Here is a 57,671-nt window from a genome sequence, read left to right as displayed (position 1 = left end):
GAAAACTGGGCGAAGATCCGCGACGAAATGGGCCTGGCCATGGAAGAAGGCTGCGGTATCTACCGTACGCCGGAACTGATGCAGAAAACCATCGACAAGCTGGCGGAACTGCAGGAACGCTTCAAGCGCGTTCGCATCACCGACACTTCCAGCGTGTTCAACACCGACCTGCTTTACACCATTGAGTTGGGCCACGGTCTGAACGTTGCCGAATGTATGGCGCACTCCGCAATGGCACGTAAAGAGTCCCGCGGCGCGCACCAGCGTCTGGACGAAGGTTGCACTGAACGTGACGACATCAACTTCCTCAAACACACCCTCGCCTTCCGCGATGCTGATGGCACTACTCGCCTGGAGTACAGCGACGTGAAAATTACTAAGCTGCCGCCGGCCAAACGCATGTACGGTGGCGAAGCGGATGCAGCCGATAAGGCGGAAGCAGCCAATAAGAAGGAGAAGGCGAATGGCTGAGATGAAAAACCTGAAAATTGAGGTGGTGCGTTATAACCCGGAAGTCGATACCGCACCACATAGCGCATTCTATGAAGTGCCTTATGATGAAACCACCTCATTGCTGGATGCGCTGGGCTATATCAAAGACAACCTTGCGCCGGACCTGAGCTACCGCTGGTCCTGCCGTATGGCGATTTGTGGCTCCTGCGGCATGATGGTTAACAACGTGCCGAAACTGGCATGTAAAACCTTCCTGCGTGACTACACCAACGGCATGAAGGTTGAAGCGTTAGCTAACTTCCCGATTGAACGCGATCTGGTGGTCGATATGACCCACTTCATCGAAAGTCTGGAAGCGATCAAACCGTACATCATCGGCAACTCCCGCACCGCGGATCAGGGTACTAACATCCAGACCCCGGCGCAGATGGCGAAGTATCACCAGTTCTCCGGTTGCATCAACTGTGGTCTGTGCTATGCCGCATGCCCGCAGTTCGGCCTGAACCCAGAGTTCATCGGTCCGGCTGCCATTACGCTGGCACATCGTTATAACGAAGATAGCCGCGACCACGGTAAGAAGGAGCGTATGGCGCAGTTAAACAGCCAGAACGGCGTATGGAGCTGTACTTTCGTGGGCTACTGCTCCGAAGTCTGCCCGAAACACGTCGATCCGGCTGCGGCCATTCAGCAGGGCAAAGTAGAAAGTTCAAAAGACTTTCTTATCGCGACCCTGAAACCACGCTAAGGAGTGCAACATGACGACTAAACGTAAACCGTATGTACGGCCAATGACGTCCACCTGGTGGAAAAAATTGCCGTTTTATCGCTTTTACATGCTGCGCGAAGGCACAGCGGTTCCGGCTGTGTGGTTCAGCATTGAACTGATTTTCGGGCTGTTTGCCCTGAAAAATGGCCCGGAAACCTGGGCGGGATTCGTCGACTTTTTACAAAACCCGGTTATCGTGATCATTAACCTGATTACTCTGGCGGCAGCCCTGCTGCACACCAAAACCTGGTTTGAACTGGCACCGAAAGCGGCCAATATCATTGTAAAAGACGAAAAAATGGGACCAGAGCCAATTATCAAAAGTCTCTGGGCGGTAACCGTGGTTGCCACCATCGTAATCCTGTTTGTTGCCCTGTACTGGTAAGGAGCCTGAGATGATTAATCCAAATCCAAAGCGTTCTGACGAACCGGTATTCTGGGGCCTCTTCGGGGCCGGTGGTATGTGGAGTGCGATCATTGCGCCGGTAGTGATCCTGCTGGTTGGCATTCTGTTGCCGCTGGGTCTGTTCCCGGGTGACGCACTGAGCTACGAACGCGTTCTGGCGTTCGCGCAAAGCTTCATTGGTCGCGTATTCCTGTTCCTGATGATCGTCCTGCCGCTGTGGTGTGGTTTACACCGTATGCACCACGCGATGCACGATCTGAAAATTCACGTGCCTGCGGGCAAATGGGTTTTCTACGGTCTGGCTGCTATCCTGACAGTTGTCACGCTGATTGGTATCGTTACAATCTAACGTATCGCCAATGTAAATCCGGCCCGCCTATGGCGGGCCGTTTTGTATGGAAACCAGACCTTATGCTCAAAACGACGCTTTGCGCCTTACTGATTACCGTCTCTTGCTCCACTCTTGCCGCGCCCCATAGCGAACAACAAATCAACGATATTGTGCATCACACAATTACCCCACTTGTTGAGCAACAAAACATCCCCGGCATGGCCGTTGCAGTGATTTATCAGGGTAAGCCTTATTACTTTACCTGGGGCTACGCGGATGTGGCAAAAAAGCGGCCCGTCACGCAGCAAACGTTGTTTGAGTTAGGCTCGGTCAGTAAAACATTTACGGGCGTGCTTGGTGGCGATGCTATTGCTCGAGGGGAAATCAATCTAAACGATCCCGTCACAAAATACTGGCCTGAACTTACCGCTAAACAGTGGAATGGGATCACACTATTACATCTCGCAACCTACACCGCTGGCGGCCTGCCGTTACAGGTGCCGGATGAGGTGAAATCCTCAAGCGACTTGTTGCGCTTCTATCAAAACTGGCAGCCTGAATGGGCGCCAGGAACACAACGTCTGTATGCAAACTCCAGTATCGGTTTGTTCGGCGCACTGGCTGTGAAGCCATCCGGTTTGAGTTTTGAGCAGGCGATGCAAACTCGTGTTTTCCAGCCACTCAAACTCACCCATACGTGGATTAATGTGCCATCAGCGGAAGAAAAGAATTACGCCTGGGGATATCGCGAAGGCAAGGCAGTGCATGTTTCGTCAGGGGCGCTGGATGCTGAGGCTTACGGTGTAAAATCGACGATTGAAGATATGGCCCGCTGGGTACGAAGCAATATGAATCCCCGTGATATCAACGACAAAACACTTCAGCAAGGGATACAACTGGCGCAATCTCGCTACTGGCAAACCGGCGATATGTATCAGGGCCTGGGCTGGGAAATGCTGGACTGGCCGGTAAATCCTGACAGCATCATCAATGGCAGCGACAGTAAAATTGCGCTGGCGACAAGCCCAGTAAAAGCGATTACGCCCCCTGCTCCTGCTGTGCGGTCATCATGGGTGCATAAAACAGGTGCGACCGGCGGATTTGGTAGCTATGTCTCGTTTATCCCAGAAAAAGAGCTGGGTATTGTGATGCTGGCTAACAAAAATTATCCCAATCCAGCGAGAGTTACCGCCGCCTGGCAGATTCTCAACGCTCTGCAGTAAAATTTCATCGGGTCCGAATTTTCGGACCTTTTCTTCGCATTTCCTTGCTGTCATCTACACTTAGAAAAAACCAGTAAGGAAACATTTATGCGCCTGCTCCCTCTCGTTGCCGCAGCGACGGCTGCATTTCTGGTGGTTGCCTGTAGTTCTCCCACACCACCGCGTGGCGTGACCGTGGTAAATAATTTCGATACCAAACGCTATCTGGGTACATGGTATGAGATTGCCCGTTTTGATCACCGCTTTGAACGCGGGCTGGAGAAAGTGACCGCGACGTATAGCCTGCGGGATGACGGCGGCCTGAATGTCATTAATAAAGGCTATAACCCAGACAGAGAGATGTGGCAGCAGAGTGAAGGAAAAGCCTACTTTACTGGAGATCCGCGTCGCGCAGCCCTGAAAGTGTCGTTCTTTGGGCCATTCTACGGCGGTTATAATGTCATCGCGCTCGACCGGGAGTACCGCCACGCGCTGGTTTGCGGCCCGGACCGCGACTACCTGTGGATACTCTCTCGCACGCCAACCATTTCTGACGAAGTTAAACAGGAGATGCTGGCAGTCGCAACCCGGGAAGGGTTTGATGTTAGTAAGTTTATTTGGGTACAACAGCCCGGTAGTTAGTGAGTGCTGAGCTTCAGACCAATAATTCCCACCACAATTAACGCCAGACTCGCCAGGCGCATCGGGTTAGCGGACTCGCCGAGCAGCACAATGCCGGTGATAGCCGCACCGACTGCGCCAATCCCCGTCCAGACAGCATAAGCCGTTCCTACAGGTAATGACTTCATCGCCCAGGCGAGCAGCGCCATACTGACAATCATCGCCGTCACGGTAATAACACTTGGCGTCAAACGACTAAAGCCGTGGGTATATTTCAGGCCAACAGCCCAGACGACTTCCAGCAACCCAGCAATAAATAAGATAATCCAGGACATATAAAACTCCGGAGAAATGGGGCCGTCCCCGGTGAAAAGAAGCGTTTGCAGGTCGTCCTGCAAAGCTGATGGTTGAACGGATATTTTGCCTGGTGGCAGGGGAATTTCAACTATTACCTTAGTGACTATCGCTGAAAAAATAAACGGTACGACAAACTTGTCGTACCGTTACAGATTGTTGACAAAGTGTCAGTTGTTTATGCCAGATGCGGCGTTAATGCCTTACCCAGCCTACAAAATTGTGCAAATTCAATATATTGCATGGGCTATGTAGGTCTGATAAGCGTAGCGCATCAGGCAATTTTGCCTTTGTCATCAGTATCAACGGCACGACAAAACTGCCGTACCGTTATTGCTTATTGCTGCGCTTTCGTTGCTGCGCCAGAAATCGCGTTACCGCCGTCGGAGATATCTTCACCAACGCCACGCGTGGTGTTGCAGGCAGTCAATACTGTTGAAAGCACCAGAACAGAAAAGATCGCTGCAATTGTCTTCTTCACCATAACGTCTTCCTTTTAGGTAATGTTATTTGTGTTTGCCTATAGCAAATTAATAATAGACAACACCACCGAAAATGACGGAAATCTGATGATTTTTAGGAAGAGAAGAAAAATTAGCTGGCTGCGCGAGAGATGGAATTACCGAGATGTTTAATGTCTTCACCAAAACCGCGAGCGGTGTTACAGCCCGTGAGCAGCGCACTGGCAAGCAAAACAAGAAGGATAAGGCGTTTCATCATCTCTGACCTGAGAAAGTGATGGTGCAGCCCACAGGCCGCACCACAACCGCATTACTTCACGCGAGATACGTATTCACCAGAGCGGGTATCCACTTTGATGACTTCGCCGATCTGTACGAACAGCGGAACTTTAACCACAGCGCCAGTAGACAGGGTAGCCGGTTTGCCGCCAGTACCTGCGGTATCACCTTTCAGACCCGGATCGGTATCAACGATTTCCAGTTCAACGAAGTTCGGCGGAGTAACGGAGATCGGCTGACCATTCCACAGAGTTACGATGCACTCTGCCTGATCCAGCAGCCATTTAGCGTTGTCGCCAATTGCTTTTGCATCTGCAGACAGCTGTTCGAAAGTTTCGTTGTTCATGAAGTGCCAGAACTCACCGTCGTTGTACAGGTAAGTCAGGTTCATATCGACAACATCAGCGCCTTCAGCGGAATCGGTAGATTTGAAGGTTTTTTCTACTCGAGTGCCAGTCAGCAGACGGCGCAGTTTAACGCGAGCGAATGCCTGACCTTTACCCGGTTTCACGAATTCACTGGCTTCAACCGCGTAAGGTTCGCCATCTAACATGATTTTAAGACCAGCACGAAAATCGTTGCTATAGTACGTTGCCATAAGGCCCTCTGAAATTTATTAATTGGTAGCTAAGCCACAAAATGGCGCATATTGTAACCCTAAATACCCCATCCAGAGAAGATTGGTTAGCGCAACTTGCCGATGTTGTGACCGATCCTGATGAACTTCTGCGTCTTTTGAATATAGACGCGGACGAAAAACTGTTGGCCGGACGCAGCGCCAAAAAGCTGTTTGCCCTGCGCGTGCCCCGCTCATTTATCGATCGCATGGAGAAAGGCAATCCAAACGATCCACTTTTGCGTCAGGTACTTACCTCGCAAGATGAGTTTGTCGTCGCGCCCGGATTCTCCACCGACCCGCTGGAAGAACAGCACAGCGTAGTGCCTGGTTTGTTGCATAAATACCACAACCGGGCGCTATTGCTGGTCAAAGGCGGCTGCGCGGTAAATTGCCGCTATTGCTTCCGTCGCCACTTCCCGTATGCCGAAAATCAGGGCAACAAGCGAAACTGGAAGACGGCACTTGAGTATGTTGCTGCGCATCCGGAACTGGACGAGATTATTTTCTCCGGCGGCGATCCGCTGATGGCGAAAGATCACGAACTGGACTGGTTATTAACGCAACTGGAAGCCATCCCACATATCAAACGTCTGCGGATTCACAGCCGTCTGCCGATTGTGATCCCGGCACGCATCACCGAGGCGCTGGTTGAACGCTTTGCCCGTTCTACGCTGCAAATCTTGCTGGTGAATCACATCAACCATGCCAATGAGGTAGATGAAACGTTTCGTCAGGCGATGGCTAAATTGCGCCGTGTCGGCGTCACCCTGCTTAACCAAAGCGTTCTGTTACGTGGCGTGAACGATAACGCGCAAACGCTGGCAAATCTGAGTAATGCACTGTTTGACGCCGGTGTGATGCCCTATTACCTGCATGTGCTCGATAAAGTGCAGGGCGCGGCGCATTTCATGGTGAGCGATGATGAAGCGCGGCAGATTATGCGTGAGTTGCTGACGTTAGTATCGGGATATCTGGTGCCAAAACTGGCGCGCGAGATTGGTGGCGAACCCAGCAAAACGCCGCTGGATCTCCAGCTACGCCAGCAGTAACTGATTAAACAGGGAAGTTAAACATTAAAATTGCCTGATGCGCTACGCTTATCAGGCCTACATCGTGCATTGAAATTGAATGAATTTTCAATGAACTATAGGCCGGATAAGGCGTTTACGCCGCATCCGGCAAGAGCAACAAACGCAGTACAGCGACCTGTCATTTTACAGGGAAGTTTAATCTTTGCCCGTTGCATAACCTTTAATTATTCATATACATTGCTATTTTTACTCTTTATATAGCCAACACCAATAATTAACCTTTCTTTTCTGTTTATATAGAGTGAGCACGGCTATTTATGTTATTTTAACAACTATTACTACCAAGCCCATTTATCTGGCTTATAAATTAAAATTAATTATTTAATTGAGAAATGGTTAGGGAGAACCTACATGGCCATAAGCATCAAGGGTGTTAATACCGGTGTTATTCGCAAGAGTAATAATTTCATTGCACTGGCGCTGAAAATTAAAGAGCCTCGCAATAAAGAATCGTTGTTCTTCATGTCTGTGATGGAACTGCGCGACCTTCTGATTGCGCTGGAAAGTCGTCTGCATCAAAAGCATAAACTGGATGCTGATGCACGCCTTCTGTATGAGCAAGCTCGCGATAAAGTCATTAAGAAAATGGCAGAAAATATCCCGGAAATTCTGGTTGATGAGCTTAAAAATGCCGATATTAATCGCCGGGTTAACGCACTGGAACTTACCGATAATCAGGGCGAAAATCTTAATTTCGCATTAACGCTACATGATGGCAGCAAATGCGAATTAGTGGTCAATGAGTTGCAGATTGAAATGCTGGCGCGAGCAATCATTCATGCAATTAATAATGCAGAAATGCGTGAACTGGCGTTACGTATTACATCGTTGTTAGATTTCCTGCCGTTATATGACGTCGACTGCCAGGACAATGGCAATCTGGAATACGACACCTATTCCCAACCAGAATGGAAACATAATCTGTTTAGTCATTATCTGGCCGTACTTTATCGCTTTAAAGATGAAGGTGGCAAAGAGCAATTTAGCGGAGCAGTAGTAAAAACGCGTGAAGCAACAGCGGGTAAAGAAGTGGAGGCTATCACTCGCCGGATGCTTGATTTCAGTCCTCGACTGAAAAAACTCGCGGGTGTGCCGTGTCAGGTCTACGTTCGGACTATGGCAGCCAATAACGCCCAACCACTGACCCAGGATCAATGCCTACGCGCACTGCATCACCTACGCGTTCAATCCATCAGCAAAACTGCACCACAGGCGAAATAATCCCATCTTTGCTAATGCGAGGCTGGAGCCATCCAGCCTGAAATGACCGATAACGTGATCGTTGATCATGCCGGATGCGGCGTAAACGCCTTATCCGGCCTACAAATTCTCGAGCATTCAATCAGTTGCAATGCCTGATGTGGGCCTGATAAGCGAAGCGCATCTGGCAATTATACGTTTGTCACCCAGCCTCAGGATCCCATCAGTTCGGGCACTTATATACCTGACCGATAATCTGGCTGTCAGTCGGGACAAAGCTGGACAGCATGCCCTGCGACGGGCTGCTGATACCATAAATCACGTTACCGCCCATTGCTGCCGCCTGGTTGCGCAGATCGTTTGCCGCACCACGCATAGAACCGCCCTCTTCACCGTGTTGCCCGGAAAGCCAGTTACTTTGCTTACCGGTAGCAGTACCAATCAGCTGGCACTCTGCACCTGGTTGCTCGTCCACGATGCGAACGCTCTGTCCGGCAGCGCTCAATTCGTTGCTGGAGCTACAACCCGCCATCAGTAGCGCGGCACCGACAATCCCTGCTAAGTATTTTACGTGCATGTTATTCCCCATAATCAATGAGCTGGACGCAACTCGCGTCGTCCGTGTCTGAATCTTATACTAGAAAGATGACCAAAAGAAAAACCCCCAGACATTTCTGCCCGGGGGTTTCTTTATTTCTGCGAGGTGCAGGGCAATTACATCATGCCGCCCATGCCACCCATGCCGCCCATACCGCCAGCAGCGCCTAAGTCAGCTGCATCGTTTTTCGGCAGGTCGGTAACCATGCACTCAGTGGTGATCATCAGGCCAGCCACAGAAGCTGCGTACTGCAGAGCAGAACGAGTTACTTTGGTTGGATCCAGGATACCCATGTCGATCATGTTGCCGTATTCTTCGGTTGCTGCGTTGTAGCCGTAGTTGCCGTCGCCAGCTTTAACGGTGTTAGCAACAACAGACGGTTCTTCACCGCAGTTCAGTACGATCTGACGCAGCGGAGCTTCCATTGCACGCAGTGCAACTTTGATACCCACGTTCTGCTCTTCGTTCTGACCACGCAGGTCAGCCAGTTTAGACGCTACGCGGATCAGCGCAACACCACCACCAGCAACCACGCCTTCTTCTACCGCAGCACGGGTCGCGTGCAGGGCGTCTTCAACGCGTGCTTTTTTCTCTTTCATTTCAACTTCGGTAGCAGCACCAACTTTGATAACTGCAACGCCGCCTGCCAGTTTCGCTACGCGCTCCTGCAGTTTTTCACGGTCGTAGTCAGAAGTTGCTTCTTCAATCTGCTGACGGATCTGAGCAACACGGCCCTGAATCGCAGCTTCTTCACCCACGCCATCGATGATGGTGGTGGTGTCTTTGTTGATCACAACACGTTTAGCCTGGCCCAGGTCTTCCAGGGTTGCTTTTTCCAGCTCCATACCAATCTCTTCAGAGATTACGGTACCGCCAGTCAGGGTTGCGATATCCTGCAGCATAGCTTTACGGCGATCGCCGAAGCCCGGAGCTTTAACCGCAGCGACTTTCACAATGCCACGCATGGTGTTAACAACCAGAGTTGCCAGCGCTTCGCCTTCAACATCTTCAGCGATGATCAGCAGCGGTTTGCCTGCTTTTGCAACGGCTTCCAGAACCGGCAGCATTTCGCGGATGTTGGAGATTTTCTTGTCAGCCAGCAGGATGAACGGGCTTTCCAGTTCTACTGCGCCAGTTTCCGGCTTGTTGATGAAGTAAGGAGACAGGTAGCCACGGTCGAACTGCATACCTTCAACCACGTCCAGTTCGTCCTGAAGACCAGTGCCGTCTTCAACGGTGATAACACCTTCTTTACCGACTTTGTCCATCGCTTCAGCGATCAGTTTACCTACGGTTTCGTCGGAGTTAGCGGAGATAGTACCAACCTGAGCAATCGCTTTAGAGTCGGAGCACGGTACGGACAGCGCTTTCAGTTCTTCAACTGCAGCAGTAACGGCTTTGTCGATACCACGTTTCAGGTCCATCGGGTTCATGCCCGCAGCAACAGCTTTCAGACCTTCAGTGATGATAGCCTGAGCCAGTACGGTTGCGGTGGTGGTACCGTCGCCTGCAGTGTCGTTCGCTTTAGAGGCAACTTCTTTCACCATCTGCGCCCCCATGTTTTCGAACTTGTCTTCCAGTTCGATTTCACGAGCAACGGAAACACCATCTTTGGTGATGGTCGGTGCACCGAAAGATTTATCCAGAACTACGTTACGGCCTTTCGGACCGAGGGTAACTTTCACTGCATCTGCCAGTACGTTTACGCCGCGCAGCATTTTCACACGAGCGTCGTTACCGAATTTTACGTCTTTAGCTGCCATTATCTTTATTCCTTAAATTCGTATGTTCAGTGTCGTGCGCGGATTACGCTTCAACAATTGCCAGAATGTCGCTTTCGGACATGATCAACACTTCTTCATTGTCGATCTTCTCAGACTTCACACCGTAGCCATCATTGAAAATTACGATGTCGCCAACTTTCACATCCAGCGGCTTCACTTCGCCATTTTCAAGGATACGGCCATTGCCAACAGCCAGCACTTCGCCACGGGTAGATTTAGCCGCTGCAGAGCCGGTCAGAACGATGCCGCCAGCAGATTTAGTTTCAACTTCTTTACGCTTGACGATCACGCGATCATGCAATGGACGAATATTCATTGATAACTCTCCTTTGAGAAAGTCCGTATCTGTTATGGGTGACGCCGGACCTTACGTGGTTTCCCGGCTGGTGACCAGTGAAATGGGGATGGGCTTCTCCCCCTTCAAGGGGGCAAATGAAAAAAAATTCTGATCAGTACAAAATCGGGTAAAAATCCTGATTCACATCACATTTCATCGCAATTTCTCCATCGCCGCCATACGCGAATCTGATTGTGCTACCATCGAAATCCTGCGCAGCTGCCCAAAATTTGGGCACAATTGGACATTAACCCATGAGTGGACTCAAACAAGAACTGGGATTAGCCCAGGGGATCGGCCTGTTATCAACCTCATTATTAGGCACGGGCGTGTTTGCCGTTCCCGCATTAGCCGCCCTGCTAGCGGGCAATACCAGCCTGTGGGCCTGGCCCGTTTTGATTATCTTGGTGTTCCCGATTGCAATCGTCTTTGCGCTGCTGGGACGCCACTATCCCAGCGCGGGCGGCGTCGCGCACTTCGTTGGTATGGCGTTTGGCTCGCGGCTTGAGCGAGTCACTGGCTGGCTATTTTTATCGGTCATTCCCGTGGGCCTGCCCGCTGCACTACAAATTGCCGCCGGCTTTGGCCAGGCAATGTTTGGCTGGCATAGTTGGCAACTGTTGTTGGCAGAACTTGGTACGCTGGCACTGGTGTGGTACATCGGTACTCGCGGTGCCAGTTCCAGTGCTAATCTACAAACGGTTATTGCCGGGCTTATCGTCGCGCTGATTGTCGCTATCTGGTGGGCGGGCGATATCAAACCTGCGAATATCCACTTCCCTGCGCCTGGTGATATCGAACTTTCCGGGTTGTTTGCTGCGTTATCGGTGATGTTCTGGTGCTTTGTCGGTCTGGAGGCATTTGCCCATCTCGCCTCGGAATTTAAAAATCCAGAGCGTGATTTTCCCCGCGCTCTGATGATTGGTCTGTTGCTGGCAGGATTAGTCTATTGGGGCTGTACGGTGGTGGTATTACACTTCGACGCCTATGGTGAAAAAATGGCGGCGGCAGCATCGCTTCCAAAAATTGTGGTGCAGCTGTTCGGTGTAGGAGCATTGTGGATTGCCTGCGTAATTGGCTATCTGGCCTGCTTTGCCAGTCTCAACATTTATATACAGAGCTTCGCCCGATTAGTCTGGTCGCAGGCGCAACACAATCCTGACCACTACCTGGCACGCCTCTCTTCTCGCCATATCCCGACTAATGCCCTTAATGCCGTGCTCGGCTGTTGCGTGGTGAGCACGTTGGCGATCCATATGTTAGAGATCAATCTGGACGCACTTATCATCTATGCCAATGGCATCTTTATTATGATTTACCTGTTATGCATGCTGGCAGGCTGTAAATTATTGCAAGGACGTTATCGACTACTGGCGGTAATTGGCGGGCTGTTATGTGTTATGTTACTGGCGATGGTCGGCTGGAAAAGTTTATATGCCCTGATCATGCTGACGGGGTTATGGCTATTTCTGCCAAAACGAAAAACGCCGGAAAATGGCATAACCACATAATCCGGCGTTTCGTCATTAATCCTGGCGATCGTCTTTATGATCAAGGCGGTCGCGGTCATCATCCTTACGCTGATACTCACCATCAAAAGTATTACCGCCACCGGTTCCGGCACTAAATCCGCCGCCCGGCATACGGGAAAAGCGCAAATGCGGCATCAACTTCACTGTCAGATGCTTTTGCACTGGCGGTAATAAAAGAAGAAGACCGAGGAAATCGGTGAAAAAGCCCGGTAATAAAAGCAGCAAACCGGCAATGATCAACGAAACACTTTTAATCATTTCCGCCGCTGGGTTTTCTCCCGTCGCCATTTTTTGTTGCATCAGCACAAAATTCTTAAAGCCCTGATTACGTACCAGTGACATACCAATAATTGAGGTGAATATAACCAGCACGAGGGTCAGCAATACCCCAAGGACATGAGCAACCTGAATAAAGATTGAAATCTCAATATAGACATAAAGGAAAACGGCAATAAAAGGTAACCAGCGCAAAGGTTTCTCCTGTAATAGCAACCAGTTAAATCAGGTCGCCTGAATGGGTTGCGAATCGCGTTCAGCTTATATTGTGGTCATTAGCAAAATTTCAAGATGTTTGCGCAACTATTTTTGGTAGTAATCCCAAAGCGGTGATCTATTTCACAAATTAATAATTAAGGGGTAAAAACCAACACTTAAAGTGATCCAGATTACGGTAGAAATCCTCAAGCAGCATATGATCCCGGGTATTCGACTGATGCAGGGGATAATCGTCGGTCGAAAAACATTCGAAACCACATATATTCTGTGTGTTTAAAGCAAATCATTGGCAGCTTGAAAAAGAAGGTTCACATGTCAAACAACATTCGTATCGAAGAAGATCTGTTGGGTACCAGGGAAGTTCCAGCTGATGCCTACTATGGTGTTCACACTCTGAGAGCGATTGAAAACTTCTATATCAGCAACAACAAAATCAGCGATATTCCTGAATTTGTTCGCGGTATGGTAATGGTTAAAAAAGCTGCAGCTATGGCAAACAAAGAGCTGCAAACCATTCCTAAAAGTGTAGCGAATGCAATCATTGCCGCATGTGATGAAGTCCTGAACAACGGAAAATGCATGGATCAGTTCCCGGTAGACGTCTACCAGGGCGGCGCAGGTACTTCCGTAAACATGAACACCAACGAAGTGCTGGCCAATATCGGTCTGGAACTGATGGGTCACCAGAAAGGTGAATATCAGTATCTGAACCCGAACGACCACGTTAACAAATGTCAGTCCACTAACGACGCCTACCCGACCGGTTTCCGCATCGCAGTTTACTCTTCTCTGATTAAACTGGTAGATGCTATTAACCAACTGCGTGAAGGCTTTGAACGTAAAGCTGTCGAATTCCAGGACATCCTGAAAATGGGTCGTACCCAGCTGCAGGACGCAGTACCGATGACCCTCGGTCAGGAATTCCGCGCTTTCAGCATCCTGCTGAAAGAAGAAGTGAAAAACATCGAACGTACCGCTGAACTGCTGCTGGAAGTTAACCTCGGCGCAACTGCAATCGGTACTGGCCTGAACACGCCGAAAGAGTACTCTCCGCTGGCAGTGAAAAAACTGGCTGAAGTCACTGGCTTCCCATGCGTACCTGCTGAAGACCTGATCGAAGCGACCTCTGACTGCGGCGCTTACGTTATGGTTCATGGCGCGCTGAAACGCATGGCTGTGAAGATGTCCAAAATCTGTAACGACCTGCGCTTGCTCTCTTCTGGCCCACGTGCCGGCCTGAACGAGATCAACCTGCCGGAACTGCAGGCTGGCTCTTCCATCATGCCAGCTAAAGTAAACCCAGTTGTTCCGGAAGTGGTTAACCAGGTTTGCTTCAAAGTCATCGGTAACGACATCACTGTTACCATGGCAGCAGAAGCGGGTCAGCTGCAGCTGAACGTTATGGAGCCGGTCATTGGCCAGGCCATGTTTGAATCCGTTCACATTCTGACCAACGCTTGCTACAACCTGCTGGAAAAATGCGTTAACGGCATCACTGCTAACAAAGAAGTGTGCGAAGGTTACGTTTACAACTCTATCGGTATCGTCACTTACCTGAACCCATTCATCGGCCACCACAACGGTGACATCGTGGGTAAAATCTGTGCCGAAACTGGCAAGAGCGTACGTGAAGTCGTTCTGGAGCGCGGTCTGTTGACTGAAGCAGAACTAGACGATATTTTCTCCGTACAGAACCTGATGCATCCGGCTTACAAAGCAAAACGCTATACTGATGAAAGCGAACAGTAATCGTACAGGGTAGTACAAATAAAAGAGGCACGTCAGACGACGTGCCTTTTTTCTTGTGAGTAGTAACTTAAAAACAACAACCTGATATCAACTTGTTAAAAAACAAGGAAGGCTAATATGCTAGTTGTAGAACTCATCATCGTTTTGCTGGCGATCTTCTTGGGCGCCAGATTAGGGGGAATTGGTATTGGTTTTGCAGGTGGATTGGGGGTGCTGGTTCTTGCCGCTATCGGCGTCAAGCCTGGTAACATCCCATTCGATGTCATTTCCATTATCATGGCGGTTATCGCTGCTATTTCTGCTATGCAGGTTGCTGGCGGTCTGGACTATCTGGTTCACCAGACAGAAAAGCTGCTGCGCCGTAACCCGAAATACATCACGATCCTTGCACCGATCGTAACCTATTTCCTGACCATCTTTGCTGGTACCGGCAACATCTCTCTGGCGACACTGCCAGTTATCGCTGAAGTTGCGAAGGAACAAGGCGTTAAACCTTGCCGTCCGCTGTCTACTGCAGTGGTATCCGCGCAGATTGCGATCACCGCATCGCCAATCTCTGCGGCGGTAGTTTACATGTCTTCCGTGATGGAAGGTCATGGCATCAGCTACCTGCATCTGCTCTCTGTGGTCATCCCGTCTACCCTGCTGGCAGTTCTGGTGATGTCCTTCCTGGTAACCATGCTTTTCAACTCCAAACTGTCTGACGATCCGATTTATCGCAAGCGTCTGGAAGAAGGTCTGGTTGAACTGCGCGGTGAGAAACAGATTGAAATCAAACAAGGCGCGAAAGCATCCGTCTGGCTGTTCCTGCTGGGCGTAGTTGGCGTGGTTATCTATGCGATTATCAACAGCCCGAGCATGGGCCTGGTTGAAAAACCGCTGATGAACACCACTAACGCGATCCTGATTATCATGTTGAGCGTTGCAACCCTGACCACTGTTCTTTGTAAAGTGGACACCGACAACATCCTCAACTCCAGCACCTTCAAAGCAGGTATGAGCGCCTGTATTTGTATCCTGGGTGTTGCATGGCTGGGCGATACTTTCGTTTCCAACAACATCGACTGGATCAAAGATACCGCTGGTGAAGTTATTCAGGGCCATCCGTGGCTGCTGGCTGTTATCTTCTTCTTTGCTTCTGCTCTGCTGTACTCTCAGGCTGCAACTGCAAAAGCACTGATGCCGATGGCTCTGGCGCTGAACGTTTCTCCACTGACCGCTGTAGCTTCTTTCGCAGCCGTGTCTGGTCTGTTCATTCTGCCGACCTACCCGACGCTGGTTGCTGCGGTACAGATGGATGACACGGGTACCACTCGTATCGGTAAATTCGTCTTCAACCATCCGTTCTTTATCCCAGGTACTCTGGGTGTTGCCCTGGCCGTTTGCTTCGGCTTCGTGCTGGGCAGCGTGATGCTGTAATGACAAATCGCGGGGCGTTCACGCCCCGCTTTCTTTCCCGCCGACTAACATCCTTTCCCCGTCCGTTGTATAGTGACCTCTCTCTTGCGGTTCCATCTGTTCTTGCGAGGTGTTTATGCTTGCTGAAAAAAGTTCGAATACCGCGTCCGTCGTGGTGCTGTGCACCGCGCCGGATGAAGCGACGGCCCAGGAATTAGCCGCCAAAGTGTTGGCGGAAAAACTGGCGGCCTGCGCAACCTTGATTCCTGGCGCTACCTCTCTCTATTACTGGGAAGGTAAACTGGAACAGGAATACGAAGTGCAGATGATTTTAAAAACCACCGTATCTCACCAGCAGGCACTGCTGGAATGCCTGAAGTCTCATCATCCGTATCAAACCCCGGAGCTTCTGGTTTTACCTGTTACACACGGAGACACAGATTACCTCTCATGGCTCAACGCATCTTTACGCTGATCCTGCTACTTTGCAGCACTTCCGTTTTTGCCGGATTATTCGACGCGCCGGGACGCTCACAATTTGTCCCCGCGGATCAAGCCTTTGCTTTTGATTTTCAGCAAAACCAACATGAGCTTAATCTGAGCTGGCAGATCAAAGACGGTTACTATCTTTACCGTAAACAGATCCGCATTACGCCGGAACAAGCGAAAATTGCCGACGTGCAGCTGCCCCAGGGCGTCTGGCATGAAGATGAGTTTTACGGCAAAAGCGAGATTTACCGCGAGCGGCTGACGCTTCCTGTGACCATCAACCAAGCAAGTGCGGGTGCGACATTGACTGTCACCTACCAGGGCTGTGCTGACGCCGGTTTTTGTTATCCGCCAGAAACCAAAACCGTTCCGTTAAGCGAAGTGGTTACCAACAACGCGACGCCACCGTCTGCATCAGTTCCGCAGCAAGAGCAGCCCGTCGCGCAATTGCCCTTTTCCGCGCTCTGGGCGTTGTTGATTGGTATCGGTATCGCCTTTACGCCATGCGTGCTGCCAATGTACCCACTGATTTCTGGCATCGTGCTGGGCGGTAAACAGCGGCTCTCCACTGCCAGAGCATTGTTGCTGACCTTTATTTATGTGCAGGGGATGGCGCTGACTTACACGGCACTGGGTCTGGTGGTTGCCGCCGCAGGGTTACAGTTCCAGGCGGCGCTACAGCACCCATACGTGCTCATTGGCCTCGCTATCGTCTTTACCTTGCTGGCGATGTCAATGTTTGGCTTGTTTACTCTGCAACTCCCCTCTTCGCTGCAAACACGTCTCACGCTGATGAGCAATCGCCAACAGGGCGGCTCACCTGGCGGTGTGTTTGTTATGGGGGCGATTGCCGGACTGATCTGTTCACCATGCACCACCGCACCGCTTAGCGCGATTCTGTTGTATATCGCCCAAAGCGGGAACATGTGGCTGGGGGGCGGCACGCTTTATCTCTATGCGCTGGGCATGGGCCTGCCGCTGATGCTAATAACCGTCTTTGGTAACCGCCTGCTGCCGAAAAGCGGCCCGTGGATGGAACAGGTCAAAACCGCATTTGGTTTTGTGATCCTCGCACTGCCGGTCTTCCTGCTGGAGCGAGTAGTTGGTGATGTCTGGGGATTACGCTTGTGGTCGGCGCTTGGTGTCGCGTTCTTTGGCTGGGCCTTTATCACCAGCTTACAGGCCAAACGCGGCTGGATGCGTATTGTGCAAATTATCCTGCTGGCGGCAGCATTGGTTAGCGTGCGCCCACTCCAGGATTGGGCATTTGGCGCGACGCATACCGCGCAAACTCAGGCGCATCTCAACTTTACACAAATCAAAACGGTAGATGAGTTAAATCAGGCACTCGCTGAAGCCAAAGGCAAACCGGTGATGTTAGATCTCTATGCCGACTGGTGCGTCGCCTGTAAAGAGTTTGAGAAATACACCTTCAGCGACCCGCAGGTGCAAAAAGCGTTAGCAGACACGGTCTTACTTCAGGCCAACGTCACTGCCAACGACGCACAAGATGTGGCGCTGTTAAAGCATCTAAATGTCCTTGGCCTACCGACAATTCTCTTTTTTGACGGACAAGGCCAGGAGCATCCACAAGCGCGCGTCACGGGCTTTATGGATGCTGAAACCTTCAGCGCACATTTGCGCGATCGCCAACCGTGAACGACACTTCAGTGGGAAAGACGGAGGAAAATAGCGTGCAACGTGAAGATGTACTGGGAGAAGCCCTGAAATTATTAGAATTACAAGGGATTGCCAACACCACGCTGGAGATGGTTGCTGAACGTGTGGATTATCCACTGGACGAGCTGCGCCGCTTCTGGCCAGACAAAGAGGCGATCCTCTACGATGCGCTGCGTTATCTTAGCCAACAGATAGATGTCTGGCGTCGTCAGCTGATGCTGGACGAAACGCAAACCGCCGAACAAAAGCTGCTGGCACGTTATCAGGCGCTATCGGAGTGCGTTAAAAACAACCGCTATCCGGGCTGTCTGTTTATCGCTGCCTGTACGTTTTATCCCGATCCTGGCCACCCTATTCATCAATTGGCCGATCAGCAAAAAAGCGCGGCCTACGACTTTACCCACGAACTGTTAACCACGCTGGAAGTGGACGATCCGGCGATGGTAGCAAAGCAGATGGAACTGGTGCTGGAAGGTTGTTTAAGCCGAATGCTGGTGAATCGTAGCCAGGCGGATGTCGACACCGCACATCGGCTGGCGGAAGATATCCTGCGCTTCGCTCGCTGCCGCCAGGGTGGCGCACTGACCTGACAGAAACACAGAAAAGAAGCGATTTGCCGCAATCTTAAGCAGTTGAATCGCTTTTACTGAAATTAGGTTGACGAGATGTGCAGATTACGGTTTAATGCGCCCCGTTGCCCGGATAGCTCAGTCGGTAGAGCAGGGGATTGAAAATCCCCGTGTCCTTGGTTCGATTCCGAGTCCGGGCACCAAATTCATATGAACGGACCTCCACGGAGGTCCGTTTTTCGTTTCAGGACGCGACGATTTAACCGTTCTTCCTCCAAATCACTCCCACCAAACTCAACCAAATTCTCCCCACATCACCAGCATTTTGCGGGTATACCCCTGTTTGAGAAAATTTGTCCCTGAGCTATGACACTGACTGACGCGAAATATCGTGCGGCCCCGTGATGCTGTTGAACGTCAAATGACGTCATCAGGAGCGTAACGCATCCATAAACAGAACGCCGACTGATGAGATTTCCTGGATGCGAACAAAGAGAAATGTATCAGTCCGTTTGATCATGCAAAGACTAACAATCCATTAAAATAGTAAGCGTTCCAGGCAATTTTCCGGGGATTATTTTCTGAACGTTTTCTTTGGCAAAGATAATCAATCTTGGTGGTAAGGCAAATTACTTCTGATTCTCATTAAAGTCATTTCGTAAGGCGATGTAATCAAGAGGTTTACGGGTGGTAAAAATAACGTCTCACATTCACCTGTAATATGTAAACGCATCCATCTATAGATGGTAAAAATAGGTTATGGCAATTATCATTGCACCATTCCCTTTTCGAATGAGTTTTTATTATGCAACAACCTGTAGTTCGCGTTGGCGAGTGGCTTGTTACTCCGTCCATAAACCAAATTAGTCGCAATGGGCGTCAACTTACCCTTGAGCCGAGACTAATCGATCTTCTGGTTTTCTTTGCTCAACACAGTGGCGAAGTACTTAGCAGAGATGAACTTATCGATAATGTCTGGAAGAGAAGTATTGTTACCAATCACGTTGTAACGCAGAGTATCTCAGAACTGCGTAAGTCATTAAAAGATAATGATGAAGATAGTCTTGTCTATATCGCTACTGTACCAAAGCGCGGTTATAAATTAATGGTGCCAGTTATCTGGTACAGCGAAGAGGAGGGAGAAGAAATAATGCAATCTTCGCCTCCCCCTATACCAGAGGCGATTCCTGACACAGATTCTCCTTCCCACAGTCTTAACATTCAAAACACCGCAACGCCACCTGAACAATCCCAACTTAAAAGCAAACGATTCACTACCTTTTGGGTATGGTTTTTTTTCCTGTTGTCGTTAGGTATCTGTGTAGCACTGGTGGCGTTTTCCAGTCTTGAAACGCGCCTTCCTATGAGTAAATCGCGTATTTTGCTCAATCCACGCGATATTGACATTAATATGGTGAATAAGAGTTGTAACAGCTGGACTTCCCCGTATCAGCTCTCTTACGCGATAGGCGTGGGTGATTTGGTGGCTACGTCACTTAATACCTTCTCCACTTTTATGGTTCATGACAAAATCAACTACAACATTGATGAACCGAGCAGTTCCGGTAAAACATTATCTATTGCGTTTGTTAATCAGCGCCAATACCGCGCTCAACAGTGCTTTATGTCGGTGAAATTGGTAGACAATGCAGATGGTTCAACCATGCTGGATAAACGTTATGTCATCACTAACGGTAATCAGCTGGCGATTCAAAATGATTTACTGGAGAGTTTGTCAAAAGCGTTAAATCAACCGTGGCCACAACGAATGCAGGAGATGCTCCAACAAATTTTGCCTCATCGTGGTGCGTTATTAACTAATTTTTATCAGGCACATGATTATTTAATGCATGGTGATGATAAATCATTGAACCGTGCCAGTGAGTTATTAGGTGAGATTGTTCAATCATCTCCCGAATTTACCTACGCGAGAGCAGAGAAAGCATTAGTTGATATAGTACGTCATTCTCAGCATCCTTTAGATGAAAAACAATTAGCAGCACTGAACACAGAAATTGATAACATTGCTACACTGCCAGGAATGAATAGTCTGGCCATTCTCTATCAAATAAAAGCGGTCAGTGCTCTGACAAAAGGAAAAACAGACGAATCTTATCAGGCGATAAATACTGGCATTGACCTTGAAATGTCCTGGCTAAATTATGTATTGCTTGGCAAAGTTTATGAGATGAAGGGGATGAACCGAGAAGCTGCTGATGCATATCTCACCGCCTTTAATTTACGCCCAGGAGCAAACACCCTTTACTGGATTGAAAATGGCATATTCCAGACTTCTGTTTCTTATGTTGTTCCTTATCTCGACAAATTTCTCGCTTCAGAATAAACGAATCCTGGGTTGATTCATTCGCGGGGATTTTTAGCGTTAAACGCTTGTATGTTTATTGACATAACATGTTGCAGCAATTTATTTGCTGCATAATTTTTTATTACATAAATTTAACCAGCAGCTTTCTCGTAATTCATTGTAAATATTGAATGTTTATCTTTTCATGATATCAACTTGCGATTCTGATCTGTTAATGAAGAGCTAAAATCCTCACTGACATAAACTTTTGTATTATTTCACCTAATCTTTAGGATTAATCTTTTTTTTTGAGTAGTCTTGTCGCCAGTTTGGTCTGGTCAGTAAATAGTTATACATCATGACCCGGACTCCAAATTCTAAAATGAAATTAGGAGAAGAGCATGAGTTCTGCCAAGAAGATTGGGCTATTTGCCTGTACCGGTGTTGTTGCCGGTAATATGATGGGGAGCGGTATTGCATTATTACCTGCGAACCTTGCAAGTATCGGTGGTATTGCTATCTGGGGTTGGATCATCTCTATTATTGGTGCAATGTCGCTGGCTTATGTATATGCCCGACTGGCAACAAAGAACCCGCAACAAGGTGGCCCAATTGCTTATGCTGGAGAAATTTCCCCTGCATTTGGTTTTCAGACAGGTGTTCTTTATTACCATGCTAACTGGATTGGTAACCTGGCGATTGGTATTACCGCTGTATCTTATCTTTCCACCTTCTTCCCAGTATTAAATGATCCTGTTCCGGCGGGTATCGCCTGTATTGCTATCGTCTGGGTATTTACCTTTGTAAATATGCTCGGCGGTACCTGGGTAAGCCGTTTAACCACTATTGGCCTGGTGCTGGTTCTTATTCCTGTGGTTATGACTGCTATTGTTGGCTGGCATTGGTTTGATGCTGCAACTTATGCAGCTAACTGGAATACTGCGGGTACCACTGATGGTCATGCGATCATTAAAAGTATTCTGCTCTGCCTGTGGGCCTTCGTGGGTGTTGAATCCGCAGCTGTAAGTACTGGTATGGTTAAAAACCCGAAACGTACCGTTCCACTGGCAACCATGCTGGGTACTGGTTTAGCAGGTATTGTTTACATTGCTGCGACTCAGGTGCTTTCCGGTATGTATCCGTCTTCTGTAATGGCAGCTTCCGGTGCTCCGTTTGCAATCAGTGCTTCAACTATCCTCGGTAACTGGGCTGCGCCGCTGGTTTCTGCATTCACCGCCTTTGCGTGCCTGACTTCTCTGGGCTCCTGGATGATGCTGGTAGGCCAGGCAGGTGTACGTGCCGCTAACGACGGAAACTTCCCGAAAGTTTATGGTGAAGTCGACAGCAACGGTATTCCGAAAAAAGGTCTGCTGCTGGCTGCAGTGAAAATGACTGCCCTGATGATCCTCATCACTCTGATGAACTCTGCCGGTGGTAAAGCATCTGACCTGTTCGGTGAACTGACCGGTATCGCAGTACTGCTGACTATGCTGCCGTACTTCTACTCTTGCGTTGACCTGATTCGTTTTGAAGGCGTTAACATCCGCAACTTTGTCAGCCTGATCTGCTCTGTACTGGGTTGCGTGTTCTGCTTCATCGCTCTGATGGGCGCAAGCTCCTTCGAGCTGGCAGGTACCTTCATCGTCAGCCTGATTATCCTGATGTTCTACGCTCGCAAAATGCACGAGCGCCAGAGCCACTCAATGGATAACCACACAGCATCTAACGCACATTAATTAAAAGTATTTTCCGAGGCTCCTCCTTTCATTTTGTCCCATGTGTTGGGAGGGGCCTTTTTTACCTGGAGATATGACTATGAACGTTATTGCAATATTGAATCACATGGGGGTTTATTTTAAAGAAGAACCCATCCGTGAACTTCATCGCGCGCTTGAACGTCTGAACTTCCAGATTGTTTACCCGAACGACCGTGACGACTTATTAAAACTGATCGAAAACAATGCGCGTCTGTGCGGTGTTATTTTTGACTGGGATAAATATAATCTCGAGTTGTGCGAAGAAATTAGCAAAATGAACGAGAACCTGCCGTTGTACGCGTTCGCTAATACATATTCCACACTCGATGTAAGCCTGAACGATCTGCGTTTACAGATTAGCTTCTTTGAATATGCGCTGGGTGCTGCTGATGATATTGCTAACAAGATCAAGCAGACCACTGACGAATATATCAACACTATTCTGCCTCCGCTGACCAAAGCGCTGTTTAAATATGTTCGTGAAGGTAAATATACTTTCTGTACTCCTGGTCACATGGGCGGTACTGCATTCCAGAAAAGCCCGGTAGGTAGCCTGTTCTATGATTTCTTTGGTCCGAACACCATGAAATCTGATATTTCCATTTCAGTATCTGAACTGGGTTCCCTGCTGGATCACAGCGGTCCACACAAAGAAGCAGAACAGTATATCGCTCGCGTCTTTAACGCAGAGCGCAGCTACATGGTGACCAACGGTACTTCCACTGCGAACAAAATTGTTGGTATGTACTCTGCTCCGGCAGGCAGCACCATTCTGATTGACCGTAACTGCCACAAATCGCTGACCCACCTGATGATGATGAGCGATGTTACGCCAATCTATTTCCGCCCGACCCGTAACGCTTACGGTATTCTTGGCGGTATTCCACAGAGTGAATTCCAGCACGCTACCATTGCTAAGCGCGTGAAAGAAACACCAAACGCGACCTGGCCGGTACATGCCGTAATTACTAACTCTACCTATGATGGTCTGCTGTACAACACCGACTTCATCAAGAAAACGCTGGATGTGAAATCCATCCACTTTGACTCCGCGTGGGTGCCTTACACCAACTTCTCACCGATTTACGAAGGTAAATGCGGTATGAGCGGTGGCCGTGTCGAAGGGAAAGTGATTTACGAAACCCAGTCCACTCACAAACTGCTGGCGGCGTTCTCTCAGGCTTCCATGATCCACGTTAAAGGTGATGTAAACGAAGAAACCTTTAACGAAGCCTACATGATGCACACCACCACTTCTCCGCACTACGGTATCGTGGCGTCCACTGAAACCGCTGCGGCGATGATGAAAGGTAATGCCGGTAAACGCCTGATCGACGGTTCCATTGAACGTGCGATCAAGTTCCGTAAAGAGATCAAACGTCTGAGAACGGAATCTGATGGCTGGTTCTTTGATGTATGGCAGCCGGATCATATCGATACTACTGAATGCTGGCCGCTGCGTTCTGACAGCACCTGGCACGGCTTCAAAAACATCGATAACGAGCACATGTATCTTGACCCGATCAAAGTCACTCTGCTGACTCCGGGGATGGAAAAAGACGGCACCATGAGCGACTTTGGTATTCCGGCCAGCATCGTGGCGAAATACCTCGACGAACATGGCATCGTTGTTGAGAAGACCGGTCCGTATAACCTGCTGTTCCTGTTCAGCATCGGTATTGATAAGACCAAAGCACTGAGCCTGCTGCGTGCTCTGACTGACTTCAAACGTGCGTTCGACCTGAACCTGCGTGTGAAAAACATGCTGCCGTCTCTGTATCGTGAAGATCCTGAATTCTATGAAAACATGCGTATTCAGGAACTGGCTCAGAATATCCACAAACTGATTGTTCACCACAATCTGCCGGATCTGATGTATCGCGCATTTGAAGTGCTGCCGACAATGGTAATGACTCCGTATGCTGCGTTCCAGAAAGAGCTGCACGGTATGACCGAAGAAGTTTACCTCGACGAAATGGTAGGTCGTATTAACGCCAATATGATCCTTCCGTATCCGCCGGGAGTTCCTCTGGTAATGCCAGGTGAAATGATCACCGAAGAAAGCCGTCCGGTTCTGGAGTTCCTGCAGATGCTGTGTGAAATCGGCGCTCACTATCCGGGCTTTGAAACCGATATTCACGGTGCATACCGTCAGGCTGATGGCCGCTATACCGTTAAGGTATTGAAAGAAGAAAGCAAAAAATAATTAGCTAGTACAAGGGAAGTGGCTTGCCACTTCCCTTTTTTGCTCATAAGGAGAACACATGAAAACACCCTCACAGCCGCGCGCGATATACTATATCGTGGCGATCCAGATCTGGGAGTACTTCAGTTTTTACGGCATGCGTGCCTTACTCATTCTCTATCTCACCCATCAGCTTGGTTTTGATGATAACCATGCCATCAGCCTGTTCAGCGCATACGCTTCTTTGGTTTACGTTACCCCTATTCTCGGCGGCTGGCTTGCCGACCGCCTGCTCGGCAACCGCACTGCGGTGATTGCCGGCGCGCTGTTAATGACCCTTGGCCATGTGGTGCTGGGCATTGATACAAATTCAACCTTTAGCCTGTATCTGGCGCTGGCAATCATTATTTGTGGCTACGGTTTATTCAAATCAAACATCAGCTGTTTGCTTGGCGAGCTCTACGACGAGAACGATCATCGACGTGATGGCGGTTTTTCGCTGCTGTATGCTGCGGGCAATATCGGTTCTATCGCAGCCCCCATCGCCTGCGGCCTGGCTGCTCAGTGGTATGGATGGCATGTTGGCTTTGCCCTTGCGGGTGGCGGCATGTTTATCGGTTTGTTGATTTTCTTAAGCGGTCATCGTCATTTCCAGTCCACGCGTAGTATGGATAAAAAAGCGCTCACTCGCGTGAAGTTTGCCTTACCGGTATGGAGCTGGTTAGTGGTGATGCTCTGTTTAGCCCCAGTATTTTTTACCCTGCTGCTGGAGAACGACTGGTCCGGATATTTGCTGGCGATTGTTTGCCTTATTGCTGCACAAATCATTGCCCGCATGATGATCAAATTCCCCGAACACCGCCGTGCTCTTTGGCAAATTGTATTGTTGATGTTTGTCGGGACGTTGTTCTGGGTACTGGCACAACAGGGCGGCAGTACCATCAGCTTGTTTATCGATCGCTTTGTGAATCGTCAGGCATTCAATATTGAAGTACCTACTGCGCTATTCCAGTCAGTGAATGCAATTGCGGTGATGCTCGCTGGAGTTGTACTTGCCTGGCTGGCGTCGCCAGAAAGCCACGGCAACTCAACATTGCGCGTCTGGCTGAAGTTTGCCTTTGGCTTACTGCTGATGGCTTGTGGCTTTATGTTGCTGGCATTTGATGCCCGACATGCAGCGGCTGGCGGTCAAGCGTCAATGGGTGTGATGATATCCGGGCTGGCGCTAATGGGCTTTGCCGAACTCTTTATTGACCCGGTGGCGATTGCGCAAATCACGCGTCTGAAAATGTCTGGCGTATTAACCGGTATTTATATGCTGGCAACAGGCGCGGTCGCCAACTGGCTGGCAGGCGTAGTGGCACAACAGACGACAGAGTCGCAAATTAGCGGTATGGCAATTGCAGCTTACCAGCGATTCTTTTCCCAGATGGGAGAGTGGACGTTGGCTTGTGTCGCGATCATCGTGGCATTGGCCTTTGCTACCCGATTTCTGTTTAGCACTCCGACGAATATGATACAGGAAAGCAACGATTAACTTCCGTAAAAACAATTAGTTATGAATCAATTTACTTTCAGTTAATCACACTAGCAAATCCCAGATTAATAAGATATTTAAACCATTTTTATGGTTATTTATTAGTGATATCAACTTGAGGTAAGCGTTGGTTTAGATAAGATGAACTGAGTTACTAATAGTCGAGGCAGATAATACAGTGTACCGATCTGTCTCTTTATCTACGCTAAATTGAAAGCTGGATTAAGAGGAACCAAAATGTCTGAACAAGAAACACAGGGAGCCAATGAGGCTATTGATTTTAACGATGAAATGAGAAATCGTCGCGAAAAACTGGCAGCGCTGCGTCAGCAAGGCGTGGCGTTTCCCAATGATTTTCGCCGCGACCATACTTCTGACCAGTTGCACGAAGAGTTTGATGCGAAGGATAACCAGGAACTGGAATCCTTAAACATTGAAGTCTCGATTGCTGGCCGAATGATGACCCGTCGAATCATGGGGAAAGCCTCCTTTGTAACATTGCAGGATGTCGGTGGCCGTATTCAACTGTACGTTGCACGAGATAGCCTGCCAGAAGGTGTTTATAACGATCAGTTTAAAAAATGGGACCTGGGTGACATTATCGGTGCCCGCGGTACGCTGTTTAAGACGCAAACTGGTGAGCTTTCCATTCACTGTACTGAGTTACGCCTGCTGACTAAAGCACTACGTCCTTTACCAGATAAATTCCATGGTCTGCAGGATCAGGAAGTCCGTTATCGTCAACGTTATCTGGACCTCATCGCTAACGATAAATCCCGTCAAACGTTTGTTGTCCGTTCAAAAATTCTGGCCGCTATCCGCCAGTTCATGGTCGCACGCGGCTTTATGGAAGTAGAAACCCCGATGATGCAGGTAATTCCAGGTGGGGCATCTGCTCGCCCGTTTATTACCCATCATAATGCTCTGGATTTAGATATGTATCTGCGTATCGCGCCGGAGCTGTATCTGAAACGTCTGGTTGTAGGTGGTTTTGAACGGGTATTCGAAATCAACCGTAACTTCCGTAATGAAGGTATTTCTGTTCGTCATAATCCTGAGTTCACGATGATGGAACTCTACATGGCGTATGCGGATTACCACGATTTGATTGAACTGACAGAGTCACTGTTCCGCACCCTGGCACAAGAGGTACTGGGTACCACTAAAGTCACTTATGGCGAGCATGTGTTTGATTTCGGCAAACCGTTTGAAAAACTCACCATGCGTGAAGCAATCAAAAAATATCGTCCAGAAACCGATATGGCCGACCTGGATAATTTTGATGCCGCTAAAGCATTAGCTGAATCTATCGGTATTACAGTAGAGAAAAGCTGGGGGCTGGGACGTATTGTCACCGAAATCTTTGATGAAGTTGCAGAAGCACATCTGATTCAGCCAACCTTTATTACTGAGTATCCGGCAGAAGTGTCACCGCTGGCGCGCCGTAATGATGTTAACCCGGAAATCACCGACCGTTTTGAATTCTTCATCGGTGGTCGTGAAATCGGTAATGGTTTTAGCGAATTAAACGACGCAGAAGATCAGGCTGAACGTTTCCAGGAACAGGTTAACGCCAAAGCTGCAGGTGACGACGAAGCGATGTTCTACGACGAAGATTACGTGACTGCGTTGGAATATGGTCTGCCGCCAACCGCAGGTCTGGGAATTGGTATCGACCGAATGATTATGCTGTTTACTAACAGTCATACTATTCGCGACGTTATTCTCTTCCCGGCGATGCGTCCACAGAAATAAGTTTCACTTTAATGAACGAAGCAGCCAGGCGACTGCTTCGTTCGTCATTCCGCAAATCAAGTTTTGAGGAGAGACGCTTCGTTTCAAGATAACCAGCGGATCCACTCAACCACAGCTCCTAAAAGAGAGAAAAAAGTAATGCCACAGGCAGACTCATTGGCCAGGTTATTCCTACCAGGAATGCACTAAGTAAACGAATATGTGTTTTCTCATGTGAGATAAACCAGATAATGACAAAGGATATGTTCACACCAATCACATAAAAAATTAATATTTTATAGAATAGTGTCATTTTGAATATCTTCTTATCCCTTCCATCTATTTGTAAAACTGACGGAAATAGTCATCAACTATCATAATGTTGAGGTCAAAATCAATATCTGGCAAGTCTAAGCATTTGATCCTGATTAAATCTTCAATTTCACTTGCGGCTAATGATGTCGTTATTGCGAAAGAATTCTCATTCAATTGTCGTGGTATTCCATATTCATCAGCCACTATAGAGGAGAAGTTCATATCATGCATCAATGATCTTAACCTTAAGAAAACTGAGGAATAAGATGATGGATAATCAAAAGAAACGACATAAGTATTGAACTTTTTTTTACCTTCCATAATAAGACTCCTATCAATATTAAATGCCCTGGGGATGCAAAGTTTATTAACCCCGATTGATGATTCTCATATAGGAGATATTCTTTTTTTTTTGCTCACTAAAGGGGATGACTTGGGACAAGAAAAAGCTCTCTCTGACCATTCTTTGTGCATCCCCCGACCCTTCAGATACTCCCCTGCATCGCATTACGCAGAGCATGAAAAATATCGTTACTCATCAACTGCGAATATCATCATACTCACGCGTTTTATCAAATTCGTGTTTCGCAAATGGGCACAGTGGGATAATTTTTCGTTTTTCCCGGCGCATTTTTTCCACGACTTTCGCAACCAACTGTTTACCAATCCCTTGCCCTTTCAGGCTTTCATCAACATCGGTATGTTCGATAATCGCTAAATTCTCTCCAGTCGGCACAAAGACAATTTCAGCGATTTGCTTACCCTGTTCGTCATTGATGTAAAATTTATTGTGACCTTCACGTATTTCCATTTTTCCCTCGCTTATTTATGACGGTATTTCAGTGCGCCGCTCGGGCACGTATCAATCACTTTCACTACAGTGGCGACGTCCACTTCATCCGGCATGATCCACGGCTTACGTTTGAGATTAAATAACTTGCCGTTGCCACGTACGCAATTGCCAGAATGCTGACATATTGCAGTGTTGAAATAGACATCGATCTTTTCGCCGGTATAGCAGCGATAACCACCGTCCAGTAGATCCTGATCCATGACCTTCCCTCTCTCATCAGTATGGTTTTCGCAATAAGCATAGCCCGGAATCTTCATACAGCACCGGCAGTTTCAGTTTCCAGAGTCTCTCCCCCTATATAGCCAATTATTCTTACTCCCTTTGAATTACCTGCCTCATCAGAGATAATGCTTAAGAAATTTGTCACACAAGGAAGCTGATGAGACATCCATTGCCCTACCGCAAGTTACGCAAACGTCCGATGAAATTGAGTACCACAGTGATCTTAATGGTCAGCGCGGTGCTGTTCTCGGTGCTGTTGGTGGTGCATCTGATTTACTTCTCGCAAATCAGTAATATGACGCGTGACGGACTGGCCAACAAGGCGCTGGCGGTAGCGCGTACCCTTGCCGATTCGCCGGAAATCCGTCAGGGCTTGCAGAAAAAACCGCAGGAGAGCGGGATCCAGGCCATCGCGGAAGCCGTGCGCAAACGTAACGATCTGCTATTTATTGTCGTTACCGATATGCAAAGTCTTCGCTACTCGCATCCTGAAGCCCAGCGTATTGGTCAGCCATTTAAAGGTGATGACATCCTTAAAGCGCTGAATGGCGAAGAAAATGTCGCTATCAATCGCGGTTTTCTGGCGCAGGCTTTACGCGTATTTACCCCCATCTATGATGAGAATAATAAACAGATTGGCGTGGTGGCGATCGGCCTTGAATTAAGCCGCGTGACCCAACAAATCAATGACAGTCGCTGGAGCATTATCTGGTCGGTGTTATTTGGCATGCTGGTCGGCCTCATCGGCACCTGCATTCTGGTTAAGGTGCTGAAAAAAATCCTTTTCGGCCTGGAACCCTACGAAATATCCACACTGTTTGAGCAACGCCAGGCCATGTTGCAGTCTATCAAAGAAGGCGTCGTTGCCGTGGACGATCGCGGCGAAGTCACGCTGATCAACGATGCCGCACAAGAATTGCTGAATTACCGTAAGTCGCAGGACGATGAGAAACTGTCGACGCTAAGCCACTCGTGGTCACAGGTAGTAGATGTCTCGGAAGTGTTACGCGACGGTACGCCGCGCCGCGACGAAGAGATTACCGTCAAAGATCGGCTATTACTGATCAACACCGTTCCGGTGCGCAGTAATGGCGTTATCATCGGTGCCATTTCAACCTTCAGGGATAAAACTGAAGTACGTAAACTGATGCAGCGACTGGATGGTCTGGTCAACTATGCTGACGCACTTCGTGAACGATCCCACGAATTTATGAATAAATTGCACGTGATTCTCGGATTATTGCATCTGAAGAGTTATAAGCAGTTGGAAGATTACATTCTCAAAACAGCCAATAACTATCAGGAAGAGATTGGCTCTCTGTTGGGCAAGATCAAATCGCCGGTTATCGCTGGTTTTTTAATCAGCAAGATTAACCGCGCGACCGATTTAGGCCATACGCTGATTTTAAACAGCGAAAGCCAGTTGCCCGACAGCGGCAGTGAAGACCAGGTCGCGACGCTGATCACCACGTTGGGAAATCTGATAGAAAACGCGCTGGAGGCATTAGGGCCGGAACCCGGAGGCGAAATTAGCGTAACATTGCACTACCGTCACGGCTGGCTGCACTGTGAAGTTAACGATGATGGACCGGGGATCGCACCCGACAAAATCGATCACATTTTTGACAAAGGTGTCTCGACAAAAGGAAGCGAACGAGGCGTCGGTTTAGCTCTTGTCAAACAACAGGTAGAAAATCTCGACGGCAGTATCGCCGTAGAATCGGAACCCGGGATTTTCACACAATTTTTTGTCCAGATACCCTGGGACGGGGAGAAGTCGAGCAAATGATCAATGTATTAATTATCGATGACGACGCAATGGTGGCGGAGCTGAATCGCCGATACGTGGCGCAGATCCCGGGCTTTCAATGCTGCGGAACGGCCTCTACACTGGAAAAAGCCAAAGAGATAATTTTCAACAGCGACACGTCTATTGACCTGATATTGCTCGATATCTATATGCAGAAGGAGAACGGGCTCGATTTACTTCCGGTACTGCATAACGCTCGCTGCAAAAGCGATGTGATAGTCATCTCTTCCGCCGCCGATGCCGCGACGATTAAAGATTCGCTGCATTACGGCGTTGTTGATTACCTGATAAAACCCTTCCAGGCATCACGCTTTGAAGAGGCACTCACCGGCTGGCGACAAAAGAAAATGGCGCTGGAAAAACATCAGTATTATGACCAGGCCGAGCTGGATCAGCTAATCCATGGCAGCAGCGCCAACGAGCAGGATCCTCGTCGCTTGCCAAAAGGCTTAACGCCGCAGACGTTACGCACGCTGTGCCAGTGGATTGACGCGCATCAGGACTATGAGTTTTCAACCGACGAGTTGGCCAACGAGGTGAACATCTCGCGCGTTTCCTGCCGCAAGTACCTGATCTGGCTGGTCAACTGCCACATCTTATTTACCAGCATCCATTATGGCGTCACGGGTCGTCCGGTTTACCGTTACCGTATTCAAGCGGAACATTACTCATTGCTGAAACAATATTGCCAATAACGCACCATTGGTTATCCGCAAGTAACAATTATTGCAGTAATGCAAAAGAGCACTGGCACAAGTTACATCGTCCATCAGTAAAACTTGTGCCAGATCAAATATAATTATCCCCTTCTCATTTCATCGATTTAATATTCTTTAGGATAAATAGTGTTTTTAATTTCAAAACGCTAACAAAAGTTAATTAACTATTATGTCACCCGCATTATGTGTATTTTTACCCATAAATAGGTAGATAAGAATAATCTATAACCGTCATTAGAACAAAAAATATACCAATAAATATCAATAAGATAGTAGAAAACAAACTATTAACATCTGCGCAGCACAAACTATAACCCCATCGCCAGAGAGTATTTTTCTCTGAAAAAGTCGCTTATCACAGTGTATTAATTTATTGCTGCCTGAATCAGCCAATATTCACTGTGAAGTAATTACTCAGACCAGTAACGACCAAAAGGATATTAGTCAGGCTCTGAAAAAAGTTCATACAAACAGAACGAGACTGCGTTCTATTCAGTAGAAATTTAAATGGGATTATCGCGAGGGTTCACAAATGTTATTTACTATCCAACTTATCATAATATTGATATGTCTGTTCTATGGCGCCAGAAAGGGCGGTATCGCGCTAGGTCTATTAGGCGGTATCGGCCTCGTCATTCTGGTATTCGTCTTCCATCTTCAGCCAGGTAAACCACCGGTTGATGTTATGCTGGTTATCATCGCGGTGGTGGCGGCATCGGCCACGTTGCAAGCCTCGGGCGGCCTTGACGTCATGCTGCAAATTGCCGAGAAACTGCTGCGCCGCAATCCGAAATATGTCTCCATTGTCGCGCCGTTTGTTACCTGTACGCTGACCATTCTTTGCGGTACAGGTCACGTGGTTTACACCATCCTGCCAATCATCTACGACGTGGCAATTAAGAACAATATCCGTCCGGAACGTCCGATGGCGGCAAGTTCTATCGGTGCACAGATGGGGATTATCGCCAGTCCGGTGTCGGTTGCGGTAGTATCACTGGTCGCGATGTTGGGTAACGTTACCTTTGATGGTCGTCACCTTGAGTTCCTCGACCTGCTGGCAATCACCATTCCATCGACGTTACTCGGTATCCTGGCGATCGGTATTTTCAGTTGGTTCCGCGGTAAAGATCTGGATAAAGACGAAGAGTTCCAGAAATTCATCTCCGTACCGGAAAACCGTGAGTACGTTTACGGTGACACCGCGACGCTGCTGGATAAAAAACTGCCGAAAAGCAACTGGCTGGCAATGTGGATCTTCCTAGGGGCAATTGCCGTGGTCGCACTTCTCGGTGCTGATTCGGACCTGCGTCCGTCCTTCGGCGGCAAACCGCTGTCGATGGTCTTGGTTATTCAGATGTTTATGCTGCTGACCGGGGCGCTGATTATTATCCTGACCAAAACCAATCCCGCGTCTATCTCAAAAAACGAAGTATTCCGTTCCGGTATGATCGCCATCGTGGCGGTGTACGGTATCGCATGGATGGCAGAAACCATGTTCGGTGCGCATATGTCTGAAATTCAGGGCGTACTGGGCGAAATGGTGAAAGAGTATCCGTGGGCCTATGCCATTGTTCTGCTGCTGGTTTCCAAGTTTGTAAACTCCCAGGCCGCGGCGCTGGCGGCGATTGTTCCTGTCGCACTGGCGATTGGCGTTGACCCGGCTTACATCGTGGCTTCAGCACCGGCTTGCTACGGTTATTATATCCTGCCGACCTATCCGAGCGATCTGGCAGCGATTCAGTTTGACCGTTCCGGCACCACCCACATCGGTCGCTTCGTCATCAACCACAGCTTTATTCTGCCAGGGTTGATTGGCGTGAGCGTATCTTGCGTCTTTGGCTGGATCTTCGCCGCGATGTACGGGTTCTTATAAATGCACTTTGCGTGCCGCCCGTCGCTGTGCGGCACGCCATTTTCGTATAACAAATACAGAGTTACAGGCTGGAAGCTATGTCAAACAAACCATTTATCTACCAGGCGCCTTTCCCGATGGGGAAAGACAACACCGAATACTATCTGCTCACTTCCGATTACGTTAGCGTTGCCGAATTCAACGGCGAAACCATCCTGAAAGTGGAACCAGAAGCCCTGACCCTGCTGGCGCAGCAAGCCTTCCACGACGCCTCTTTTATGCTCCGCCCGGCACACCAGAAACAGGTTGCTTCTATTCTTCACGACCCAGAAGCCAGCGAGAACGATAAGTACGTGGCGCTGCAATTCTTGAGAAACTCCGAAATCGCCGCCAAAGGCGTGCTGCCGACCTGCCAGGATACCGGCACCGCGATCATTGTTGGTAAAAAAGGTCAGCGCGTATGGACCGGCGGTGGTGATGAAGAAGCGCTGTCGAAAGGCGTCTATAACACCTATATCGAAGATAACCTGCGCTATTCACAGAACGCGCCGCTGGACATGTACAAAGAGGTCAACACTGGCACTAACCTGCCTGCGCAAATCGACCTGTACGCGGTAGATGGCGATGAATATAAATTCCTCTGCGTCGCCAAAGGCGGCGGTTCTGCCAACAAAACGTATCTCTATCAGGAAACTAAAGCCCTGCTGACTCCGGGTAAACTGAAAAACTTCCTCGTCGAGAAAATGCGCACCCTCGGGACCGCAGCCTGCCCGCCGTACCATATCGCGTTTGTGATTGGCGGCACTTCTGCGGAAACCAACCTGAAAACCGTCAAGTTAGCAAGCGCTCACTATTACGATGAACTGCCGACCGAAGGGAACGAACACGGTCAGGCGTTCCGCGATGTCCAGCTGGAACAGGAACTGCTGGAAGAAGCCCAGAAACTCGGCCTCGGCGCGCAATTTGGCGGTAAATATTTTGCTCACGATATCCGCGTAATCCGCCTGCCGCGTCACGGCGCTTCCTGCCCGGTCGGTATGGGCGTGTCCTGTTCCGCTGACCGTAACATCAAAGCGAAAATTAACCGCGAAGGTATCTGGATCGAAAAACTGGAACACAACCCAGGCCAGTACATTCCGGAAGAACTGCGCCAGGCGGGTGAAGGCGAAGCGGTGAAAGTCGATCTCAACCGCCCAATGAAAGAGATCCTCGCCCAGCTTTCGCAATATCCGGTTTCCACTCGTTTGTCGCTCACCGGCACCATTATCGTGGGTCGCGATATTGCACACGCCAAGCTGAAAGAGCTGATTGACGCCGGTAAAGAACTACCGCAGTACATCAAAGATCACCCGATCTACTACGCGGGTCCGGCGAAAACCCCTGCCGGTTATCCTTCTGGTTCACTTGGCCCAACCACCGCAGGTCGTATGGACTCCTACGTGGATCTGCTGCAATCCCACGGCGGCAGCATGATCATGCTGGCGAAAGGTAACCGCAGTCAGCAGGTTACCGACGCGTGTCATAAACACGGCGGCTTCTACCTCGGTAGCATCGGCGGTCCGGCAGCGGTACTGGCACAGCAGAGCATCAAGCATCTGGAATGTGTCGCTTATCCGGAGCTGGGTATGGAAGCTATCTGGAAAATCGAAGTAGAAGATTTCCCGGCGTTTATCCTGGTCGATGACAAAGGCAACGACTTCTTCCAGCAGATCGTCAACAAACAGTGCGCGAACTGCACTAAGTAACCTCTTCGGCCCAGCGCCTGGCAGCATGCTGCCAGGTGATCCCCCTGGGCCACCTCTTTTGCGATTGTAATTTCACGCTTGCTGGTGAATAGTCAGTATTTTCCCTGACTTGCGAACTCACCATGACCCGCACACTCAAGCCGTTAATTCTTAACACCGGCGCACTGGCGCTAACGTTAATCCTGATTTATACCGGCATTTCGGCCCATGACAAACTCACCTGGCTGATGGAAGTAACACCGGTGATTATTGTCGTGCCGCTACTGCTTGCCACCGCCAGACGTTACCCGTTAACGCCGCTGCTCTATACGCTCATTTTCTTTCACGCCATCATCCTGATGGTCGGCGGGCAGTACACCTACGCGAAAGTTCCCATCGGTTTTGAGGTGCAGGAATGGTTAGGGTTGAGCCGTAATCCGTATGACAAGCTGGGGCATTTTTTCCAGGGGCTGGTGCCTGCACTGGTGGCACGAGAGATTCTCGTGCGCGGAATGTACGTTCGTGGACGGAAAATGGTGGCGTTCCTGGTCTGCTGCGTAGCGCTGGCAATAAGCGCCATGTATGAGTTGATCGAGTGGTGGGCGGCGCTGGCGATGGGCCAGGGGGCGGATGATTTTCTCGGCACCCAGGGCGACCAGTGGGACACGCAATCCGATATGTTCTGTGCGCTGCTGGGCGCATTAACCGCGGTGATATTCCTCGCTCGCTTTCACTGCCACCAGTTACGGCGCTATGGCTTAATCACCAGAGCGCCGGAGGCTATTACACCTTAGCGGTGCAACCAGCCAGGTAGCCAGTCGCCGTGAGCGGTAATCAGGTCGTCAACCAGGGCATAAATTTCGTCAATGCCCAGCACGGCGGCGGTGTGCGGGTCCATCATTGCGGCGTGGTAAACACGGTCACGATTTTCGGTGAGAATGGCTTCGGTCAGCAGCGTCTGTACGTTGATGTTGGTTTGCATCAGGGCAGCCAGATGCGAAGGCAGTGCACCAACTTTGGTTGGCTGAATACCATTGGCGTCAACCAGACAGGCCACTTCCACACAGCATCCTTGTGGCAGGTTATCAATCAAACCATCGTTACGGACGTTGCCGTAAATCACACTCGGCTCACCGGTCCAGATAGCGTTCATAATCGTGCTGGCATATTCCCGCGACGGTTTAATATCAATCCGGGAGGCGTTCTTATACTCCTCCAGCTCTTTATGCCAGTTCGCCAACTGTTCAACACAGCGTTTCGGGTACTCATCCAGCGGCACTTTATAACGCTCAATCAAATCCTCGCGACCTGGCTTAATAAACCACGGCGTATATTCGGCAAAATGTTCTGACGACTCCGTGACGAAGTAGCCCAGCTTTTTGAACATTTCATAGCGCACAATATTCTGGCAACGAGTATTGCCATGAATATTCGGTTTCGGTGCCTGGCCTGCGTCATACGCTGCCAGCAGTTCCGGGTAGAGATTCACGTAACTGCCGTCTGCGGTTTTGCGCTCCAGCTCCAGGTAGAACGCCATATGGTTGATACCAGCGCAACGATAACGCAGCGTGGACGGATCGATATTCAGGTCGCGGGCCAGCTCTTCCGCCGTTCCCTGCACCGAGTGGCACAGCCCCACCTGTTTGATATGCGGATAGCGGGCATACATCGCCCAGGTATTCATCGCCATCGGGTTAACGTAATTGAGCATGGTGGCATCGGGGCAAACTTCCGTCATGTCCTCGCAAATCTGCCACAAGTGCGGAATGGTACGTAGCGCACGCATAATGCCACCCGGTCCCAGCGTATCGGCAATGGTTTGTTCCAGACCGTGGCGCTTACAGACTTCAAAATCAGTCACTGTGCAGGGTTCATAACCGCCAATCTGAAACGCCACCACCACAAAATCGGCGCCCTGTAAGGCTTCTTTCTGTTCGCTATGGCAGGTGATTTTGCCGCTGGCTCCTGCTGAATCCATCAGCTTGCGCACCACAATGTGCGACTCTTCCAGCCGTGTGGGATCGATGTCCATCAGAGCGATATGCGCCGTTTTCAGTGCCTCACGGTGAAACACATCACCAAGAATATTTTTAACGAAAATTGTCGAACCAGCGCCGATAAATGTAATTTTGGGTGCAGACATCATGCAGATCTCCTGGCTTGCTTGAATAACTTCATCATGGCAGGCGATACCGCAGAAAACTTCCGGCTTCCCCGTCGAGTATTCCCATAAACTCAGATCCTGAGTGAAGTATCAGTAAATCTGAGTTTATGGAAATAAATTAGCTGAAAAGCAGAGATTTCGGCCTCCTTATCCTTGGACGCTCCCCGCGTCCCTCTGGGAAGAGGGTGAAAACCGTGCTCCCATTCGCAGTCATCCTCCCCCACTCATGTCATAATTCTGATAATCCAGGAAAGAGAGCCATCCATGAATACTGATAACTTTATGTGTAGCAGCGATGAAAAGCAGACCCGCAGCCCGCTATCACTGTATTCAGAATATCAGCGAATGGAGATTGAGTTTCGCGCACCGCATATCATGCCCACCAGCCACTGGCATGGTCAGGTCGAAGTGAATGTGCCTTTCGATGGCGATGTGGAATACCTGATCAACAATGAAAAAGTGAAGATCAACCAGGGGCATATCACGCTGTTCTGGGCCTGTACGCCACATCAGCTAACAGATACCGGAACCTGTCAGAGCATGGCAATTTTTAATCTGCCGATGCATCTGTTTCTCTCCTGGCCGCTGGATAAAGACCTTATAAACCACGTCACTCACGGTATGGTGATCAAATCACTGGCGTCACAGCAGCTTAGTCCGTTTGAAGTGCGTCGCTGGCAGCAGGAGCTCAACAGCCCAAACGAGCAAATTCGCCAACTCGCTATTGATGAAATTGGCCTGATGCTCAAGCGATTTAGCCTCTCTGGCTGGGAGCCGGTTCTGGTCAATAAAACCTCGCGTACGCACAAAAACAGCGTCTCGCGTCATGCACAGTTTTATGTCAGCCAGATGTTGGGCTTTATTGCAGAAAACTATGATCAAGCGCTAACCATCAACGACGTGGCCGAGCACGTCAAACTTAACGCCAACTATGCGATGGGGATCTTCCAGCGGGTCATGCAATTGACGATGAAACAGTACATTACGGCGATGCGCATCAACCACGTTCGCGCGTTACTGAGCGATACCGATAAAAGTATTCTCGATATTGCCCTGACAGCAGGCTTTCGTTCGAGCAGTCGCTTTTACAGCACGTTCGGCAAATATGTCGGCATGTCGCCGCAAAAATACCGCAAACTTAGCCAACAACACCGCCAGACGCTTCCCGGATAAAGATGATATCAGTATCAGCCAAAAAAATAGTTTAGCTGTCGATAATAAGCAGTGAAAACAACTTTAGAAATCAATGTAATTGCTTGTTTATAAAAATAAAAAAAACAAAGCGACTGTTTTTTACTCGCTTTACAGCCTGAAATACCCAGAAGATACTTGCCCGCAACGAAGATTCCTTCATAACCGGGTAAGCAATGATGAAAGTATTAATTGTTGAAAGCGAGTTTCTCCATCAGGACACCTGGGTCGGTAACGCCGTTGAGCGTCTGGCGAATGCCTTAAGCCAGCAAAATGTCACTGTCATTAAATCAACCTCATTTGATGACGGCTTTGCCATTCTCTCTTCAAATGAGGCCATTGATTGTCTGATGTTCAGCTATCAAATGGAACATCCGGACGAACATCAAAACGTCAGAGAATTGATCGGTAAGCTTCACGAACGCCAGCAAAATGTGCCGGTCTTCCTGTTGGGCGATCGGGAAAAAGCCCTCGCCGCAATAGATCGCGACCTGCTGGAGCTTGTCGATGAATTCGCCTGGATTCTGGAAGATACCGCCGACTTTATCGCCGGACGCGCCGTTGCCGCGATGACCCGCTATCGTCAGCAACTGTTGCCGCCACTGTTCAGCGCGCTGATGAAATATAGCGACATCCACGAGTATTCCTGGGCCGCACCGGGCCACCAGGGCGGCGTTGGCTTCACCAAAACGCCAGCCGGGCGTTTCTACCATGACTATTATGGTGAAAATCTGTTCCGTACCGACATGGGCATCGAAAGAACTTCCCTCGGTTCTTTACTCGACCATACTGGCGCATTTGGCGAAAGCGAAAAATATGCCGCGCGCGTATTTGGTGCCGATCGCTCCTGGTCGGTCGTCGTCGGGACTTCCGGCTCTAACCGCACTATCATGCAGGCTTGCATGACCGATAACGATGTGGTGGTCGTTGACCGTAACTGCCACAAATCCATCGAACAAGGCTTAATGCTGACTGGCGCGAAACCGGTCTACATGGTGCCAAGCCGCAACCGCTACGGCATTATCGGGCCAATCTACCCGCAGGAAATGCAGCCTGAAACTTTACAGAAGAAAATCAGCGAAAGCCCGCTGACCAAAGATAAAGTTGGGCAAAAACCCTCTTACTGCGTGGTAACCAACTGCACCTACGACGGCGTATGCTACAACGCCAAAGAAGCGCAGGATCTGTTAGAAAAAACCTCCGATCGTCTGCACTTCGACGAAGCCTGGTACGGCTATGCGCGCTTTAATCCGATCTATGCCGATCACTATGCCATGCGCGGTGAACCGGGCGATCATAACGGCCCAACCGTTTTTGCTACCCACTCCACTCACAAACTGCTGAATGCGCTGTCGCAGGCGTCTTACATTCATGTGCGTGAAGGTCGTGGAGCGATTAACTTCTCCCGCTTTAATCAGGCATACATGATGCATGCCACCACTTCCCCGTTGTATGCCATCTGCGCATCAAACGATGTGGCAGTATCGATGATGGACGGCAACAGCGGCCAGTCTCTGACGCAGGAAGTTATCGACGAAGCGGTCGATTTCCGTCAGGCAATGGCGCGGTTGTATAAAGAATTTACCGACGAAGGAAACTGGTTCTTTAAACCGTGGAATAAAGAAGTGGTTACCGACCCGGAAACTGGCAAAACCTATGACTTTGCCGACGCGCCGAGCAAACTGCTGACCACCGTTCAGGACTGCTGGGTAATGCACCCAGGAGAAAGCTGGCACGGCTTTAAAGATATCCCGGACAACTGGAGCATGCTCGACCCGATTAAAGTCAGCATCCTCGCACCGGGGATGGGAGAAGACGGCGAACTGGAAGAGACTGGCGTACCTGCCGCACTGGTCACCGCCTGGCTTGGTCGTCACGGCATTGTGCCAACCCGCACCACTGACTTCCAGATTATGTTCCTGTTCTCTATGGGCGTAACCCGTGGGAAATGGGGAACTCTGGTTAACACACTTTGCTCTTTCAAACGCCACTACGATGCTAATACACCGCTGGCGCAGGTGATGCCGGAACTTGCTGAACAATATCCTGACACTTACGCGAATATGGGTATTCACGATCTGGGTGACAAAATGTTTGCCTGGCTGAAAGAAAACAACCCAGGCGCACGGTTGAACGAAGCCTATTCTGGCCTGCCGGTGGCTGAAATCACCCCGCGTGAAGCCTACAACGCGATTGTCGATAACAACGTCGAACTGGTATCCATTGAAAACCTGCCGGGACGTATTGCGGCGAACTCTGTTATCCCGTATCCGCCAGGAATCCCAATGCTGCTCTCTGGCGAAAACTTCGGCGATAAAAACAGTCCGCAGGTAAGCTATTTACGCTCACTACAATCCTGGGATCATCATTTCCCTGGTTTCGAACACGAAACTGAAGGTACCGAAATTATTGACGGTATTTACCACGTGATGTGTGTGAAAGCGTAACCACTATTCCGCTGAAGGCGTAATTGTTTAAATAACATTACGTCGCCTGGCCTGAGGCCTTTTGAGTATGGCAACGTTTTCATAAAAATTGCTGCAAACAAAAATGTCATACTTTTTGCGCGGCCCCACCCCGCGCTTTTTTTTGCCTGTTATTTACACTTTTTCAGCATGTAAAATTTTTTGTACATGAGAAATTACTATAAAAATTTGTAATATTAGTAAAACACGTTATTTTTATGCATGTTTTGATTCGTCATACAATTATATAACCATTTCCCCGTATCGCTCTTCCTGGCGAAAACGGGTCTTTTATTTGCATTCAGGAGTACATGTATGAGGATTTGCAGCGACCAACCTTGTATTGTTTTATTGACTGAAAAAGATGTCTGGTTAAGGGTGAATGGGAAAGAACCTATAAGCCTGAAGGCTAACCACATGGCGTTATTAAGTTGTGAAAATAATATTATTGATGTCTCCTCACTTAATAACACTTTGGTTGCGCATATTAGTCATAACATCATCAAAGATTACCTCCGTTTTCTGAATAAAGATCTCTCAAAAATACCCGTCTGGCAACGAAGCGCCACCCCAGTTCTGGCCTTACCATGCCTGACACTGGACCTCTTTCGCGTCGCTGCTCAACATAGCATGATGCCCGCTGAAACAGAGTCAGAAAAAGAACGCACTCGTGCATTATTATTCACTGTGCTATCACGCTTTCTCGACAGTAAAAAATTCCTTTCTCTTATGATGTATATGTTACGTAATTGTGTAAGTGATAGCGTTTATCAAATAATTGAAAGCGATATTCATAAAGACTGGAATCTTAGTATGGTAGCCAGCTGTTTATGTCTAAGCCCCAGCCTGTTAAAGAAAAAACTGAAAAGTGAAAACACCAGTTATAGCCAAATAATCACCACCTGCCGTATGCGTTATGCCGTAAATGAATTAATGATGGACGGCAAAAATATCTCACAGGTATCACAATCCTGCGGCTACAACAGCACTTCCTATTTTATATCTGTATTTAAAGACTTCTATGGTATGACGCCTCTCCATTATGTTAGTCAGCACAGAGAACATTCTGTCGCCTGATTTATAACCTGAACGAAGAGCTATATTAATAACAGCATCAGCGATAACCCGGTTGAGGATAATTCAACGCGCGAGTGTAGGCGTATGATATGACGTAATTTATTGTCACGAAGCTCGCCTTCGCAGGAGTTTAATTATGTCTTCGGATGCTGACGCTCACAAAGTGGGCTTAATCCCCGTCACCCTGATGGTGTCGGGGAATATTATGGGGTCAGGTGTTTTTCTGTTACCTGCAAACCTGGCCTCGACAGGCGGGATAGCCATATATGGTTGGTTGGTGACGATTATCGGTGCGCTGGCTTTGTCGATGGTCTACGCCAAAATGTCTTTCCTTGATCCCAGCCCTGGCGGTTCATATGCCTACGCGCGCCGCTGCTTTGGCCCTTTCCTCGGGTATCAAACAAACGTTCTCTACTGGCTGGCCTGCTGGATCGGCAATATTGCCATGGTGGTCATTGGCGTGGGGTATTTAAGCTACTTCTTCCCTATCCTCAAAGATCCGTTGGTATTAACCATCACCTGTGTGGTGGTGCTGTGGATCTTCGTTCTGCTTAATATCGTCGGTCCAAAAATGATCACCCGCGTGCAGGCTGTCGCCACTGTGCTGGCGCTGATCCCCATTGTCGGAATTGCAGTATTCGGCTGGTTCTGGTTCCACAGTGAAACGTATATGGCAGCCTGGAACGTGAGTGGTCAGGGTACTTTCGGTGCGATTCAAAGTACCTTAAACGTCACGTTGTGGTCGTTTATTGGGGTAGAAAGTGCTTCCGTTGCGGCGGGCGTAGTGAAAAACCCGAAACGCAACGTGCCTATCGCCACCATTGGCGGGGTGTTGATTGCCGCCGTCTGCTATGTACTCTCGACCACGGCAATTATGGGGATGATCCCTAATGCCGCGCTACGCGTTTCCGCCTCACCTTTTGGCGATGCAGCGCGGATGGCGCTGGGTGATACCGCTGGGGCCATTGTCTCCTTCTGCGCAGCGGCAGGTTGCTTAGGCTCGCTGGGCGGCTGGACACTACTGGCCGGGCAAACGGCGAAAGCGGCTGCCGATGACGGCCTGTTCCCCCCCATTTTTGCCCGCGTTAACAAAGCGGGTACTCCGGTTGCCGGGTTGATTATCGTTGGTATTCTGATGACTATCTTCCAGTTCAGTAGCATCTCGCCAAACGCCACCAAAGAGTTTGGTCTGGTGTCCTCCGTATCGGTAATCTTTACCCTCGTGCCTTATCTTTACACCTGTGCCGCTTTACTGCTTTTAGGTCACGGTCACTTTGGCAAAACGCGTCCGGCGTATGTGACCATCACGACTATCGCCTTCCTTTACTGTATCTGGGCGGTGGTCGGTTCTGGTGAAAAAGAGGTCATGTGGTCATTCGTCACTCTGATGGTGATCACAGCCATGTACACGCTGAACTACAACCGGATGCATAAAAACCCCTATCCTTTAGATGCACCGACCAGTAAAGATTAAGCCTCTCTTAATCCAGCAAACGCATAAGCCAACCTTAAGAACTTAAGGTTGGCTTAACTTTGCTTTGCGAACATATGCGCACTTTGTTCGATGGAAACACCGTGATGTTGAAGCGCCTTCTAAAAAGACCCTCTTTGAATTTACTCGCCTGGCTATTGCTGGCCTCTTTTTATATCTCTATCTGCCTGAATATTGCCTTTTTTAAACAGGTATTACAGGCGTTACCGCTGGATTCACTGCATAACGTGCTGGTTTTCTTGTCGATGCCGGTCGTCGCCTTCAGCGTGATTAATATTGTCCTGACACTAAGCTCTTTCTTATGGCTTAATCGCCCGCTGGCATGTCTGTTTATTCTTGTCGGCGCATCAGCGCAATATTTCATCATGACTTATGGCATCGTCATCGACCGTTCAATGATTGCCAATATTATGGATACCACAGCGGCGGAAAGTTATGCGTTGATGACGCCGCGGATGTTATTAACGCTAGGGTTAAGCGGCGTACTTGCCGCGCTGATTGCCTGCTGGATAAAAATCAAACCTGCCACCTCGCGCCTGCGCAGTGTTCTTTTCCGCGGAGCCAGCATCCTGATTTCTATACTGCTGATTGTGCTGGTCGCCGCACTATTTTATAAAGACTACGCCTCGCTGTTTCGCAACAACAAAGAGCTGGTGAAATCCTTAAGCCCGTCTAACAGCATTGTTGCCAGCTGGTCATGGTATTCTCATCAACGACTGGCGAATCTGCCGCTGGTACGCATTGGTGAGGATGCTCGCCGCAACCCGTTAATGCAAAATGGAGATCGGAAAAACCTGACCATTTTGATCGTCGGTGAAACTTCACGGGCGGAAAACTTCTCGCTCAACGGCTACCCGCGTGAAACTAACCCGCGGCTGGCGAAAGATAACGTGGTCTATTTCCCAAATACTGCGTCTTGCGGCACAGCAACGGCTGTTTCTGTACCGTGCATGTTCTCGGATATGCCGCGCGAGCATTACAAAGAAGAGCTGGCACAACACCAGGAAGGCGTGCTGGATATCATTCAGCGGGCGGGTATCAACGTGCTTTGGAATGACAACGATGGCGGCTGCAAAGGCGTCTGCGACCGCGTGCCTCACCAGAACGTCACTGCGCTGAACTTGCCTGGTCAGTGCATCAACGGCGAATGCTATGACGAAGTGCTGTTCCACGGGCTGGAAGAGTACATCAATAACCTGCAGGGAGATGGCGTGATTGTATTACACACCATCGGCAGCCACGGCCCGACCTATTACAACCGTTATCCGCCGCAGTTCAGGAAATTTACCCCTACTTGCGACACCAACGAGATCCAAACCTGCACGAAAGAACAACTGGTGAACACTTACGACAACACGCTGGTCTACGTCGACTATATTGTTGATAAAGCGATTAATCTGCTGAAAGAACATCAGGATAAATTTACCACCAGCCTGGTTTATCTTTCTGATCACGGTGAATCGTTAGGTGAAAATGGCATCTATCTGCACGGCCTGCCTTATGCCATCGCCCCGGATAGCCAAAAACAGGTGCCAATGCTGCTGTGGCTGTCGGAGGATTATCAAAAGCGGTATCAGGTTGACCAGAATTGCCTGCAAAAACAGGCGCAAACGCAGCACTATTCACAAGACAATTTATTCTCAACGCTGTTGGGATTAACCGGTGTTGAGACGAAGTATTACCAGGCTGCGGATGATATTCTGCAAACTTGCAGGAGAACGACTGAATGAAAATTCTAATTGTTGAAGACGATACACTGTTATTGCAGGGATTGATTCTGGCGGCGCAAACGGAAGGCTACGCCTGTGATGGCGTCACAACCGCACGGATGGCGGAACAAAGCCTGGAAGCTGGTCATTACAGTCTGGTGGTGCTGGATTTAGGTTTACCTGACGAAGACGGGCTGCATTTTCTCGCCCGTATCCGGCAGAAAAAATACACCCTGCCGGTGCTGATCCTCACCGCCCGCGACACTCTGACCGACAAAATCGCCGGGCTGGATGTCGGGGCCGACGACTATCTGGTGAAGCCTTTTGCGCTGGAAGAGTTGCACGCCCGCATTCGCGCCCTGCTGCGACGCCATAATAATCAGGGCGAAAGCGAGTTGATTGTTGGCAACCTGACGCTGAATATGGGTCGCCGTCAGGTATGGATGGGCGGTGAAGAACTGATTCTGACGCCGAAAGAATATGCTCTGCTGTCACGGTTGATGCTCAAGGCAGGCAGCCCCGTGCATCGGGAAATTCTCTACAACGACATCTATAACTGGGACAACGAACCCTCGACTAACACCCTGGAAGTGCATATCCACAACCTGCGCGATAAAGTGGGTAAGTCGCGCATCCGTACCGTACGCGGTTTTGGCTATATGCTGGTCTTAAATGAGGAGAACTAATTGAATCTGATGCGTTTTCTGCGTCGTCCAATATCGCTACGCCAGCGGCTAATATTGACCATCGGGGCCATTTTGCTGGTGTTTGAGCTGATCAGCGTCTTCTGGCTATGGCATGAAAGTACCGAGCAGATTCAGCTATTTGAGCAGGCGTTACGCGACAATCGCAACAACGACCGCCACATCATGCGTGAGATCCGCGAGGCGGTCGCCAGCCTGATTGTCCCCGGCGTGTTTATGGTCAGCCTGACGCTATTTATCTGCTATCAAGCGGTACGGCGCATCACCCGTCCGCTGGCGGAGTTGCAAAAAGAGCTGGAAGCGCGCACCGCCGACAACTTAACGCCCATTGCCATTCACAGTGCCACCCTCGAAATAGAATCGGTGGTTTCGGCTTTGAACGATCTGGTATCTCGCCTGACCAGCACGCTGGATAACGAACGCTTGTTTACCGCTGACGTCGCTCACGAACTGCGAACGCCGCTGGCGGGGGTACGTTTGCATCTGGAGTTGCTGGCGAAAACGCATCACATTGATGTAGCGCCGTTAGTGGCGCGGCTTGATCAGATGATGGAGAGCGTCTCCCAGTTGTTACAACTGGCGCGTGCGGGTCAGTCATTTTCATCCGGTAATTATCAGCATGTAAAACTGCTGGAAGATGTGATTCTGCCCTCGTATGACGAGTTAAGTACCATGCTCGATCAGCGTCAGCAAACCTTGCTGTTGCCAGAAAGCGCCGCCGACATCACCGTTCAGGGTGATGCAACCCTGCTGCGGATGTTATTGCGAAACCTGGTAGAAAACGCCCATCGTTACAGCCCACAAGGCAGCAACATTATGATTAAGCTGCAAGAAGATGGCGGTGCGGTAATGGCGGTTGAAGATGAAGGGCCAGGTATTGATGAGAGTAAATGCGGGGAGTTAAGCAAAGCGTTTGTACGAATGGACAGCCGTTATGGCGGAATTGGTCTGGGATTAAGTATTGTCAGCCGCATCACGCAGTTGCATCACGGGCAGTTTTTCCTGCAAAACCGGGAAGAAACCTCCGGCACGCGTGCCTGGGTACGGCTGAAGAAAGATCAGTACGTGGCAAACCAGATATAGAGAAAGCTGCTGACTACCAGCACGCTGAACACGGTAGTTAAACGTTCATAAATACGGTTTTTCATTGCACTCTCCTCCGTTAACCTGGAGGAGAGTATGCGCGCCAGAGATTAAGTGAACCTTAAGAGTTCGGTTGTAGGCCTGATAAGACAGCGTCGCATCAGGCCATCCATTTCAGATTACTCATCAATACGCGGATGTTGCTGCACCAGGCGAGAACGTTTCGCCTGCAAATCGGCAATCTCGTGGTCAATATCCTCGATTTTTTGCTCAATATTATCGTAATGCTCAACAAGAATTTCCTTCGCTTCCTGTAAATCTGACGCCGCTGGCGTCGCACCTTTCAATGGCTGATTCGCCGTCTCTTTCATGGTTACGCCGGTGATTAAACCAACCACCGCCACGACCATCAGGTAATAGGCAGGCATCATCAGATTCTGCGAGCTTTCGACCAGCCAGGCCGCCAGTGTTGGCGTCAGACCAGCAATCAGCACCGAAATATTAAATGCCGCCGCCAGTGCACTGTAACGGATATGCGTCGGGAACATCGCTGGCAGCGTTGAGGCCATAACACCCGTAAAGCAGTTAAGGATCACTGCCAGCATCAACAACCCGGCGAAAATCAGGCCGATGATATTACTGTTAATCAGGATGAACGCCGGGATCGCCAGCGCAAACAGCGCAACACTGCCGAGGATCACAAACGGACGACGGCCAAAACGGTCACTAAGCAGCCCCATCACCGGTTGCACAAACAGCATACCAATCATAATGGCGATAATAATCAGCACTCCGTGGTCTTCGGAGTAGTGCAGGTTATGCGACAAATAACTCGGCATATAGGTCAGCAGCATGTAGTAAGTGACGTTGGTGGCAATCACCAGGCCAATACACGTCAACAAACTGCGCCAGTGTTTGGTGGCAATCTCTTTAAACGAGACTTTCGGACCATCCTGCAAACCTTCCCGGTCGCCCTGCTCCAGTTTCTCAACATGTTGCTGGAAAGCTGGCGTCTCTTCCAGCGCATGGCGCAAGTAAAGCCCGATAATCCCTAGAGGCAGAGCGATAAAGAACGGAATACGCCAGCCCCAGTCGAGGAAGTTTTCTTCACCGACGATGGTCGAAATTAACACCACCACGCCCGCACCCAGCACAAACCCGGCAATAGAACCGAAATCCAGCCAACTGCCCATAAAGCCGCGTTTACGGTCAGGGGAGTATTCCGCAACAAATATCGACGCCCCGGTATATTCGCCCCCTACCGAGAATCCTTGCGCCATCTTACAGATCAACAACAGAATCGGTGCCCAAATACCAATAGAGGCGTAGGACGGTATTAAGCCAATACAGAACGTACTGATCGACATAATCACAATGGTGATCGCAAGGATCTTCTGGCGACCATATTTATCGCCCAGCATACCGAAGAAGAGCCCGCCAAGCGGTCGAATCAGAAAGGGAACGGAGAAGGTGGCAAGTGCAGCAACCATCTGCACGCTGGGGTCAGCCCCCGGGAAAAAGACCTTACCTAATGCGTAGGCAACAAAACCATAAACACCAAAATCGAACCATTCCATTGCATTACCCAGCGATGCTGCGGTAATGGCTTTGCGCAGTTTACCGTCATCAATAATAGTGACGTCACGAAGGGTAATCGGTTTTACTTTTTTCCTTTTCAGCATAGCTTTCCTCGCAGAGTAAGCCCATTTCCGCACACGTCAGGCAAATAACATGGCGCCCGCAAAAGGGAAGCGGGAATTGCAGGGTGCAATCTCTGTAACAAGCGTAGCGGGTTTACTTACACGTTCCGATTAAGAATTGTACAACCAAACCAGTTGACGCCTGAATTGGGCAGTTAATGACCTTTTTACCCTACCAGCGTTTAAATTTGTGATCAACTTCACACATGGATTTCGTTAAACACCCATCAATGTAACCAATTATTTACACGCAATTTACAGAGAAGATTTCCTCGACCATGGCCTCCACCAGACGTTGTGCTGAACAGAGCCGTGGCATCCCTACCGCGACAGTTTGCCAACGTTGGGTCACCGACCAGCAAACGGGCTGTTTATCTGCATCGGACCACTTACCCAACCAACCTAAAAAATCAGCATGCTCCCCACCGCTTAGAGCTGTGGGTGATGTGAACCATTGGTGGTAATAATGACGAGTAGTCGGTGCCGCGTTGATACTTTCAGCCAGATATTGCGTCGCTTTCACGCGCAAATCATCAAGCAACAACGCTGCCGCTTGCGGACTTCCCAGACGGCAGGCATCGCCAAACGCCCCCCAACGCAGTTCTTCCAGAACGATGAAACCACGTCCAGGCAGCGACCAACTGTCATACGCACCGGCACGCCAGCGAGTAAAAATTTGCTCGCTCTGTTCGCCCGCCTGCACCAGCAACCCTCGTTGCGTTAAGGCTTTTTCCTTACAGTGACAACGGGCTGAAAACCACTCATATAAAGCGGTAATTTGCTGCTGGAGTTCCGGGAAAGCGGATTGTGGGCGGAGATCCCTTTTTTGCAGTAACGCCAGATATTGTGCGATCTGTGTCAACGCCAGATGACCGGGGTCAAGCATTGCCGCCAGTTTTTCCACCAATGCCAGGCGTAGACTAAGCGGCGCATTTAACATTCCGGCATTCGCCCACGTCTGAAGCTGTGTGCGAGCAAGGATCTCCTGCATCAGTCGTTCACGAAACTGCTGCTGATGGGCTTGCGGATGGCGGGTATCATCGCCCAGCGCCAGATCCACTAAAAAGCGGGGATGAATCGACTCCAGCACACGACCGGGGCCGTCCAGTAACGTCTTTGTCAATACTGTTCTGCCGTGAAAAGAGTTTGAATATCATCGCGTAACAACTGAGAGTCCGTATAAATCCAGCCGTGCGTTGTTGCAGTCTGCTGCAATTGCTGCTGCATAATTTTCACCACGGATTCATTTTGCTGTCGCAAAGCCAGACTTTCGCGTAAACGCGTGTGTAATTCCGTCAAACATACAGCGAAATCAGCGAAAAATGTGCTCATTCCTGCCGTGACAGAATCATCGACCTGAACCGCTAAAACTTTAGCCATTTGTTGGCAATAGAGGTCAATTTCTTCGGTTAACGTACGTTGTAGCACACTGTAATCAACGATCTTCGTCGGGGATTTATCACTACTCCGTCCCCAGTCTGGTTGATTCAACCAGCGCGAGAAAGTCTCACGTACAACACCTAAACGGGTGACTTGCTCATCCGGTATTTCCTGGAGTGATATTGCATCGCTGAATAGCTGGCGAGTATTGAAGTGGGGAACCACGCTGCGAAAAACAGGAAACTCAAATCCAGGGCGAAACCCAGACTCACTCAATGCTACTTTAACCTGTTGTTCAATGGGACGAATAACATCGGTTAGTACCCGGCAAAGGGTTGATTCCAGTTCAGCAAAACGCAGCGTGAAATCCCGGCTGATTTGGGTCTGTGCCGTCTGTAACAGTGTCTCGCAGCGAGTACGAATCTCGCTTAATGGCCACGAATCATGTTGAAACAGCACGGCTAACTGGGCATTCATCTGATCTTGCTGCTGACGCAAAAAGTCGTTGGCTGATGTCAGGGCCAGCTCTATTTCATGTTGAATCTCACCGCTCACCTGCGTCTGATTGAGTTGCAATAGCTGCAAATTTTCTTCGAGTTGGTGGATATTTTGCCGCAATAGCTCGCAGGCGACAGTCAGGCCGTGGGCGCGAAAATCAAGGTACTCCCGCGCCTGCTGGGCGTAATTCAACAATTTATGCGAGGCAGAACGCAGAGCGTACAACGACGCGTTGGCATACGCGGCATGAAGCAACGCCTGCACCGGCTGTTCAAATAACGAGTCTTCCCACAATTGCTCAACTGCATGGCGAATATGGTCGATATCCTCCAGATCCGCGTTACACCAGCGCCTGCCGAGCGCCGCATGAGCAAAATCCTCCACCCAGCGTTGCTGTTGAGGATCGGGCAATCTGCCGCTGCTGGCTAACTCATGGCGCGCCCGATTCGCCAGATAGCCCCACATCGACGATACCGGAAATATCTGCCCTGGCGTAACACAGCCTTTCATCAACGTCCCGGAAATCAGCGCCCGCACCTGTTCGGCATCGTCGCTGTTACGATCCTGCTGATCGAATTTATTGACCAATACATACAGCGGTACTGACTTGCCGACGGCCATAACCGCCGCGCGCACCTCTTCATCGGAGATCGATTTCAGTTGCGTATAATCCATCACCGCCAGCACCGCAGAAGCGCGCGCCAGCTGCTCATTAAGCATTTGTTGCAGATGTGGTTGTCCGGCTTCGTTTGGCCCGGGAGTATCCAGTAATGTTAACTGCCCCGGATAACTTTCCAGCCCCGCCAGATGGACGAACTCCACTTCAATCACCGGAATATGTTCAATGGCGGCGTAAGCAGAAAAAGGAAAATCAACGTCCAGCGCTTTCGCCATGCGCACCAAATCATTCAAACTTTTCAGACAATGAAAAATAGGCTGGGCGCCCAGGTAATATTTTTCGAAAGCGACGCCATTTTCGATCCGCTGCATAAGTGCACGCATATCTTTATCTATTTCCAGCAGATCGGTCAGATGCTTAATATCGTAATCACGCAGGCGTTGTTGTAATTGTTGGATTAAACGGTCAATTGGCGCGACATGTGAAAAATGCAGCACGGGTTCTTTTTGCCCCGGTGTATGGCGAATAAGCGTTGGCAGCGCAGTCATAGGGCGATTGCGATTAGGAAGAACTTCAGTGCCAACAATGGCATTAATGGTGGTTGATTTCCCTGCTTTCATTGTGCCGACAATCGCCAGCACCATTTCCAGACGGGAAATTTTACGCAGCTCATTATTCAGCATCGCGTGGCGCTCGACGATATTATGCTGACTCCAGGGTAAAGTCAGAGGCGGCGCCACTTCTCCAGGTACAGCGAGAGGCATTTTTTCCAGTAACTGCAACTGTTGTCGGGAAAGCAGTAACAGACGTTCCGCCTCCTGACTTAACTCATATATTGTCTGTGTGCACATGGAAAGTTCTTCCTTAAAGCAAATTTTATTACTTTTATTTAGCCAGTTCGTTTTTTAGTTCTGTTTTCGGCTTTTATAATTACTGCGGGAAATAATTTATATTTAATTTGTTGTTTTTATTAGAATGACGACGTCTCTTCCGACACGTTTAAAAGTCAGAAAGATAAAAAACAATTAAATAAAAAAAAGAACAAGAATAAAGTTAACCTTATCTCAAATAATAAACTGAGGCAAAAAGATTATTTTCTTTTTGCCTTCTCTTTCAAATGAAAACGATCGTCGTCTAAAATCAGCAGTACCCCCGACAAACTCAGGGATTTTGTGTATAATTGCGGCCTTTTTCGGCAATCTGCCGTTTTTTGGCGCTTTTGCCCCGCTGACTTTTGAGGAAAACCCCATGTCATTACCACACTGCCCAAAATGCAACTCCGAATACACTTACGAAGATAACGGCATGTACATCTGCCCGGAATGCGCCTACGAATGGAACGACGCAGAACCTGCGCAGGAAAGTGACGAGCTGATCGTTAAAGATGCTAACGGCAACCTGCTGGCTGACGGCGACAGCGTTACCATCATTAAAGATCTGAAGGTGAAAGGTAGCTCTTCGATGCTGAAGATCGGCACCAAAGTGAAAAACATCCGCCTGGTTGAAGGCGACCATAACATCGATTGCAAAATCGACGGTTTTGGTCCGATGAAACTGAAATCTGAGTTCGTGAAAAAGAACTGATTGTATTGCTCAATGTAATGTTGGCACATGATCGGTAGGCCGGATAAGGCGCTCGCGCCGCATCCGGCAACGGTGCCAGATGCCTGATGCGACGCTCGCGCGTCTTATCAGGCCTACAAATTCCCGCACACCCGCACCATCCGTAGGCCGGATAAGGCGTTCACGCCGCATCCGGCAACAGTGCGACTGCCTGATGCGACGCTCGCGCGTCTTATCAGGCCGCCTCTCATCTGTACAAATTTCGAACTACACTTAACTGGCTTCTCTTAACTGAGGTCACCATCATGCCGTTAAGTCCCTACCTCTCTTTTGCCGGTAACTGTGCCGACGCAATTGCTTATTATCAACGCACATTGGGCGCGGAACTGCTCTATAAAATCAGCTTCGGCGAAATGCCGAAATCAGCGCAGGACAGCGCCGAAGGCTGCCCTTCCGGGTTGCAATTTCCCGATACCGCCATCGCCCATGCTAACGTGCGTATTGCCGGAAGCGATATCATGATGAGCGATGCCATGCCGTCAGGAAAAGCCAGCTACTCCGGCTTTACGCTGGTGCTCGATTCGCAACAGGTCGAAGAAGGAAAACGCTGGTTTGATAACCTTGCAGCTAACGGAAAAATCGAAATGGACTGGCAGGAAACCTTCTGGGCGCATGGCTTCGGCAAAGTCACTGATAAATTTGGCGTACCGTGGATGATTAATGTCGTCAAACAACAACCAACGCAATAACCCGCCGGGAGGCCCGCCCTCCCGCACTGTCATCGAATTCCCGTTAACTCTTCATCTGTTAGTCACTTTTAATTAACCAAATCGTCACAATAATCCGCCACGATGGAGCCACTTTTTTAGGGAGGCTGCATCATGCAAACGATTATCCGTGTCGAGAAGCTCGCCAAAACCTTCAATCAGCATCAGGCGCTGCACGCGGTTGATCTGAACATTCATCATGGTGAAATGGTGGCTCTGCTTGGGCCGTCGGGTTCCGGCAAATCCACCCTTTTACGTCACTTAAGCGGTTTGATTACCGGCGATAAATCTGTCGGTAGCCATATCGAGCTGCTGGGCCGCACTGTCCAGCGCGAAGGCCGTCTGGCGCGCGATATCCGCAAAAGCCGCGCCCATACCGGCTACATCTTCCAACAATTCAACCTGGTGAATCGCCTGAGCGTACTGGAGAACGTGCTGATTGGCGCGCTCGGCAGCACGCCGTTCTGGCGCACCTGTTTTAGCTGGTTCACCGGTGAGCAGAAACAGCGCGCGTTACAGACGCTGACCCGCGTTGGCATGGTGCACTTTGCTCATCAGCGCGTTTCCACCCTCTCCGGCGGTCAGCAACAGCGCGTGGCGATTGCCCGCGCGCTGATGCAGCAGGCGAAGGTGATTCTGGCGGACGAACCGATCGCCTCGCTGGACCCGGAATCAGCGCGCATCGTGATGGACACCCTGCGCGACATCAACCAGAACGACGGCATCACCGTGGTCGTCACGCTGCATCAGGTGGATTACGCCCTGCGCTACTGCGAACGCATCGTCGCGCTACGCCAGGGGCACGTCTTCTACGACGGCAGCAGCCAACAGTTTGATAACGAACGTTTTGACCATCTCTACCGCAGCATTAATCGCATCGAAGAGAACGCGAAAGCTGCCTGACATCCCCATCATTGAGGAAAACGAATGAACGCTAAGATAATTGCCTCGCTGGCCTTCACCAGCATGTTCAGCCTCAGCACCCTGTTAAGCCCGGCACACGCCGAAGAGCAGGAAAAGGCGCTGAATTTCGGCATTATTTCAACGGAATCACAGCAAAACCTGAAACCGCAATGGACGCCATTCTTACAGGATATGGAGAAGAAGCTGGGCGTGAAGGTCAACGCCTTCTTTGCCCCGGACTACGCGGGCATTATCCAGGGAATGCGCTTCAACAAAGTGGATATCGCCTGGTACGGCAACCTGTCGGCGATGGAAGCGGTGGATCGCGCCAACGGCCAGGTCTTCGCCCAGACGGTTGCGGCGGATGGATCGCCGGGTTACTGGAGCGTATTGATCGTCAACAAAGACAGCCCGATCAACAACCTGAACGATCTGTTGGCAAAGCGGAAAGATCTCACCTTCGGCAATGGCGATCCTAACTCCACCTCTGGCTTCCTCGTCCCCGGTTACTACGTCTTTGCCAAAAACAATATCTCCGTCAGCGACTTTAAGCGCACGGTCAACGCCGGGCATGAAACCAACGCCCTCGCCGTCGCCAACAAACAGGTGGATGTCGCCACCAACAACACTGAAAACCTCGATAAGCTGAAAACCTCCGCACCAGAGAAGCTGAAAGAACTGAAAGTGATCTGGAAGTCGCCACTGATCCCAGGCGATCCGATCGTCTGGCGCAAAAATCTGTCCGAAACCACCAAAGACAAGATCTACGACTTCTTTATGAACTACGGCAAAACGCCGGAAGAGAAAGCGGTGCTGGAGCGTCTGGGCTGGGCGCCGTTCCGCGCCTCCAGCGACCTGCAACTGGTACCCATTCGCCAGCTCGCGCTGTTTAAAGAGATGCAGGGCGTAAAAGGCAATAAAGGGTTGAATGAGCAGGACAAGCTGGCAAAAACCACCGAGATTCAGGCACAGCTGGATGACCTGGACCGCCTGAACAACGCGTTAAGCGCGATGAGTTCGGTGAGTAAAGCGGTGCAGTAAATCGTAAGTCGGATAAGACGCCCCAGCGTCGCATCCGACAATGTGCAGACGTTGATGCCGGATGCGGTGCAAGCACCTTATCTGGCCTACAAACCGGAGCCAAACATGCAAACCATCACCATCGCCCCACCCAAGCGCAGCTGGTTCTCGCTTCTGAGCTGGGCCGTTGTTCTCGCCGTGCTGGCCGTCTCGTGGCAGGGCGCGGAAATGGCCCCGCTCACGCTGATTAAAGATGGCGGCAACATGGCGACTTTCGCCGCCGACTTCTTCCCGCCCGATTTCAGCCAGTGGCAGGATTACCTCACCGAAATGGCCGTCACGCTGCAAATCGCCGTCTGGGGAACTGCGCTGGCCATCATTCTCTCCATTCCCTTCGGTCTGATGAGCGCCGAAAATCTGGTGCCCTGGTGGGTTTACCAGCCCACGCGCCGCCTGATGGACGCCTGCCGCGCCATTAACGAAATGGTCTTCGCCATGCTGTTCGTGGTCGCCGTCGGCCTCGGTCCGTTCGCTGGCGTGCTGGCGCTGTTTATCCACACCACCGGCGTGCTCTCCAAACTGCTTTCCGAAGCAGTGGAAGCGATTGAACCCGGCCCGGTGGAAGGCATTCGCGCCACTGGCGCCAACAAGCTCGAAGAGATCCTCTACGGCGTACTGCCACAGGTGATGCCACTGCTGATTTCCTACTCCCTCTATCGCTTCGAATCCAACGTCCGCTCGGCGACCGTCGTCGGCATGGTCGGCGCGGGCGGGATCGGCGTCACGCTGTGGGAAGCGATTCGCGGTTTCCAGTTCCAGCAAACCTGCGCCCTGATGGTGCTGATTATCGTCACGGTCAGCCTGCTGGATTTCCTCTCTCAACGGTTGCGTAAGCACTTTATCTGATTAGCGAGGCATTGATATCTATGCACTTGTCTACACATCCGACCAGCTACCCGACACGCTATCAGGAGATAGCCGCAAAACTTGAGCAGGAGCTTCGTCAACACTACCGCTGCGGTGACTATCTCCCCGCGGAGCATCAACTGGCGGCACGCTTTGAGGTGAACCGCCACACCTTGCGCCGCGCCATCGACCAACTGGTGGAGAAAGGCTGGGTACAGCGCCGTCAGGGCGTCGGCGTGCTGGTGCTGATGCGCCCGTTCGATTACCCGCTCAACGCCCAGGCGCGTTTTAGCCAGAACCTGCTGGACCAGGGCAGCCACCCCACCAGCGAAAAACTGCTGTCGGTGCTGCGCCCCGCCTCCGGTCACGTCGCTGATGCGCTGGGGATAACCGAGGGGGAGAACGTCATCCACCTGCGCACCCTGCGTCGGGTCAACGGCGTCGCGCTCTGTTTAATCGACCACTACTTTGCGGACCTCACGCTCTGGCCGACGCTGCAACGCTTCGACAGCGGCTCGCTGCACGATTTTCTGCGCGAGCAAACGGGGATTGCGCTGCGCCGCAGCCAGACGCGGATCAGCGCCCGCCGCGCCCAGGCCAAAGAGTGCCAGCGTCTTGAAATCCCGAATATGTCGCCGCTGCTGTGCGTGCGCACCCTTAACCACCGTGACGGTGAAAGCAGCCCGGCGGAGTACTCCGTCAGCCTGACGCGCGCCGACATGATTGAATTCACTATGGAGCACTGAATGCACGCAGATACCGCGACCCGCCAGCACTGGATGTCCGTACTGGCGCACAGCCAACCGGCTGAACTGGCAGCCCGCCTGAACGCGCTGAACATCACCGCCGACTATGACGTTATCCGCGCCGCCGAAACCGGCCTGGTGCAGATTCAGGCGCGGATGGGCGGCACCGGCGAACGTTTTTTTGCCGGCGACGCCACGCTGACCCGCGCCGCCGTGCGCCTGACTGACGGCACGCTCGGCTACAGCTGGGTGCTGGG

General features: G+C 50.0%; 55 protein-coding genes and 1 tRNA gene (2 of these 56 cut by a window edge). 39 read left to right on the top strand and 17 right to left on the bottom strand.

What is annotated here, in order from left to right; translation table 11 throughout:
* The 6 genes from frdA to blc all read left to right on the top strand — a co-directional run.
* Positions 1–471: the final stretch of a fumarate reductase (quinol) flavoprotein subunit gene (gene frdA / locus D9734_RS05525; protein WP_130205969.1), read on the top strand. It extends 1,338 nt beyond the left edge of the window; 471 of the gene's 1,809 nt are visible here — the last part of the coding sequence; its start codon lies off the left edge, out of view; the stop codon is at positions 469–471.
* A complete protein-coding gene (gene frdB, locus D9734_RS05520; protein ID WP_064525766.1) occupies positions 464–1,198 on the top strand; it encodes a fumarate reductase iron-sulfur protein in 735 nt (244 codons plus the stop codon). The genes frdA and frdB overlap by 8 nt, the downstream gene beginning before the upstream one ends.
* Positions 1,199–1,208: 10 nt before the next feature.
* Positions 1,209–1,604 (top strand): fumarate reductase subunit FrdC, encoded by a 396-nt coding sequence (gene frdC, locus D9734_RS05515; protein ID WP_001568431.1) that lies wholly within the window; start codon positions 1,209–1,211, stop codon positions 1,602–1,604.
* Between the two features lie 10 nt (positions 1,605–1,614).
* A complete protein-coding gene (gene frdD / locus D9734_RS05510; protein WP_130205967.1) occupies positions 1,615–1,974 on the top strand; it encodes a fumarate reductase subunit FrdD in 360 nt (119 codons plus the stop codon).
* A gap of 62 nt (positions 1,975–2,036) precedes the next feature.
* Entirely contained in the window at positions 2,037–3,179 is a 1,143-nt protein-coding gene (locus D9734_RS05505; RefSeq protein WP_130205965.1) for a BlaEC family class C beta-lactamase, read from the top strand.
* An 87-nt stretch (positions 3,180–3,266) separates the two neighbouring features.
* Positions 3,267–3,800 (top strand): lipocalin Blc, encoded by a 534-nt coding sequence (blc, locus tag D9734_RS05500; protein WP_130205963.1) that lies wholly within the window; start codon positions 3,267–3,269, stop codon positions 3,798–3,800.
* On the opposite strand, the gene sugE is transcribed toward blc, so the two are convergent.
* The 4 genes from sugE to efp all read right to left on the bottom strand — a co-directional run bounded on the left by sugE (position 3,797) and on the right by efp (position 5,471).
* Positions 3,797–4,114 (bottom strand): quaternary ammonium compound efflux SMR transporter SugE, encoded by a 318-nt coding sequence (sugE, locus tag D9734_RS05495; RefSeq protein ID WP_130205961.1) that lies wholly within the window; start codon positions 4,112–4,114, stop codon positions 3,797–3,799. The two genes, blc and sugE, sit on opposite strands and share 4 nt — an antisense overlap.
* A gap of 356 nt (positions 4,115–4,470) precedes the next feature.
* Positions 4,471–4,617, bottom strand: coding sequence for a lipoprotein toxin entericidin B (gene ecnB, locus D9734_RS05485; RefSeq protein ID WP_000239596.1), 147 nt, complete (start codon positions 4,615–4,617; stop codon positions 4,471–4,473).
* 110 nt (positions 4,618–4,727) lie between these two features.
* A complete protein-coding gene (gene ecnA, locus D9734_RS05480) occupies positions 4,728–4,853 on the bottom strand; it encodes a lipoprotein antitoxin entericidin A (RefSeq protein ID WP_064525758.1) in 126 nt (41 codons plus the stop codon).
* Positions 4,854–4,904: 51 nt separating this feature from the next.
* Positions 4,905–5,471, bottom strand: coding sequence for an elongation factor P (efp, locus tag D9734_RS05475; protein ID WP_000257278.1), 567 nt, complete (start codon positions 5,469–5,471; stop codon positions 4,905–4,907).
* A 41-nt stretch (positions 5,472–5,512) separates the two neighbouring features.
* Here efp and epmB point away from each other — a divergent pair, with 41 nt between their 5' ends.
* Together epmB and D9734_RS05465 are read left to right on the top strand one after the other, a co-directional pair.
* Positions 5,513–6,541, top strand: coding sequence for an EF-P beta-lysylation protein EpmB (gene epmB, locus D9734_RS05470; protein WP_130205957.1), 1,029 nt, complete (start codon positions 5,513–5,515; stop codon positions 6,539–6,541).
* 393 nt (positions 6,542–6,934) lie between these two features.
* A complete protein-coding gene (locus D9734_RS05465) occupies positions 6,935–7,804 on the top strand; it encodes a YjeJ family protein (protein ID WP_130205955.1) in 870 nt (289 codons plus the stop codon).
* A gap of 202 nt (positions 7,805–8,006) precedes the next feature.
* Here the strand turns inward: D9734_RS05465 and D9734_RS05460 are convergent, their stop codons facing one another.
* The 3 genes from D9734_RS05460 to D9734_RS05450 all read right to left on the bottom strand — a co-directional run bounded on the left by D9734_RS05460 (position 8,007) and on the right by D9734_RS05450 (position 10,481).
* The gene (locus D9734_RS05460; RefSeq protein ID WP_000558209.1) at positions 8,007–8,360 is read right to left on the bottom strand and encodes a DUF4156 domain-containing protein; all 354 of its coding nucleotides are present in this window, start codon (positions 8,358–8,360) and stop codon (positions 8,007–8,009) included.
* Positions 8,361–8,497: 137 nt separating this feature from the next.
* On the bottom strand, positions 8,498–10,144 hold the full coding sequence (groL, locus tag D9734_RS05455) for a chaperonin GroEL (RefSeq protein ID WP_000729132.1): 1,647 nt from the start codon (positions 10,142–10,144) through the stop codon (positions 8,498–8,500).
* A 43-nt stretch (positions 10,145–10,187) separates the two neighbouring features.
* Positions 10,188–10,481, bottom strand: coding sequence for a co-chaperone GroES (locus tag D9734_RS05450; protein ID WP_001026276.1), 294 nt, complete (start codon positions 10,479–10,481; stop codon positions 10,188–10,190).
* Positions 10,482–10,756: 275 nt separating this feature from the next.
* Here D9734_RS05450 and yjeH point away from each other — a divergent pair, with 275 nt between their 5' ends.
* Positions 10,757–12,013: an L-methionine/branched-chain amino acid transporter gene (gene yjeH / locus D9734_RS05445; RefSeq protein WP_130205953.1), complete on the top strand. Its 1,257-nt coding sequence runs from the start codon at positions 10,757–10,759 to the stop codon at positions 12,011–12,013.
* A 15-nt stretch (positions 12,014–12,028) separates the two neighbouring features.
* On the opposite strand, the gene D9734_RS05440 is transcribed toward yjeH, so the two are convergent.
* The gene (locus tag D9734_RS05440; protein WP_130205951.1) at positions 12,029–12,505 is read right to left on the bottom strand and encodes an FxsA family protein; all 477 of its coding nucleotides are present in this window, start codon (positions 12,503–12,505) and stop codon (positions 12,029–12,031) included.
* A 336-nt stretch (positions 12,506–12,841) separates the two neighbouring features.
* Between D9734_RS05440 and aspA the strand changes: the two genes are divergently transcribed.
* The 11 genes from aspA to lysS all read left to right on the top strand — a co-directional run bounded on the left by aspA (position 12,842) and on the right by lysS (position 27,953).
* The gene (aspA, locus tag D9734_RS05435; protein ID WP_130205949.1) at positions 12,842–14,278 is read left to right on the top strand and encodes an aspartate ammonia-lyase; all 1,437 of its coding nucleotides are present in this window, start codon (positions 12,842–12,844) and stop codon (positions 14,276–14,278) included.
* A gap of 117 nt (positions 14,279–14,395) precedes the next feature.
* Positions 14,396–15,697 (top strand): anaerobic C4-dicarboxylate transporter DcuA, encoded by a 1,302-nt coding sequence (gene dcuA, locus D9734_RS05430; RefSeq protein WP_130205947.1) that lies wholly within the window; start codon positions 14,396–14,398, stop codon positions 15,695–15,697.
* 115 nt (positions 15,698–15,812) lie between these two features.
* A complete protein-coding gene (gene cutA / locus D9734_RS05425) occupies positions 15,813–16,151 on the top strand; it encodes a divalent cation tolerance protein CutA (RefSeq protein ID WP_130205945.1) in 339 nt (112 codons plus the stop codon).
* Entirely contained in the window at positions 16,127–17,824 is a 1,698-nt protein-coding gene (gene dsbD, locus D9734_RS05420; protein ID WP_130205943.1) for a protein-disulfide reductase DsbD, read from the top strand. Before cutA ends, dsbD begins: the two co-directional genes overlap by 25 nt.
* Before the next feature lie 35 nt (positions 17,825–17,859).
* A complete protein-coding gene (locus tag D9734_RS05415) occupies positions 17,860–18,435 on the top strand; it encodes a transcriptional regulator (RefSeq protein WP_001188520.1) in 576 nt (191 codons plus the stop codon).
* A 106-nt stretch (positions 18,436–18,541) separates the two neighbouring features.
* A tRNA-Phe gene (locus D9734_RS05410) sits at positions 18,542–18,617 on the top strand.
* A gap of 602 nt (positions 18,618–19,219) precedes the next feature.
* On the top strand, positions 19,220–20,758 hold the full coding sequence (cadC, locus tag D9734_RS05400; RefSeq protein ID WP_130205941.1) for a lysine decarboxylation/transport transcriptional activator CadC: 1,539 nt from the start codon (positions 19,220–19,222) through the stop codon (positions 20,756–20,758).
* 362 nt (positions 20,759–21,120) lie between these two features.
* Positions 21,121–22,455 carry a cadaverine/lysine antiporter gene (gene cadB, locus D9734_RS05395; protein WP_130205939.1) on the top strand — a complete coding sequence of 445 codons (1,335 nt, stop codon included), beginning with the start codon at positions 21,121–21,123 and terminating at the stop codon, positions 22,453–22,455.
* A gap of 79 nt (positions 22,456–22,534) precedes the next feature.
* Positions 22,535–24,682, top strand: a complete 2,148-nt coding sequence (cadA, locus tag D9734_RS05390) for a lysine decarboxylase CadA (RefSeq protein ID WP_130205937.1) — start codon at positions 22,535–22,537, stop codon at positions 24,680–24,682.
* A 58-nt stretch (positions 24,683–24,740) separates the two neighbouring features.
* Complete coding sequence (gene dtpC / locus D9734_RS05385; RefSeq protein WP_130205935.1) at positions 24,741–26,198, top strand: dipeptide/tripeptide permease DtpC; 1,458 nt, start codon at positions 24,741–24,743, stop codon at positions 26,196–26,198.
* A 237-nt stretch (positions 26,199–26,435) separates the two neighbouring features.
* Complete coding sequence (gene lysS / locus D9734_RS05380) at positions 26,436–27,953, top strand: lysine--tRNA ligase (RefSeq protein WP_130205933.1); 1,518 nt, start codon at positions 26,436–26,438, stop codon at positions 27,951–27,953.
* A gap of 118 nt (positions 27,954–28,071) precedes the next feature.
* Here lysS and ghoT read toward each other — a convergent pair whose 3' ends face one another.
* The 4 genes from ghoT to yjdI all read right to left on the bottom strand — a co-directional run bounded on the left by ghoT (position 28,072) and on the right by yjdI (position 29,300).
* Positions 28,072–28,245, bottom strand: coding sequence for a type V toxin-antitoxin system toxin GhoT (gene ghoT, locus D9734_RS05375; RefSeq protein ID WP_130205931.1), 174 nt, complete (start codon positions 28,243–28,245; stop codon positions 28,072–28,074).
* A 26-nt stretch (positions 28,246–28,271) separates the two neighbouring features.
* Positions 28,272–28,568, bottom strand: coding sequence for a type V toxin-antitoxin system endoribonuclease antitoxin GhoS (gene ghoS, locus D9734_RS05370; RefSeq protein WP_130205929.1), 297 nt, complete (start codon positions 28,566–28,568; stop codon positions 28,272–28,274).
* Between the two features lie 217 nt (positions 28,569–28,785).
* Positions 28,786–29,058, bottom strand: a complete 273-nt coding sequence (locus D9734_RS05365) for a GNAT family N-acetyltransferase (protein WP_000405647.1) — start codon at positions 29,056–29,058, stop codon at positions 28,786–28,788.
* Positions 29,059–29,069: 11 nt separating this feature from the next.
* Positions 29,070–29,300, bottom strand: a complete 231-nt coding sequence (gene yjdI, locus D9734_RS05360) for a 4Fe-4S mono-cluster protein YjdI (protein ID WP_130205927.1) — start codon at positions 29,298–29,300, stop codon at positions 29,070–29,072.
* 179 nt (positions 29,301–29,479) lie between these two features.
* Between yjdI and D9734_RS05355 the strand changes: the two genes are divergently transcribed.
* The 5 genes from D9734_RS05355 (at position 29,480) to D9734_RS05335 (ending at position 36,221) form a co-directional block, all read left to right on the top strand.
* Positions 29,480–31,111: a sensor histidine kinase gene (locus D9734_RS05355; RefSeq protein ID WP_130205925.1), complete on the top strand. Its 1,632-nt coding sequence runs from the start codon at positions 29,480–29,482 to the stop codon at positions 31,109–31,111.
* On the top strand, positions 31,108–31,827 hold the full coding sequence (dcuR, locus tag D9734_RS05350; RefSeq protein ID WP_130205923.1) for a two-component system response regulator DcuR: 720 nt from the start codon (positions 31,108–31,110) through the stop codon (positions 31,825–31,827). The genes D9734_RS05355 and dcuR overlap by 4 nt, the downstream gene beginning before the upstream one ends.
* A gap of 556 nt (positions 31,828–32,383) precedes the next feature.
* Positions 32,384–33,724, top strand: coding sequence for an anaerobic C4-dicarboxylate transporter DcuB (gene dcuB / locus D9734_RS05345; RefSeq protein WP_000899528.1), 1,341 nt, complete (start codon positions 32,384–32,386; stop codon positions 33,722–33,724).
* Positions 33,725–33,801: 77 nt separating this feature from the next.
* Complete coding sequence (gene fumB, locus D9734_RS05340) at positions 33,802–35,448, top strand: class I fumarate hydratase (RefSeq protein ID WP_130205921.1); 1,647 nt, start codon at positions 33,802–33,804, stop codon at positions 35,446–35,448.
* A gap of 122 nt (positions 35,449–35,570) precedes the next feature.
* On the top strand, positions 35,571–36,221 hold the full coding sequence (locus D9734_RS05335) for a DUF2238 domain-containing protein (RefSeq protein WP_130205919.1): 651 nt from the start codon (positions 35,571–35,573) through the stop codon (positions 36,219–36,221).
* Here D9734_RS05335 and melA read toward each other — a convergent pair.
* Positions 36,218–37,573: an alpha-galactosidase gene (melA, locus tag D9734_RS05330; protein WP_130205917.1), complete on the bottom strand. Its 1,356-nt coding sequence runs from the start codon at positions 37,571–37,573 to the stop codon at positions 36,218–36,220. The genes D9734_RS05335 and melA overlap by 4 nt on opposite strands.
* Positions 37,574–37,855: 282 nt before the next feature.
* On the opposite strand from melA, the gene melR reads away from it, so the two are divergent.
* From melR to pmrB, 7 genes are all read left to right on the top strand, one after another.
* A complete protein-coding gene (melR, locus tag D9734_RS05325) occupies positions 37,856–38,764 on the top strand; it encodes a transcriptional regulator MelR (protein ID WP_130205915.1) in 909 nt (302 codons plus the stop codon).
* A gap of 197 nt (positions 38,765–38,961) precedes the next feature.
* Positions 38,962–41,229: an arginine decarboxylase gene (gene adiA / locus D9734_RS05320; RefSeq protein WP_130206100.1), complete on the top strand. Its 2,268-nt coding sequence runs from the start codon at positions 38,962–38,964 to the stop codon at positions 41,227–41,229.
* 333 nt (positions 41,230–41,562) lie between these two features.
* Entirely contained in the window at positions 41,563–42,324 is a 762-nt protein-coding gene (adiY, locus tag D9734_RS05315; RefSeq protein WP_130205913.1) for a DNA-binding transcriptional activator AdiY, read from the top strand.
* Between the two features lie 136 nt (positions 42,325–42,460).
* Positions 42,461–43,798, top strand: a complete 1,338-nt coding sequence (gene adiC, locus D9734_RS05310; protein WP_130205911.1) for an arginine/agmatine antiporter — start codon at positions 42,461–42,463, stop codon at positions 43,796–43,798.
* A gap of 104 nt (positions 43,799–43,902) precedes the next feature.
* Positions 43,903–45,546 carry a phosphoethanolamine transferase EptA gene (gene eptA / locus D9734_RS05305; protein ID WP_130205909.1) on the top strand — a complete coding sequence of 548 codons (1,644 nt, stop codon included), beginning with the start codon at positions 43,903–43,905 and terminating at the stop codon, positions 45,544–45,546.
* Positions 45,543–46,211: a two-component system response regulator BasR gene (gene basR, locus D9734_RS05300; RefSeq protein ID WP_130205907.1), complete on the top strand. Its 669-nt coding sequence runs from the start codon at positions 45,543–45,545 to the stop codon at positions 46,209–46,211. Before eptA ends, basR begins: the two co-directional genes overlap by 4 nt.
* Positions 46,212–47,312 carry a two-component system sensor histidine kinase PmrB gene (pmrB, locus tag D9734_RS05295; RefSeq protein ID WP_165383162.1) on the top strand — a complete coding sequence of 367 codons (1,101 nt, stop codon included), beginning with the start codon at positions 46,212–46,214 and terminating at the stop codon, positions 47,310–47,312.
* Here pmrB and pmrR read toward each other — a convergent pair.
* The 4 genes from pmrR to crfC all read right to left on the bottom strand — a co-directional run bounded on the left by pmrR (position 47,288) and on the right by crfC (position 52,360).
* Entirely contained in the window at positions 47,288–47,377 is a 90-nt protein-coding gene (gene pmrR / locus D9734_RS05290) for an LpxT activity modulator PmrR (RefSeq protein WP_074399408.1), read from the bottom strand. The genes pmrB and pmrR overlap by 25 nt on opposite strands.
* Before the next feature lie 114 nt (positions 47,378–47,491).
* Entirely contained in the window at positions 47,492–48,994 is a 1,503-nt protein-coding gene (gene proP / locus D9734_RS05285) for a glycine betaine/L-proline transporter ProP (RefSeq protein ID WP_130205905.1), read from the bottom strand.
* A 262-nt stretch (positions 48,995–49,256) separates the two neighbouring features.
* On the bottom strand, positions 49,257–50,135 hold the full coding sequence (locus tag D9734_RS05280) for a diguanylate cyclase regulator RdcB family protein (protein WP_130205903.1): 879 nt from the start codon (positions 50,133–50,135) through the stop codon (positions 49,257–49,259).
* Positions 50,132–52,360 carry a clamp-binding protein CrfC gene (gene crfC / locus D9734_RS05275; RefSeq protein WP_130205901.1) on the bottom strand — a complete coding sequence of 743 codons (2,229 nt, stop codon included), beginning with the start codon at positions 52,358–52,360 and terminating at the stop codon, positions 50,132–50,134. Before crfC ends, D9734_RS05280 begins: the two co-directional genes overlap by 4 nt.
* Before the next feature lie 397 nt (positions 52,361–52,757).
* Between crfC and D9734_RS05265 the strand changes: the two genes are divergently transcribed.
* From D9734_RS05265 to phnG, 7 genes are all read left to right on the top strand, one after another.
* The gene (locus D9734_RS05265; RefSeq protein WP_001300891.1) at positions 52,758–53,093 is read left to right on the top strand and encodes a zinc ribbon domain-containing protein YjdM; all 336 of its coding nucleotides are present in this window, start codon (positions 52,758–52,760) and stop codon (positions 53,091–53,093) included.
* Between the two features lie 284 nt (positions 53,094–53,377).
* Complete coding sequence (gene yjdN, locus D9734_RS05260; protein ID WP_130205897.1) at positions 53,378–53,821, top strand: VOC family metalloprotein YjdN; 444 nt, start codon at positions 53,378–53,380, stop codon at positions 53,819–53,821.
* A 132-nt stretch (positions 53,822–53,953) separates the two neighbouring features.
* Positions 53,954–54,742, top strand: a complete 789-nt coding sequence (phnC, locus tag D9734_RS05255; RefSeq protein ID WP_130205895.1) for a phosphonate ABC transporter ATP-binding protein — start codon at positions 53,954–53,956, stop codon at positions 54,740–54,742.
* Between the two features lie 24 nt (positions 54,743–54,766).
* Entirely contained in the window at positions 54,767–55,783 is a 1,017-nt protein-coding gene (phnD, locus tag D9734_RS05250) for a phosphonate ABC transporter substrate-binding protein (RefSeq protein ID WP_130205893.1), read from the top strand.
* A 105-nt stretch (positions 55,784–55,888) separates the two neighbouring features.
* Positions 55,889–56,668 (top strand): phosphonate ABC transporter, permease protein PhnE, encoded by a 780-nt coding sequence (phnE, locus tag D9734_RS05245; protein WP_130205891.1) that lies wholly within the window; start codon positions 55,889–55,891, stop codon positions 56,666–56,668.
* Between the two features lie 20 nt (positions 56,669–56,688).
* Positions 56,689–57,414 carry a phosphonate metabolism transcriptional regulator PhnF gene (gene phnF, locus D9734_RS05240; protein ID WP_130206096.1) on the top strand — a complete coding sequence of 242 codons (726 nt, stop codon included), beginning with the start codon at positions 56,689–56,691 and terminating at the stop codon, positions 57,412–57,414.
* On the top strand, positions 57,415–57,671 hold the 5' portion of the coding sequence (gene phnG, locus D9734_RS05235; protein ID WP_130205889.1) for a phosphonate C-P lyase system protein PhnG. It continues 196 nt past the right edge of the window; only the first 257 of its 453 coding nucleotides appear in the window; it begins with the start codon at positions 57,415–57,417; its stop codon lies off the right edge, out of view. It abuts the gene before it with no gap.

This window comes from Escherichia sp. E14S1, from assembly GCF_004211995.1.
Taxonomy (GTDB): domain Bacteria; phylum Pseudomonadota; class Gammaproteobacteria; order Enterobacterales; family Enterobacteriaceae; genus Escherichia.
This window is presented reverse-complemented; position numbering and strand designations above follow the sequence as displayed.

Coding starts and splice junctions, on each gene's coding strand:
- dsbD (WP_130205943.1), top strand. CDS start 16,127: ATGGCTCAACGCATCTTTACGCTGATCCTGCTACTTTGCAGCACTTCC.
- aspA (WP_130205949.1), top strand. CDS start 12,842: ATGTCAAACAACATTCGTATCGAAGAAGATCTGTTGGGTACCAGGGAA.
- cutA (WP_130205945.1), top strand. CDS start 15,813: ATGCTTGCTGAAAAAAGTTCGAATACCGCGTCCGTCGTGGTGCTGTGC.
- yjeH (WP_130205953.1), top strand. CDS start 10,757: ATGAGTGGACTCAAACAAGAACTGGGATTAGCCCAGGGGATCGGCCTG.
- D9734_RS05460 (WP_000558209.1), bottom strand. CDS start 8,360: ATGCACGTAAAATACTTAGCAGGGATTGTCGGTGCCGCGCTACTGATG.
- groL (WP_000729132.1), bottom strand. CDS start 10,144: ATGGCAGCTAAAGACGTAAAATTCGGTAACGACGCTCGTGTGAAAATG.
- pmrR (WP_074399408.1), bottom strand. CDS start 47,377: ATGAAAAACCGTATTTATGAACGTTTAACTACCGTGTTCAGCGTGCTG.
- cadB (WP_130205939.1), top strand. CDS start 21,121: ATGAGTTCTGCCAAGAAGATTGGGCTATTTGCCTGTACCGGTGTTGTT.
- melA (WP_130205917.1), bottom strand. CDS start 37,573: ATGATGTCTGCACCCAAAATTACATTTATCGGCGCTGGTTCGACAATT.
- ghoS (WP_130205929.1), bottom strand. CDS start 28,568: ATGGAAGGTAAAAAAAAGTTCAATACTTATGTCGTTTCTTTTGATTAT.
- ghoT (WP_130205931.1), bottom strand. CDS start 28,245: ATGACACTATTCTATAAAATATTAATTTTTTATGTGATTGGTGTGAAC.
- frdC (WP_001568431.1), top strand. CDS start 1,209: ATGACGACTAAACGTAAACCGTATGTACGGCCAATGACGTCCACCTGG.
- lysS (WP_130205933.1), top strand. CDS start 26,436: ATGTCTGAACAAGAAACACAGGGAGCCAATGAGGCTATTGATTTTAAC.
- cadC (WP_130205941.1), top strand. CDS start 19,220: ATGCAACAACCTGTAGTTCGCGTTGGCGAGTGGCTTGTTACTCCGTCC.
- fumB (WP_130205921.1), top strand. CDS start 33,802: ATGTCAAACAAACCATTTATCTACCAGGCGCCTTTCCCGATGGGGAAA.
- D9734_RS05465 (WP_130205955.1), top strand. CDS start 6,935: ATGGCCATAAGCATCAAGGGTGTTAATACCGGTGTTATTCGCAAGAGT.
- melR (WP_130205915.1), top strand. CDS start 37,856: ATGAATACTGATAACTTTATGTGTAGCAGCGATGAAAAGCAGACCCGC.
- frdB (WP_064525766.1), top strand. CDS start 464: ATGGCTGAGATGAAAAACCTGAAAATTGAGGTGGTGCGTTATAACCCG.
- D9734_RS05505 (WP_130205965.1), top strand. CDS start 2,037: ATGCTCAAAACGACGCTTTGCGCCTTACTGATTACCGTCTCTTGCTCC.
- cadA (WP_130205937.1), top strand. CDS start 22,535: ATGAACGTTATTGCAATATTGAATCACATGGGGGTTTATTTTAAAGAA.
- dcuR (WP_130205923.1), top strand. CDS start 31,108: ATGATCAATGTATTAATTATCGATGACGACGCAATGGTGGCGGAGCTG.
- D9734_RS05335 (WP_130205919.1), top strand. CDS start 35,571: ATGACCCGCACACTCAAGCCGTTAATTCTTAACACCGGCGCACTGGCG.
- ecnB (WP_000239596.1), bottom strand. CDS start 4,617: ATGGTGAAGAAGACAATTGCAGCGATCTTTTCTGTTCTGGTGCTTTCA.
- eptA (WP_130205909.1), top strand. CDS start 43,903: ATGTTGAAGCGCCTTCTAAAAAGACCCTCTTTGAATTTACTCGCCTGG.
- adiA (WP_130206100.1), top strand. CDS start 38,962: ATGAAAGTATTAATTGTTGAAAGCGAGTTTCTCCATCAGGACACCTGG.
- dcuB (WP_000899528.1), top strand. CDS start 32,384: ATGTTATTTACTATCCAACTTATCATAATATTGATATGTCTGTTCTAT.
- crfC (WP_130205901.1), bottom strand. CDS start 52,360: ATGTGCACACAGACAATATATGAGTTAAGTCAGGAGGCGGAACGTCTG.
- dtpC (WP_130205935.1), top strand. CDS start 24,741: ATGAAAACACCCTCACAGCCGCGCGCGATATACTATATCGTGGCGATC.
- frdD (WP_130205967.1), top strand. CDS start 1,615: ATGATTAATCCAAATCCAAAGCGTTCTGACGAACCGGTATTCTGGGGC.
- adiC (WP_130205911.1), top strand. CDS start 42,461: ATGTCTTCGGATGCTGACGCTCACAAAGTGGGCTTAATCCCCGTCACC.
- D9734_RS05265 (WP_001300891.1), top strand. CDS start 52,758: ATGTCATTACCACACTGCCCAAAATGCAACTCCGAATACACTTACGAA.
- phnC (WP_130205895.1), top strand. CDS start 53,954: ATGCAAACGATTATCCGTGTCGAGAAGCTCGCCAAAACCTTCAATCAG.
- yjdN (WP_130205897.1), top strand. CDS start 53,378: ATGCCGTTAAGTCCCTACCTCTCTTTTGCCGGTAACTGTGCCGACGCA.
- blc (WP_130205963.1), top strand. CDS start 3,267: ATGCGCCTGCTCCCTCTCGTTGCCGCAGCGACGGCTGCATTTCTGGTG.
- dcuA (WP_130205947.1), top strand. CDS start 14,396: ATGCTAGTTGTAGAACTCATCATCGTTTTGCTGGCGATCTTCTTGGGC.
- phnF (WP_130206096.1), top strand. CDS start 56,689: ATGCACTTGTCTACACATCCGACCAGCTACCCGACACGCTATCAGGAG.
- phnD (WP_130205893.1), top strand. CDS start 54,767: ATGAACGCTAAGATAATTGCCTCGCTGGCCTTCACCAGCATGTTCAGC.
- proP (WP_130205905.1), bottom strand. CDS start 48,994: ATGCTGAAAAGGAAAAAAGTAAAACCGATTACCCTTCGTGACGTCACT.
- yjdI (WP_130205927.1), bottom strand. CDS start 29,300: ATGGATCAGGATCTACTGGACGGTGGTTATCGCTGCTATACCGGCGAA.
- D9734_RS05365 (WP_000405647.1), bottom strand. CDS start 29,058: ATGGAAATACGTGAAGGTCACAATAAATTTTACATCAATGACGAACAG.
- adiY (WP_130205913.1), top strand. CDS start 41,563: ATGAGGATTTGCAGCGACCAACCTTGTATTGTTTTATTGACTGAAAAA.
- D9734_RS05450 (WP_001026276.1), bottom strand. CDS start 10,481: ATGAATATTCGTCCATTGCATGATCGCGTGATCGTCAAGCGTAAAGAA.
- basR (WP_130205907.1), top strand. CDS start 45,543: ATGAAAATTCTAATTGTTGAAGACGATACACTGTTATTGCAGGGATTG.
- epmB (WP_130205957.1), top strand. CDS start 5,513: ATGGCGCATATTGTAACCCTAAATACCCCATCCAGAGAAGATTGGTTA.
- ecnA (WP_064525758.1), bottom strand. CDS start 4,853: ATGATGAAACGCCTTATCCTTCTTGTTTTGCTTGCCAGTGCGCTGCTC.
- phnE (WP_130205891.1), top strand. CDS start 55,889: ATGCAAACCATCACCATCGCCCCACCCAAGCGCAGCTGGTTCTCGCTT.
- D9734_RS05355 (WP_130205925.1), top strand. CDS start 29,480: ATGAGACATCCATTGCCCTACCGCAAGTTACGCAAACGTCCGATGAAA.
- efp (WP_000257278.1), bottom strand. CDS start 5,471: ATGGCAACGTACTATAGCAACGATTTTCGTGCTGGTCTTAAAATCATG.
- sugE (WP_130205961.1), bottom strand. CDS start 4,114: ATGTCCTGGATTATCTTATTTATTGCTGGGTTGCTGGAAGTCGTCTGG.